The following is a 57,671-nucleotide window of genomic DNA, read 5'->3' as shown; positions in this document are numbered from 1 at the left end:
TCCATATCGCGGAAAGGATCGGTACCGCAAACACCAGCTAGCACGGGGGTGTCGTCTACAATGGTAAGCACCTCGCGCCCCATCTCCTGTACGATCTGATTGGCATCGCCATAAGGCATAAGGCCTGCGAGAGAGCCGCGTCCAGCCATCCGATATCGGCCCGAGTTATAAATAATAAGAAGATCGACACCGCCATCCTCTGCACTTTTTGCTGAAATTCCTGTCCCGGCACCCGCGCCGATAATGGCCCTCTGCTCATTCATTTGGGCTTTTAATCTGCGAATAACTTCCTGTCTGCTCAGTCTCATGATTCATCCTCTTTTCTTTTGACCCTTTTTTATTTCAGTAAGCTATTCAGTCGTTCTGCAATTAATAAGGCGACCGAAGGGTCGTTAATGTCCGTATCCACTTCCAACAGAGGAATTTCTGGCTTCAACCGGCTTTTGATGCCTGCAAGAAGTGCCTGCCTCTGCTCAGGTCCGTCGAACGCCTGCGCAGCTCGGTCCAGCAGGGATACTCCACCAAGCGGAAATACTAGAACCGCAGGTCCGGTGCACTTATTTAATTTCTCTGCCAACATAACGCCAAGCTGCTCATTCTCCTCCACGGTCGTCCGCATAAGTGTCGTGGTCGGATTGTGCTGATAGAAGTGTCTGTTGCTCCACTGCGGAGGAACCGTCTCCCGTGGGCCAAAATTAACCATGTCGAGAGCGCCTACCGAGACAACTTGAGGAATGCCCGCTTGTGCAGCCGCTTCCAAACGATGTGGACCCGCGCTAAAAATACCGCCGACAAGCTCATCCGCCAGCTCCGTCGTTGTCACATCCGCCACCCCTTGGATGAAGCCGGCATCAATCAGCTCCTCCATCGCAAGTCCACCTGATCCTGTGGCATGGAACACGAGAATGTCGTAGCCCTTGGACTCTAGAATCTCCCTAACCTTCGTTACACAGGGTGTTGTCACACCAAACATCGTCATGCCAAGGGTAATCTTGTTGTCCGAGGTGTCCGCCGCTTCTGCTTCCCGTTCCTTCACCATGCCAGACAACGCATAGGCAGCGTTACTAAGTATTGTGCGAGAGAGCTTGTTCAGTCCTGCGATGTCGACAACGGAGTACATCATCGTGACATCCTTCACACCTACATAAGGACGTGTGTTCCCCGAGGCAACTGTCGATACCAGCAGCTTCGGCACACCAATTGGAACCGCCTTCATGGCAGTGGCCCCTACGGTTGTACCTGCTGTTCCGCCCATGCCGAAGATGCCTGCCACGCGGCCCTCCTGTACCAGACGCTGCACGATGACCTGCGCACCTTCAGCCATCACGGCTACGGCTTGACCTCGGTCGTTATCCGCGCGCAGCTGCGCAAGCGTTGTGCCTGCGGCCTCAGCTACCTCGCTGCTGGATACCTCCGGCTTGAACAATGGCTCATCTAATACACCAACATCTATGACAAGAGGTTGAAGCCCCTTATTTTCGATGATGCTTTTGACATATTGGAATTCTTGTCCTTTGGTATCCAGTGCACCAATGAGCACGACAGCTGTTCTCATACGCAGGATCACACCTTCCAATGGTTATCGTTCAGTCTTATTCGCCAATGGTCTGACGATCCGGTGCAGAGTACATAATCATCATGCGGCAAGGCTCCCAGCCCGTAACTACAGCATGATGCGGCACGCCTCTTGGAATGCGCAGCATCATGCCCGGCTCCAGATGATAGGATTCATCCCCCAGCGAATGATCGCATTCCCCGGACAGCACGAAGATGTACTCCTCGCAATTCGGGTGATAATGACGAGGATTCGAGGCGCCAGCGTTTATGAACACCATGCCGAACGTCATCTCACACTCCGGATCAATCTCCTGTCCGCATAGCCATTGAATCTTACCCCAATCCAGAGATATCACATGCTTCTCTTCTCTCAAGTCGCTGATTGTAGCCATATCTAGGCCTCCTTAGTAATGAACTCAGTAAGATTGTATATTGTATAATGTATAAAAACAAGATATATTTACACTTAACAAAAGGATTGCAACTGCTCATGCAGCCGCAATCCTATCCCTTAGATATAAATTCTTGGGTTCAATTGACTAGCTACTATGTCCCCCGCCTTCAGCCCTGGCATCCAGCGCTGCAGGTCGAGCTTACGCGCGTTCGTATCAGGCTCTATTACCTTAGCCCCATCTGCTACATATATGATTGTCATCACCTCACGCATGTGTTCAGTGGGATTCCCCGGAGCACTGTGTAATGTCCAACCATAATGGAAGGTTGCATCGCCCGCAGCCATTGCACCGTAATTGACAACCTCCAACCCTCTGCCTTCAATATATTGTCCCAAGGTGTGATGAGACTCATCTGAGATCACAAGCTTGCTTACATAGCCAAGCTTATGAGACCCGGAGGCGAAGCTCATGGATCCAACGTCTGCTGGAATGGGAACCAACGGCATCCACATCGTAATCGTATGATCCGTATCCACCGGCCAGTAGATCTGATCCTGATGCCATGGAGTGTGTCCGCCTCCCGGTTCCTTATACAAGGCTTGATCGTGATAGATGCGGACCCCATCTACGCCCATGAGCTCAGCGGCAAGCTTAGCGAACCGTCTCGCCATCGTGAATCGCCTTACTTGCTCACAATGCTCCCATATATTAGAGATCTGAATAAACGCCTTGCCATACGTATCTCGTTCCTCCATTGGCTTGCTTTGTCGGTTAAGCTCGCGGACTTTCGCACGAATCGCCTCTCTATAAGGTATCAGTTCCTCTTCTGAAGCTGCGCCCCTTAAGATCTGATGTCCCTTATCCTGGAAGCTGCGAATCTGATCCTCATTCAGCTTGTATGCTGATGTCAAGTCCGGCAGTACTTGATGGTCCTTATTCATTGCACATTACCGTCCCCTCAATTTTATTTCATGATAGGCTTATAAGGGCTATGTTATCATGAACATATAGGGTCGTATTTAGAATATACCGATCACCATTTGTACATATCCGACTTATCATTCTATTGTAGAAGGAGCTCACTCGTATGAGCCTATCCTCCCGCCCCCTCTCGCCGAGCATGCACTGGGGACAGCTCCATAAACAAGATACCTCCAGACGCATTTCGCGTCGTATTTATGACTTCGAATGGCTGCTGCTGCTTGAAGGCGAAGCTGAGGTGCGCATTGGAGACAGTGAAGCTTTCCGTGTAAGGCCGGGCCAATTATTCCTTCTTCCTGCACGCATACATCATGAAGTATCCATTCTTGGTCAGCAAACTGCCGCGTTCCTAGGCATCCATTTTGACTTCTATAATGAACTTTATGTGGCAAGAGATGAAGACATCATCGTTCATGAGCTTGGTGTAAGGGAACAAGATTTTTGTGTATTTCCCGAAGATGCCGCATTTGAGAAGCTCCTGGTTCCGGCAAGTATACCAAGCAGCCCTGAGATCGAACAACTGATGCGAGATACGATTGAGCTTTTCACTCACCAAGAGCCCTTGCATCATTATCTATGTCAAGGCAGCCTATTGCGACTTCTGGTATGTATCATTCAACAGCATCGGCAGGACAGAGCGCCTTCTCACTCCCCGCATGAGGCTGCTATACGCCGAGCAGCTCTGCAGATTGAAGAGAATCTGAGTGAGGATTGGTGCAATTCTAGGCTCGCCCAACTACTGCATCTAAGTGAGGATTACATGATCCGTCTATTTAATCAAGTACTGGGTCATAGTCCCAGCAGCTTTGTTCAGCGAGCTAGACACAGAGAAGCAAGGCGCTTGCTGCGCGATACAGATGCTGCAATCGAAGTCATTGGCACAGCTGTAGGCTATCATAGCCTACACTATTTCTCTCGAGCGTTCGCTCGGCTTGAAGGCATTCCAGCAAGTGAATACCGCAAGCTATCACGGATGCTCTAAGCTCTGTATAATTGATCCAGGAACAATTGCTTCTATTAATTATTCTATCTGAAGGAGGTATCCCTCCATGACCAAGCTGCCTGCCTTCCCTGCTCCCCCCACCACTGCCAGAAGCACGGACCTGACTCTCCTCTACTGGGGGAAGGAAGCGTGCGAACCCGGACAATCTTTTGGCCCTGGCGTTAGGGAGAGGTACAAAATTCATTTTATCCATCAGGGCAAAGGAATCGTAAGAACGGCTAACCATACCTATACCCCGACTGCCGGACAAGCGTTTCTTATCTATCCTCATACGTTGACCTTCTATCAGGCGGATCTATTAGAGCCATGGACTTATTCCTGGATCGCATTCGACGGCGCCAAGGTTCCTGAGATTCTCGGCCGAACCGCATTATCTCCCGATTATCCAATCTTCCCTATGGATCTGGAGCTGATGCCCACACTATACGAACGGCTCTCTCATACGAAGCGCTACGATGCAACCGGGGATTTGCAGCAGATGGCACTTCTCTACGATCTGCTCAGCCACCTCGTTCAGATGGTTCCCTCCCATCCCCTGGAGTCTTCGTCCTTCAACAAGATTGACCAGTATATTCGTCAAGCTAAGGAGCATATCGCAACCCATTACGCCGAGCACTTGACGGTGCAGCAGCTCGCATCCATCATTGGATTGGACCGCAAGTATTTCTCTGCTCTGTTCAAGCAATCGACAGGAATGCCTCCACAAGCCTATCTCATCCAATATCGGATGAGGACGGCATGTGACTTGCTGGCAACCGGACAATATTCCATAGAGGAGGTAGCGAGGTCTGTAGGGTACTCCAACGGGCTGCTATTCTCCAAGATGTTCAAACGAACGACTGGTCTATCGCCCTCTCAATATCGCTCCGGGAAGTCCAGAACAGACATTATGCCATAAATATCATCCATTAGGTCATAGCTAATCTTGCTCTATGCCTGTACACTCTCCTTATCACATCTACTAGGAGGAATCAGAATGCAGCATACAGCAGATCCCAACCGATACGACACGATGGCATATCGCCGATGCGGAAGAAGCGGCTTAAGGCTTCCTGCCATCTCGTTAGGGCTCTGGCACAACTTCGGGGGCAAGGATGCCTTCGAGAATGGCAGACAGATGGTCCGCAGAGCATTTGACTTAGGGGTCACTCACTTCGACCTGGCGAACAATTACGGACCACCTCCGGGCTCAGCAGAGGATACCTTCGGGAGCATACTCAAGAAGGATCTTGCCGGATACCGGGACGAGCTAATCATCTCCACGAAGGCAGGCTACTACATGTGGCCCGGTCCATATGGAGATTGGGGCTCAAGGAAATACCTGATCTCCAGCCTGGACCAAAGTCTTAAGCGGCTGCAGCTGGACTACGTCGATATTTACTACCATCACCGTCCCGATCCGATTACACCTCTTGAGGAGACGATGGGTGCTCTGGACCAGATCGTTCGCCAAGGTAAGGCGCTCTACGTAGGGCTGTCCAGTTATAACCCTGAGGCAACGCGCGAGGCTTCGCACATTCTGAAGGCGCTCGGCACCCCCTGCCTGATTCACCAGCCCAAATACTCGATGATGGCCCGCGGAATTGAGGATGGTCTGCTCGATGTGCTTGAGGATGAAGGAATCGGCTCCATCGCCTTCTCCCCGCTGGACAAGGGCATCCTGACCGACCGATATCTGAGCGGCATAGCAGCGGACTCCCGCGCAGCAGGTCCAAGCGTTTTCCTGAAGCCGGAGGATCTGAATGAACTTAGGATGAACAAGGTCAGACGGTTGAATGAAGTGGCTGCCAGCCGGGGACAGAAGCTGTCGCAGATGGCACTGGCTTGGGTGCTGAGAGGCGGACGGGTGACCTCAGCATTAATCGGCGCCAGTAAGGTCAGTCAGATTGAGGACGCCGCAGGGGCACTGCATGCAGGCGACTTCACGGCAGAAGAGCTTACCTTAATCGATTCCATTCTTGAGTGAGGAGTGCTGCGGTATGCGAGTCATTCAGATTGGCGCAGGACAATTCGGCCGAAGCTGGTTAACAAGAATTGTGCCAAGTTGTCAGGAACTGGAGCTGGTTGGCGTGGTTGATGGGAATCCTCTCGCCTTGGAAGCCGTGAAGCTGCAGGCGGGGCTTCCGGAGGACATCTTGTTCACCTCCCTGGAAGAAGCTCTGCATCGAGTGTCACCGGAGGCTGCCATTAATGTGACACCACCTTCGGTACATAGAGAAGTATCCATGCAATGTATGGCAGCCGGAGTCCCTGTCCTATGCGAGAAGCCGATTGCACTGAACGCTGAGGATGCGGAGGAGCTTCATCGGCAGTCTCTTGCTTCTGTGATCCCGGTCATGATCGCTGAGAATTATCGATATGCACCGATTGTCCGTAAGCTGCGCGGCTTGATTAAGGAAGGAGCTATTGGAGACATACACACCGTGCATGTCCAATTTTTCAAGCATCATCCGGTATTTACCAATTATCATAAGGATCTTCCGTTCCCCCTGCTGACGGATGTGGCCATCCACCATCTGGATATGCTTCGGTATCTCACCGGGCTGGAGGCCGTTAGCGTATATGCGAGAGCCTCTACCCCTCCGGGCAGCTGGTACGGTACACGATACTCCGATACGGAGCTGTTGTTAGAGCTGGAGAACCAGGTGAAGGCCAGCTATGTCGGCAGTCTTGCTTCCTTCGAGAATACGGGCTCATGGCTTGGAGATTGGCGGATCGAGGGGGAGCGTGGCCTGCTGTTATTCGATGGGCAGCAGATTACTCTAAGTCAGAAGAGCGGCAAGACCATCTATACCCTGGAAGACAGGATAGACAACAGAGTGTATGTTGTACAAGAATTCCTGAACGCTCTGCGCTCAGGCCGCCCCGGCGAGACGGATATCTCCGACAACATTCGCACCTATCGAATAGTGGAAGCCGCTATGGAATCCATCCGAATGCACTGCGCTGTTCATATTCGTCAATAGAGGAGGCTTCAACTTGATTATAAGAAACTTTCTGTCTGCGGAATTAGTCCAGGTCAGTGGCATTCATGATGGTGTAGGAACTGCGCTGCACAAGACTCTATATGGCCCGAAGGACTTTACGACGAATCTGCGCTTCATTAATTATACGATTCTGCCTGCAGGCGCCACGATCGGTCTTCACACGCACGGTGACGATGAGGAGATCTATATCGTCCTTGAAGGCAGCGGGGAGATGACAGCTAATGGAGAGGTGCGGCAGGTCAAGACAGGCGATCTGATTGTGAACCCTCCGTTCGGCACGCACGGGTTAGTGAATAACACCAAGGAAGAGATTAGACTTATGGTCATCGGAATTGGCAAATAAAATCAAAGACCATGCCCCTTCATAAAGTGAAGTAGACATGGTCTTTATTCATTAGATCATTGAGATGATCCCTCGGTCATTTACTTCGCAGTCGCAGACTTGAACCATTCGTTCACTTCTGCTGTAATCTCATCACCGCCGGATGATTTCCACTTCTCAACGAATTTGTCGAAGTCCGATACCGGTGCCTTGTTATAGATAATGCTGATGAACGTTTCCTGCTCCAGCTTTCTGAGCGCTTCACTCTTGGAGATCATCGTCTTAGTCGGAGCGCCAAGGAACAGATCCTGCTTGGACGTATCTGCTTGCTGCAGCATCACATCTACCGCCTGCCAGCCCTTGTTTGTCTTAGGATTTTGCTGCTCCTCTGGCTTCGCTGAATTGTACCATTGGTTCTCCACAGGAGTTGTCGGCTTCTCTCCATTATAGAACTTCCGTCTCATCTCGAGGGTAAGAGCAGGATCAATCATAGGAGAAGAAGTGATGAAATGCTTGGATACCGAGATCGGCTGTGCATTCGGGAAGTCTTCTCTCACTCGGCTGACCTTGCCATCCTTCATGACATAATCATAGCCTTCATGCCAGCCGTTCTCATATGGGCTGCCTGCTTCCGGGTTGCTGTGCTTGAACAGCTCGTTCAGGTACAGGAATAGGGCATCGGTATGCTCGAATCCTTTTCTTACGACAAGCGTCTGGCCTGGAATGGTCGTTCCGTGACGTCCAACCTTGCCAGAAGGTCCAGCTGGAAGTGTAACAGGAGCTATGACAGCCTTAGGATTGTTCTTAAGCAAGGTGGCTTGTATTGGCCAGCCATACATCCAGATTGGACCGGCGATGATGCCCGATTGCTCGGAGGTGAACTGCTCAGAGCCCTTACGCTCGTCTAGTAGTCCAATGTCCTGTGACAGGTAGCCTTTTTTGAACCAATCCTGCATCTTCGCAAGTGCTTCCTTCACTTCAGGCTGGATTGAACCATATTCAAGTGTCCCCTTGTCTGTCCATGTGTTCCAATAGCCCGGGATGGCACCGTATCCACCGAAGATCCAGCTTGCATCTGTCATATACGTAGCGAATGGATTCACGTCATTCTTCAGGCCCAAGGCTAGAGGCGCCGGCTTGCCCAGCTTCTTCATGCCTTCCATAACCTTCTCCAGCTCGTCGAAGTTCGTAGGAGCCTTCATACTCATCTGATCCAGCCAGTCTTGTCTAATATAGAGCAGCGGATCATTATTCATCGATTCGCTTAAGATTGGTAATCCGTACCGCTTGCCGTCCTTAGATACCCCGTACCAATAGGTTGGGTCTGCGCCATAGATCGTCTTCACTTGCTCGGAAGCATACTTGTCGAAGGCCTCTGTAATGTCCATGACCTTGCCCGCTTCAATCAGTTCGCCAAGAATCTGCTTGTCGCCAATCATCATGACATCCGGCAGCTGTTGGTTGCCTGCCATGGCTAGACGAATCTTGTTCGTACATTGATCCGGGCTTGTTGTCCAGTCATACGTAATCTGGATGCCTAGCTTCTCCTTGGCCCATCTGGTGTGAACATTGTCTTCTATCGATTCTCCATCTCTGAAGGGCAGATTATTATTGCACTGGAAGGTGCTGATCTCGACAAGCGGATCGAACTTGCCCTTCGTGAAGCCTTCACTTACCGCTGCGGCTTCACCATTCCCTCCATTTCCATTGTTCCCACCGTTACCGCCGTTGCCACCGTTATTGCCGGAACAAGCAACGAGCGTACTGAAGGCCGTTGCGGTAACTAACATGACAGACATTGCCTTGCGTGTCTTGCTCCATCCCATGCTTCCTTGCATTTCATCTACCCCTTTTAGATGTAATAGGATCGTCCTTACATGATTAAGCATAGTGCTTGTAAGCGCATAACAATAGAACACTTTTCAAAGATTGATGATGTTAGATTAAGAACTTATGTTATTCCTTGACCGCACCTAGTACGATACCCTTGACGAAAAATCGCTGCAAAAATGGATAAACGAGCAAAATTGGGAGAGCTCCAATAAAGATCTGCGAAGCTCGAATCGTCTTCTCCGACATCTGGGCAAGTGTCTCGGAGTCCAACGTTCCATTCGTCGTATCAGGTACGATTAACATGTTCTGAAGCAAGGTGCTAAGCGGCCACTTCCCCGCATCTGTCAAGTAGATTAGGCCGTCGAACCAGGAGTTCCATTGACTGACTGCGATGAATAGAGAGATCGTTGCAATAGAGGGCATAGAGATCGGCAGATAGATTCGGAATAAGGTCGTCAGCTGCCCTGCCCCGTCAATGAAGGCGGCCTCCTCCAATTCCCTCGGAATATTGCGGAAGAAGTTCAGCATGAGAATGACATTGTATACATTAACAATACTCGGAAGAATAAGCGCCCATATACTATTCAGCAGCCCCAGCTCAAGGATCAAGACATAGGAGGGAATCAGTCCTCCGCTGAATAACATGGTGAAGACGAAGAACCAAGAGATCCACTTGCCCCCCTTCAGATTGAACTTGGACAGCGGGTAGGCCGTCAAGATCGTCACTAACAGTCCCAAGGACAGAACAAGCAGGACTCGGATGACGGAGATGACAAGCGCATCCAGGAACTTGGTATTCGACAGTGTCTCTTGATAAGACTTGAGCGTGAAGTCCACAGGCCAGAGTGTCACCAGATTCGCTGCTGCTGCGGATGCAGAACTGAACGACACGGCCAGTACGTGAATGAGCGGGAACAGACAGACTAACGAGATGAAGATAAGGAAGGCTATGTTGAGAATATAGAATACACGATAGCCGTTATTCTTGTAATACATACAATCCTGCTCCTCTCTTAGAAGATTCGATAATTCGCATACTTGTAGGCAAGTCTATAGGCAATAACAATGAACAGGAAGCCGATGAACGACTTGAATAATCCGACGGCCGTCGCGAACCCGAACTGGCTGCTTAGTATGCCTACCCGATAGACGAAGGTATCAATAATATCTCCCTTGTCGTAGACGAGAACATTATAGAGGTTGAAGATCTGGTCGAAGCCGGCATTCAGAATGCTTCCAAGAGATAAGGTCCCGACTACGACGATGATTGGAATCATAGCAGGAAGCGTCACATGCCAGGTCTGATCCAGCCTCGTAGCTCCATCCACTTCGGCCGCTTCATATAACGCCGGGTTCACAGCAGATAAGGCCGCCAGGAATACGATGGTGGAGAAGCCGAACTCCTTCCATGTATCGCTCACAATGACAACGACTCGGAACCAGTTACCATCCGTCAGGAAGTTGATGGGTCCTAGGTTGAACATAGGCAGGATGACGCTGTTGAACAGTCCCCTTGAAGATAACAGATCAAGCAGAATACCTCCAAGTATAACCCATGACATGAAGTGAGGCAGATAGACGAGTGTCTGAATGGATCTCTTGATTCCCGATTGTCTAATTTCATTGAGCAGCAGGGCGAATAGTAACGGAACGATGAGACCTACTATAATTTTCAACCCTGCAATAATTAATGTGTTCCAGATGACCTGCACGCTGTCTTCCCTTGTGAGCAAGGCTCGGAAGTGTTCCATTCCTACCCAATCTGAGCCGGTGACTCCGAGCCACGGCTTATAATCCTGGAAGGCAAGCACTAAGCCAGCCATAGGTACGTAATTAAATAGGATGACAAGCAACACGCCAGGCAGTAACATCAAGTATAGGATGCTATGTCCTTTATTCATTTTTTAGCTGCTCCCCTCTCTTGTCTCATGGTCTGCTGTTAATTTAACATGGGAGCTCGAGAGGAACTATAGCATCGTTTTAAGAATAGCTATGTTTGTTTAAGAAGTTCCATATGATTGGCACGGAGGGACCGCTATGTATGGTAAGCTAACGATGTATCAGAAGATGAATGTCATTGTCATATTCCTGCTTGCTCCTATTATTCTACTGAGTCTCTACTCGAGTCGAACGAGCAATGACGTCATCCGTCATGAGATTGAGAAGTCAAGTGATACGACACTCGCTCTGCTCTCCCATCAGATTGATGCCAGTGCGAATCAACTCACGACGTTAGCACTCTCCCTTAACCGGGATCCTTCTGTACGCACCTTCTCTAACGCAACGTATGCTCCAGGCGCTTACAACCGTTACTTCGTCATGTCCAACTTGTCAGAGAAGCTTGGTCTTACGAGCGCCTCAACGAACTGGCTCAATATCGTGACCGTCCATGCTCCAGGCATTAAGGAGAATGTATCGAGCACACTGAATTTCCCGAAGTATGACGCGAAGTATTTGGAACGCAAGTTTACTCCAAGCTGGTCCTATCAACCGGCAGACTTTCATTATGGCAGAGATGATTATTTTGTTCGTTTTTTTACCGAGACCGCTTACAATGATAACCGACCGCCTACTGACTACTCGGTTGTAACCGAAGTCTCCTTCTCTAAGCGCAACCTGGTGAAGCTGCTGGACCTGTTCAAGGCAGAGGACAACATTAACGATCCGCTCTTGTATAAGCCGGGGGAGAAGCCGATTATGAACTCCACTTCCCATTCGGACATGACCGGACAGCTCCTGACTAAGCTGGATGAAGCTGCTCTTCGTAATGGCGGCAGCACCAAGGTGGTCATAGACGGAGAGGAATATATGACGACCATTCAGAAGTCCGACACCTTAGAGTGGTATCTCATTGATTATGTTCCTGTTGATGATATTCTGGCGCCGATACGCCAGAGCAGCCTCCTCTTCTACACGACCTTAGCCATTCTGATTGTAATTGGATCTGCTCTGTCATATACCATCTACAAGAATGTGCAGCAGCCCATCCTGATGCTGGTCGGGACGGTGCGAGCGCTTATGCGAGGGGACTATTCGAAGCGTATCACCTATTATTCCGGACATCATGAATTCCAGTATCTCATCGATCAGTTCAACCTGATGGCCCAGCAGATTCAGGAGCTGATTGAGAAGGTGTATGAGTCTCGTATTCGGATGCAGGAGGCGAAGCTGAAGCAGCTTCAATCTCAGATTGATCCTCACTTCCTATATAATTGTCTGAACTTCATGAAGAACAGTGCGAGGATGAAGGACGAGGAGTCAGTCGTTCACATGAGCATTCATCTAGGGGAATATTACCGCTATGCGACAAGGCTCGAAGGTTCGGTAACCACACTTGCACAGGAGCTGCGGTTGATTGAGAACTACTTGGAGATCCATAAGCTAAGGCTGCATGAGCTTGAGTATGAGATGAATATTCCAGCTGCTCTCTTACTTCTTCCCGTTCCGCGTCTTATTCTTCAGCCTCTAGTAGAGAATGCCATTCAACATGGAGTAGAAGCGCAGACAGATGCTGGCCGTATTCGAATTAGCGGCAGCCGAGAGCAAGGCCGTATACGGCTCTCGGTGGAAGACAATGGTCCTGGGTTATCCTCCGAGGTCCGTAATCAGCTCGAGCGCAAGATTAGAGACAGCTCGAATGAAGAGCAGCTATGCGGACTATGGAATGTATCCCAGCGGGTTATGCTTCAATTCGGCAGAGTGGCTGCGGTGACTCTCGCATCCTCCGAGCTTGGGGGATTGATGGCAGCGATAGAGTGGGATGAGCTCGAGGGAGCAGAGGTACCCGAACCACCGCCAGATGGAAGACCAGATGACGGCCTGGATAGCAGTCGAACACTGTAGCGGCTGGTACAACAAGGAGGGTTCAGATGTACACATTAATGATCGTTGATGATGAACGACTAGTCGTAGACACACTGGCCAAGACCATTCCTTGGTCTTCCATTCAGATTGATTATGTACATCGAGCCTACTCTGCAGAGCAAGCGCTTCACATCATGAACACACATAGTATTGACATCGTTATTACGGATATCAGAATGCCTAAGGTGTCGGGGCTGGAGTTAATTGAGCAGATCAGGGCACTCGGGAAGCGAACGAAGTGTATCGTCTACTCTGGATACTCCGACTTCGAATATGCCCGGCAAGCAATGTCATCCCAAGTAGCGGAATATCTCCTCAAGCCTGCCCGAGATGAAGATATTCTAGCAGCTGTCGAGCGAATGTCCCGGTGTCTGGATGAGGAGTGGGGGCAGATTATTGCGGTGAACCAAGCTTCGACCTCCATACGCGATCATATGCCGCTGCTTCGTTCTTCCTTCTTGAAGGATCTCATTGCCGGGAAGAAGCTGTCTTCAGCAGAGCTGCAGTCGAAGCTTACGATGCTTCAGCTTCCATGGCATCCTGAAGATCGCTTCGCCTTCCTCGTCATTCGATTAGAGGAAGCCTATGCTCATTATGACGCTGAGAGCTTAGCCCTATTCGAATTCGCAATCGCTAATATTGCAGAGGAGACGATGGCTGAGCACTTCCACCTCTGCCATACGTCAGACTCCTACGATTATCTCGTCTTCCTCGTGAAGCTAAGCGATCACAAGGCACATCAGCTTCAGCAGACAGGCCATCGGTCGGCAGTAGACGAGCAGACACTGCTAGAGCAGTCAGCCATGAAGCTTCAAGATAATATTACGACTTACTTGAAGCGCAGCATCTCCTTAGTCGTCAGCACATGGCATCGGTTCCCAGAGGAAGTGCCCGAAGTATACCAAGCCTGCCTTGGCACGATGAGACGGTATATTGGCAATCAATCTGGCATCTACATGACACTATCACACCATCAGGAGGCTGCTGAGATTCAGACGTTGCAGAGCTTGTATGACCTTCCCAGTCTGGCGCAGCTGCTCGATATGGGCAGCCGCGAAGCGACTCTGACCAAGATTAACAAGGTCATGGATGAGCTGGAGAGCAAGTGGAGCAGCTCTAAGGAGCATCTGCTCGAAGCTTACTTCCATCTCTCCTCCGCATTCGTCTATGCGGTTCACAAGAATGGCAAATCAATGGAGCAGCTGCTTGCAGATGATTATGATGCTGCGCTAAGCCCTCGATTCCTCAGCATCCGTCAGCTGAAGGAATGGGCGGTACGTACGGCAACCAAGCTGTTCTATGATCTGGAGTCCAATCTTGTTGACCACAAGTCGAACGTCATCCCGCGAGTGAAGCAATATATACATGACCATCTGGCGGAGGATGTGACGCTGCAGGCACTGGCGGACCATATCTACCTCCACCCTGTCTACTTATCCACGATCTTCAAGTCAGAGACGGGAGAGAACATTCGGGACTATATTATCGGGCAGAAGATGGAGAAGGCCGCATGGCTGCTCAAGAACAGCAATGATAAGATCTACCAGATCTGCAGCCAGATCGGTTATCAGAATCCCCCATACTTCATTAAGCTGTTCAAGAAGTATTACGGCCAGACCCCTCAGGAATATAGAGAGACGTCGGCTTCCTCGTCAGGGGCTGATTAAGAGGAAGGAGCCTATGGATGCTGACCAGCTCCACAGGCTCCTATCTTGTATATATTATACCTTCAGAATATCCCAGCCAGCAGGCGGCTGGCCGAAGTCAGGCACCTCCAAGAATTCTCCTCCGCGCTTGGAGGACTCGTGTGCGATAAGTCCCGGTGCGAGGTAGTCTGCCGCTCGCCATGCATGATTAGGAGGAAGCTTATTCGTAGCTATTGATCTGACATAGTCATCTACTAAGAACTGGTGAGAGCCTAAGTGGCCATTCGGCTTATCATTGAACTCCACCGGGAGTCGATCCTTGTGATGTACCTTAGCAAGCAGGGAATTGAAGTCACGCTGCAACGCCTTATGCAGCCCTTCTTCATTGTCAATATTCACATAATCGCTCTCACAGCTTAACTCATCTGTTATGTTCATGACTTCTCCCTTAATGGTTGACCATACAGATCCGAGCGCATTCTCTTCATAAGCCGCCTCAAGGCCGAACATGTTCATGTACACACTGTTCGCGCCGCCCCAGCCTACCCGACGGAACTCATTGAATCTCGCCATTCCGCCGTCAGAAGTTCGAACAATGGCTGTCTCATTGCTGAACGGGTTATCCCAGTGGTTGCCTCCGACGCGGAATATCCCGTCTTCATTGCGGTCTTCATACCCCAGACATGCCACCTTGGTCGCCTTAGCACCAGTGACCGACAGAATCATACTAACCGAATGTGTCGGATAATACATGGGAGGAATACCCGCAACCTTCTTCCAATCCTTCCCCCCGGAATACTTGAACGCATCATAGAAGCCATGAGACATATCATGGATATATTGCGCTTCACCGTAGACGAACTCGCCGAATGCGCCCGCTTGGAACTGATCTCTGCAATAGACCGTACTTGGATAGTAGTAACTGGTCTCCCCCGTCATATAGATGAGGCCTGATCGCTTCACTTCTTCCAATATACGAGAGATCTCCTCGAGAGATTGTGCCATTGGCACGGCACAGTATACATGCTTGCCGGCCTGCAGCGCCTGAATCGTCTGTGGACCATGAAGATGCCGCTGAGTGAAGATGGCCACCGCATCAACATCACTCTTCAGCATGTCCTCGTAGGTCGTGAACATTCGGGTCATTCCGAATGCCTTGCCGAACTTCTCTCTTCGTTCAGGGAGCAGCTCTGCTAAGCTCACTTCTCCTACCATCGGATGGGCTTGGAATAACGGAATGAAGCATTGGGAGAACTGTCCTGCCCCGACTACACCTATCTTAAGTTTCATATGCAATCCCTCTCGATCGTTGACTATGGTTGTTGATGCCATTCTATTATTACTCATTCCAAGTACATCTGTATTTAGTCACAAGTGTCAAAGATGTTGCCAAAAGCACACTAGACTTGCAACCATGATTGATCATCTTGAGTTGATTGGTTGGTAATAGATATCCCCCATCATATGGAGCAGGATTACAGACCGTATGAAGACTCCTTCTACTTCCCTATCAATCGTTATCCATTCCAATCATCATAACCATAATTTAATAAATTTCAGTACCTTGCATTGAACAGTACCTGTTGATATACTGTAACCACTAACTACATGACTAAGGTGATGCGATGAATATTCAATTCAAAAAAGGTGTACTTGAGCTATGCGTGCTAGTTCTCACCTTAGAAAAAGACAGATACGGCTACGAGCTGGTAAGCGCCATATCTGAAAACTTCGAAATCGCGGAAGGCACGATCTACCCCCTCCTGCGACGACTCACGAAGGAAGGCTACTTCACCACTTATCTAATCGAGTCCAGAGAAGGGCCTCCTCGAAAGTATTACAAAATATCAGACGAGGGAAAAGCTTATGTATCCATACTAATTGGTGAATGGGAAAGCTTAGAGCAAGGAGTTAACAAATTAATTCGCAAGGGTGTGTCGCCATGATTACAAGCCAATTTCTACAAGAATTAAACAATCATCTAAGCAAGCTCTCCTCCGAAGAACGAGCAGATGTGTTGTCCGATTATGAAGAGCATATCTTCTCGGCCATGGAACAGGGAAAATCCGAGGCAGAAGCCATACTGGCATTAGGTCATCCGAAAGTCATAGCAAAAGCGATTCTAGCTGAACAATATGTTGATCAGGCAACCACTGCAAGAAATCCTTATATGCTGGGCCGTGCTGTATTCGCAACGGTGAGTCTCGGGTTCTTCAACATCGTCGTTGTGCTGGCTCCTCTTGCTTCATTACTTGCCGGATTGATTGCCTTATATGCGATCGCTGCTGCTCTAATCCTCTCCCCTCTACTTGGTGTCTTCATGCTGAGTACGGGGTTCGACTGGAGTATCCTCTATGCCATGATGCTTGCCCTTGGTGCAGGTATATTGGTGTTCATCGGCCTATGGTCATTAACTAAGCTAATTAAAAGGTGGCTCATCCAATATTTGAAATATAATATTCGATTAGCTAGGGGAGGGCAGCACAGATGATTAAAAAGTGGATGACCATAGCGGTCGCACTCGTTATTATCGGAGCAGCTGGATTAGGAGTCGAGTTCACTCGCGGCAATCTGCTAGACCGAATAACAGCACAAGTTCCCTATTCGAAGACGGTTGAACTGGAGATGGCGGGTATAGATTCGCTTGTAATTCATGCTTCAACAGGAAATATGCGCGTTGCCCCCTACTCCGGTAGCAAGCTCCTTGTTCGTGTACATGGAACAGTATCCAAAAAAACAATAAATGATATTCAGCTACAAGCTGCACCTGCAGCTGGGAATCCGTCACAAGCACACATTCAGTTCAACCATCGATCCAAGTGGTATGTCGTTCCAGACAATGCGAAGGTAGCCATTGAGATCTCCGTTCCGCAAAAGGAGTACAACCAACTTGAACTCCGATCTTCACATGCGGATATGGATGTGGATGCTCTTACATCTAAGTCAGTGATCGTCAGTGGTGGTTCTGGAGACATCACCCTCTCCAATGTAAGCTCATCAATAAACATTAAAACGAATACAGGAGATATCATGGTTCAGGGTAAAAGCCTGCCAGCGGATATGAAGATTTATTCGAATAACGGTGACACGATCCTCCAGCTCTCGGACAACCCGGATGATGTCACCTATGACTTGATGACGAAAAACGGGGAAGTTAAATTTTATAATCAAAGCGGCTCCAATCATGTGTATGGCATGCTCGGCAATGGAGATAACCAATTGAACATCAAATCCAGCAACGGGGACATTACCGTTCGTGTCCGTTCTGATAAGAGCAGGTGACATCAGGATGAACACGATGCAGCTCGATCTGCGCATTCAGGCCAAAAAGCTGATTCAACACCTGTGGATGACCTGGGAGAAGGGCTTCGACCTTCTATCCAGACTATCCAGCAAGCATGTATTCCAATTCGGTATATGCAAGCTCATGGTTAAAAAATATAAAGGTCCCAACATTCCATGTTCAGACGGCAGCTGGATTAACAATGGGGAATGGATTGGTGAGCTTCACATTAATAATGACCATATTAAGCATATGCTCCAATCCGAGCAACCTGATCGAGTAGCCTTACAAACCGCTCGCTTAGGGCGTAAGGCGCTCCAAGATATTAGCAATGCTCTTGACAGCTATCCGGAGCTTGCCCATATAACCGGTCTAACAGGCATTACTATGCTGCATAGAGGCATTGTGTATGGGGCTGGATTCGAACTCCATCCTCTGCAGCAGGGTTGGTTCAAAAAAGTGACTACCATCTATCTAAGACTCTTAATGAAGGTTATGCACCCTTCAGGAAGTGCACGAGTGAACAATTATGAACACAAGCTGTACCCTATGCTATTAGTATTCTCCAAACCGGCATTGTATAAAAAGTATCCCCCTCAAGGAAAAATAAAATAAACAAAGGAATGAGACTCATATTCACACAAGAAGCAAGTAACAGCAAAAACGAAAACGCCGTATCTCTCCATGCTGTATCAAAAATATATAAAGGAAAAGTAGATTACAAGGCCTTACAAGAGGTCAGCTTCGGATTCTCAAAAGGCACCTTCACTGCTGTGATGGGTCCATCTGGATCCGGCAAGTCTACCTTGCTTCATTGTGCAGCAGGACTTGACCGCCCAACCTCTGGTCAAGTGATGCTGGGCGATATCGACATTAGTCAGCTCAGAGAGCCTAAGCTTACGAAGATCAGACGCAAGAAGGTTGGCTTCGTATTCCAAGCCTTCAATCTGATTGATTCCCTCTCGGTATGGCAAAATGTATTGCTTCCCCAACGACTTGCGGGGATTCGGCCAGATCGGAAGTGGGCTAAGGAGGTGCTGAGAAGAGTGGGACTTGCAGGACGAGAACATAACAAACCAAGTCAACTATCTGGCGGGGAGCAGCAGCGTGTCGCTATTGCACGAGCGCTGGCCTCGCGTCCAGAAGTGCTATTCGGCGATGAGCCGACTGGAGCACTTGATCTGCGCACGGGTATGGATGTCCTTCAATTAATCAGACAATCCGTTGATCAAGAGGGTCAGACGGTTATAATGGTTACTCATGACGCAGCGGCTGCGGCTTGGGCTGATCAAGTCGTATTCCTCGCGGATGGGCAGCTGCAGGGCACCTTGACTCGTCCAACTATTCAACAAGTGAGTACCCGAATGATGGAGCTTAGCGCACGATGATACGATTAGCTGCTGCTACCCTTGCTAGCCGAAGAACAAGCTTCGCCGGCAGCTTCCTTGCCGCAACGCTCGCCATCGCTCTTATGTCCGCTTGCAGCCTGCTCATGTTCTCAGCGATCAACAGCAACAGCGATATACCGTCAGTTCGATTCCATGGTGTCGATCTATCTGCTGCTGGTGACAGGAATATCTATGTACAATCGGACGACGAGACTAACCGTGAACGAGTGATCGGAGCCCCCCTCCTTGCCTTAGATACAATAGTTAAGGTTGAAGCTATTGAGGGTGTTCAAGAGGTTATTGCTGATCAATCCTTCAATCTTGGCATGTACAACAAGTCAGGTGAGGCAGTGAGTGGAATAGAAGGGTCACCCCTCATCGGTCACGGCTGGAGCTCTGCGAGATTATCCAGGTTCGAATTAGATGGCAGAGCCCCTGCTTCTGGAGATGTGGTCGTCGAACAGAACTTCGCTAAGTCCGCTGACCTAAGTATCGGGGATTCCGTTACGATTATATCAAGGCTGATAACCAAGGAGTATCGAATCTCTGGGTTAGCTATACTGCCAAGCGGACTAAGCATGTCTTCTCAGAGTACGTTGTTCTTCGCTAATCAGGATGCTGCAAGTCTCGCCGGTACTGTTCAACCTACTGCCATTGGGATTATTGCCACCCCCGGAACCAATCTGGCTGAGCTTGCAGACCTAATTGAGAATGCCACGGAACAAGAGGTCAAGGTATATACCGGTTCACGCAGAGGGCTAGCGGACTTCCCCAGCTCATCGGTGAACTATACAGGTGCAATTGCGATATTTGGAACGATGGGTGGAATAACCGCATTTGCTGCCATATTCGTCATTGCCGGGACGGTATCCTATGCCGTTAGACAGAGGTTAAGGGAGCTAGCCCTATTGCGCACGATTGGAGCTACCACTAGGCAAGTGAAGCGAATGATAGCAGCTGAGACGTTCATCCTCGCGATTAGTGCAATCTTAACCGGATTACCATTAGGTTACTTATGCTCAGCTCTGCTGGGAGATGAGTTCCGCCGAATCGGAGCAGTGCCTCCGTCGTTCCAGATTCACTACGACGCACTGCCCTTCTTCATTGCTGCTGCAATCGGTCTTGTTGTGATGCAGCTATCAGCTGCGATTGCCAGCAGAACTGGCGCTCGTGTTGCACCAACACAAGCACTCCGTGAGACGGTTCAAGAGGCAAGCGATATGCCCATAGTCAAGTTAATTGTAGGAATACTAACGTTCGGAGGCGGATTAGCCGTCCTTCTCTTCACACCGATGAAGGGTGGGATTGGTGTCGGTATGGGCTTCATCGCATGCAGCTTGCTTCTATCCTCAGCAGCTCTTCTAGGCTCGCTGCTGATGAAGCTTATTGGAAGCTTGATAGGGATTGCTATTCGAGCCATTGGCGGAGTTGCGGGCAGCATCGCTGTTGCTGGTGTCACTGCGCGGGCAACCCGGATGGCGGGAGCTGCAATGCCTCTCGCTCTTATGATTGCAATCAACGGAACGATGCTGCTGAACAGCAGCTTGTTAACCGATATGATCAGTGATCAGCAAGCGAGCCGTTCCGAAGGGACAACCATCGTGACAGCTAAGGGGAGTAACGGCCTGCCTATGGATATCGTAAGCGAGCTGTCAGCAGGAGGGAGGTCGTTGTCCGGAACAGTTCCAACAACGGTCTATATGCAGCAAGGCGACAAGCCGCAGAACTATGCCGCTCAAGGGCTGTATCAGTCTGGAGCGCAGCCCCCGCTTGACTTGAAGGTGACTGATGGGAGTCTGCAGAGCATGGGTGCGAGTTCAGTTGCGGTAAGCAGCGAACTAGCTGAGCGTTACGATCTGAACATCGGGAGTACGATCAAGCTATGGCTGCCTGATACAACCCATGACTCCTTCCGAGTGATTGCTGTCTACGACTTATCCGAAGGGTTCGGTCACTTCGTACTTCCCTATGAGCGAATTGCTGCAGCTGATCCGTATGGCTTCCTGACAACCTTGTATCTAGAAGATCAGTCTCGACGAACCGCTATGTCTGAGGATGTGGATCGGGCCCCCGCTATAACCGATGGACTGAAGGCTCAATATCCGATGTTAAGGATAGCATCTTCAGAAGAACAAGATGACAGGATGAACGACGCTGAACAGAGTGCACAGCAAGCATCCTTATATTTATTAATGGCCATATCCATTGGATTCATGTCCATAGCAGTAATTAACACATTCGCAATGGCTGCCTCGGACCGAACAAGAGAATTAACAGACCTCCGATTAGCAGGGGCAACGCCTGGGCAACTGCGTAGAATAATGGGGTGGGAGACAACGCTAGTTGTAACCGCAGGAATCTTCATCGGAGTCCTCATCACACAGGTTGTAATCGGCGTATTCAGCCAAGCTCAAGATGGGCTATGGCGCTGGATCATTCGTCCAGATCTCTATATTGGGTTAATAACGGGTACCATGATTCTAGGAATGCTATCGGGTATCGTTCCTGCAAGCAGGCTGATCAAGCGCAGCACCCCGTACCATTAATTAGTCGATTCTTCATCTTGTGCGGCAAGCAGCTGAGCCATGAGCCCCATCGCCATCTGCGAGATGACCCGGTAGCCGCTTCGCTGCAGCTCCTCCCCATTCTTGTTGCTCTGCGCGGTTCCCGTCATGAAGCCGTCTGGGGTTAGATATTGGAGGAGAGCTTGTGTAACCTCCTCCAAGTCCATCCCAACCGTATAATCCGGAAGACCAACACGTCCAGCTATGACAGCTGCTGCAGCAATAGCGGCAGAAGCAGACGTATCTACTCCCGTCTCCGGAGCATCGAGGAAGCAGCTCCATAGACCTTGCCTATTGCGATAGGAGTTAGCCGCGTTCATCGTCCGAGCGAACTCCTGCTCGATGAGTCTAAGCTGTTCCGAATCCACGAGCCCCTGATCTGACCATACCTCAAGGCAGCGGACTAGGCCAAGCAAGTGCCAGGCATAGGCTCTTCCCCAATTGCGGAAGGTTCGAACACCGTCATTCCTTGTCCTGAGGCATAAGGCATCGCCATCCCAGAGGTGATCCCTGCGGTGTACGAGTTGATGGTAGGCAAGCTGAGCGAGCTTCCGGTCTCCTCGCTGCTTCGCAATAACAGCTAGCGGGTAGGCAATTGTATAACTGCCCTCCGCGGATAAGGTATCTCCGTCTTGAATAACCCCTCTCGCATCCGTATGAGCAAGCATGAACTGAGCCGCACGGTCCACTAGCGGACTCTCAGGCTCGAGCTTCGCCAGAATAGCAATAGGCAGTGTGGATTCAATGCCGTAGAATACTCCGTCCACCGGGCAGCTCCTAGGATCTTCATAGATAAGTTCACCATCTGAGGTGATGTATTGATCGAGATGGCTGCGAACCGCAGAATGATAACCCAGATCCAGGAGACCATCCAGCACGCAGCCTTCCATCCAGCCGAACTGCTGAATGGAAGCTAAGGAATTCATACGCTCATGGAAGGATTGGAGCTTGGTCTGTGCAGATTGGGCGAGTAGATGAGGGAGCAGCGCCGGCTCACGAATGGCCGTATCCGAGCTCTGCACCAAGAACCATAGGGCAGATTGTCCCTTCGTCATCCGAAGCCCAACCCCTTCCTTCAGAGCTTCAAGTGCATCATTCAAGGATAACGGGAGCTCCAGCATCTGGAACACAGGAGCATAACGAATGTCTAATGTACCAAGTACTCTCTCTGTCCCAAGTGTAACGACTTCAACCAGTAAGTCTTCGCGTACATCTATGGCCGTGCAGATACGAAGCCTTGTATGATCCGTCATTAGGAAGTCCTTGTCATGCCAATGGAGGATAGTCAGCTCTCCTCCTGGGACAACGGCTCTTGCTGACCAGCCTAGCGGTACTCTCTTGCCATCCGGCAGAGCAGCCTCTGGTGCTGTCACTCGATGGACCGTTCTGTACATCTTCATTCCCCCTGCCTCATGATAGAAGCAGGAACCTTCTCATACAGACGAAGATTCCTGCTTAATACTTGCTGCTCCTGTCCTTACAACACCACGTAGATCTGACCGTCTTCGACTTCTACCTTATACCCTCTCAGCTTCACCTTCTCATCGACAAGATGCTGGCCTGTCAGCAGATCGAATTCCCAGCCATGCCATGGACAGCGCACAATCTCCCGATCTCTTCCGTACTTATACTCGTACACCAGCGAGGGCATCTTCGTTCCACAGACGACACCTTCGCATACCGGCGCCCCGCCATGGGGACATACATTCCTCCATGCGTAGTAAGCATCACCGACTTGGAATACACCAATCTCCATTCCCTTAATCGTTGTAATGACTCTACCTGATTGCTTAAGCTCCTCGGCAGAAGCCACAGCATAACGCTGTTCGGTTGCGGTCATGCAGGTTACACCTCCCCTGCTGCGGAAGCAGTCTGCTGATCTGCGAGTACAGGCGCTTCATGCAGGCCATATAGTTCCATCGCATTATGAACGAGAATTCTGCTGCGAAGCTCCTTGCGGATCGGCTGCAGCGCCATCTTCGGATTATCGAAGTCCCAATGCGGATAGTCCGAGGAGAACATGACCGTGTTGCCCGCATCCACCATATCTAGAATCTGATTGAGATGCTCACCGTTCGCCGGCTCTTCAATCGGCTGTGTAGTTAGTCTAATATGTTCCTTAATGTATTCGGAAGGCAGGCGCTTCAGCCAAGGCACCAGATCCCTGAGTCCCTTGTAGTTCTTATCCATACGCCACATGAGATGCGGCAGCCATCCGATGCCGCCTTCGATCGCGACGAACTTCAGCTTAGGGAACTTCTCGAACACCCCTTCACAGACTAAGGAATTCACATGCGCCATATAGTTAATAGGAAGAATATTGTGCCATTCGAAGTAGCTCGTCGGGTATCCCGAAGGGGTTGGCGCCCCAGATATCCCTCTGCCCTCCGTGCCAGGATGCACCGCCACAGGCAGACCGTTACGCTCAGCTGCTTCATAGATGGGATGGAAGAACCGCTGGCCATACAGCATTCGTGATCCGCTGCACATGATGACCTGAACCATATCCTTATGCTTCGCCATCCGGTCAATCTCCTTGGCCGCTGCCTGCGGATCGGAGTGATTCACGAGAATGGAGCCCTTATAGACCGGACTTGCCTTCAGCCAAGTCTCCACGAGCCAATCATTGTAAGCACTTGCCACCACATTGGCATAATCCGGATTCGGGTTCAGCGAGATGCCTAATATACCTGAGCCCGTCAGCACGCCATAGTCAATTCCATACTTATGAAAATGATGCTTAAGCATAAACTGCGGGTCACTGCCCGGAGTTCCACCCTCATCAGTCTTCGCGTCGGAGCGCAGTACGCTAATCGGAGAATGCCATCCTCCACCATAGCCCGGCCCTGCTGACATCCAGTATTCGTGCCAGACCCTAGGCAGGTAAGGCAGCAGATCCTTCGAGTGGGCAATTGCATTATGGACATCTGCATCAATAATTCTCGGAGCAGCCATCGTATCTCTCTCCCTTGTGAATCTTAGTATTGTCCTTTAATTAACTATACTGTAACCCGAAATTGCGGATAGGTACATGAAGAAAAAAACGAATAATCTGGATTATTGTTAGATAGGTTGGATGCGCCTTCATAAAGAAAGGGAACCTCACTGTCCGAGGTTCCCTCCAAGTCCTTAATTCACGGATACATCATCTAAGCCTACCCAGCCGCCTTGTGCCTGAGGTGCAGATACCCACACCTTAATTGATTGATTTGCTGCAGCATTAAACGTGAAGGTTACTTTTTTGTACGATCCATCTGCAACAACAACTCGTGAATCGACCAAGCTCCCGCCCACATCTACACCGAGCTTCACATTAGCCGTATTCGTTATGATATACGCAGTCACGGTATAGGTCTTCGTCTCCGGCGCCCATACGGTCTGAGAGAGTCTTGTTGCTGCAGTAGTGGCATAAGCTGCCTTATACTGCCCGCCATAAACGCCAGTATTCGTTACGGTAATGCCAGCCGCATTCTGTTCCTTCGTCCAGCTTCCTGTGCTTCCCCATTCGAAGCTTGGATTGCCAATTAGGTTCTGACTCTCATAGGCCCCGCGGTCAACCGCTGCACCCTTAGGGCGCGGCTTGTAGATCAGATCATTCGTCGGAGCGAGCGTTGTAGTGCCCGTATCTATTGCCGGTGAACCAGATTGGACAGTGAAGTCACCGGTTCCTGCATTGCTATAGAGCGGATCTCTAACGATATCGTTAGCGCCAGTCACAGTCGGGGCAGCATTGTAATACACATTGTAATTATAGCTTACATTGCTGTTATTCAAGTTAGGATTCATCTTTTTCCCCGTACGTGCATACAGGATGTTGTTATACAAGTTTACATTCGTGCTGTCTTGTGCGTAGATCTCACCATAATCCAGCTGGGAGGAATTCTGATAGGATGAGTTATTGATGATGTCTACATTAGCACTCGAATAGGAATGAATACCAGAGCCTCCATTTAAGTAGACGAGGTTGTTTGTGACCAATGTTTTACCCGTATACGGAGCCAGTCTGCCATTCAGCTGCGTGTTTTTGTTATCATCAATAATAATGCCGTTTCCGTCAGAGTAGATTTGATTTTTAGCCCACATAATGAAGGTTTTATTGTTGTACACGCGATTGTTTCTGACTATGTTCTTGTAGCTGGTTGTATTGGTATCTGAATTGTAAGAGTGGAATACACTGATTCCGCTTGTCGCATAGATGTTGTACCAAGAGGTATCGAAGACGGTATTATTCTCAATTGTAATATAATCGGCTTCCTCTGCTACAATGCCGCCACCAGGCGTTTTATGAACTTTGTTCCCCGCAATGACGATATGGTGCGGATTCGGGCTGCTCACATTCGTCGGCTTAATATAGATGCCATTCGTATTCGTAGGGGCCATATAGTTCCAGTCCACCGTGCCTGAAGCGACGTTGCTCATATAGTGGTCATATCTCGCTTGGCCTGCACTTACGCTCAGATTCGCATTATTCCCCTCGATCTCGAGCCCTTCAATTCGAATATAGGAAGCACTGCTAATAACGATATGATTCCAGGCCGTACTTGTGCTCAGCTTCGGTGTATGTCCAGGATAGGCCTTGTAGGTAATGTAAGCGTTAGGTGCTCCCGAACGGGTAACCTTGAATACCGCTTCACCTGATGTCTCATTGTAGGTTCCATTCATGATGTAGACCGTATCCCCTGCATTGGTTCGATCCGCTGCGTATTGAATCGTTCTATAAGGGGTCGAAGGGGACGTTCCGTAACCGTTTGCATTTTGTCCAGTCGGACTAACATAATACGTGACAGGGTCGGCTGCGTATGCCGCTTGGTTAGCGAGGCCTGACAGATTACAGCCCATGACGAGCAGAACTAGAGCTAATAGCTTGATGAAGAGGGGCTTGCTGAGGAAGCTATTCCAGGAGCGGTCATTTACATATTGCATCATTCAAACCTCCATTATTAGTTTCTACACTGCCGTTTTGGTTTTAATGGCAATTGCTCGATTAGCTGCGCGAACTAAGATCCCCCCTCTCATTTTGAGTTTTAAGCGCTTACATGAATTCACACTCCCAACATAACCTATTAATTACGATCAAGAACATAGCATAGTTTTAAGATTCGATCTGTTTGTTTAAGATATTTGGCTCTAGCCACAATTAGATCGTATTTCCAATTATTGCACTCAAAAAACACCTTGAAGGCACGAGGCCATTCAAGGTGTTCGTAAATCTGAAAGGTTAATTAGTTTGGGCAAGCTTCAATGCAATTGCCTTTATGTCATTCAAATCAATTTTCCCGTTGTTGTTAATGTCAGCCAATCGTACAGCATCCCAATCAGGAGAATTGGTCGTTTTATTCAGATGCTTCTTGGCGAATACAACATCATGATAATCTACTTTTCCATCCGGCTGCCCGCTGACAGGACCGCTAATATCCTCTGTGATATAAGACACCTGAACCGCTAGACTTGCTCCCTCTGTCAGCAGCTTCTTCTCTTGTTCACTCCAAGCGATCGTGCTTGAGGAGAGATTCACTTGTTGATTAACCCTCTTGGGCTGCCAAGTAAGCTTCACTAACGGGCTCCCTGTAGATACTGTGCCGTTGGTACTGCTAGCCTTAATTAGCAGTTCACCCGGTGTGGAAGTATTGATCTCTTCAATGGTTAACCCTTGTTGCAACGATACGGCCTCAACCAATTGCAAGGCTGCAGTATCATATTTAATCGTTGTGCTGAAGCTTTTTATCATTCTCTGAACAGGCGCGTTCATGCCATAGTTCGTCGTTAAGAGCTGGTGGGATGGAATACTGCCCGGACCAGTCAGCGACTCACTCACCGTGACATCTGTCGTCTTCGTGTCATAGATGTAGCTATCCTGCGTATTGCCTGCGGAGTCTCTAGCTGTAACCTTAATGGCATATTCGGTATCTGGCTGCAAGTTCGTTAAGGTGAAGGACGTGCCTGTAATCGGCTGTGTGTTTACTTTTTGCGAGCCATTATACACATCATATGTGACCGTTCCTGATGGGTTATCGTCCGTTGATGCATTCCAAGCTAAGTTAACGGTGTCATAGGTCTTGCTAGCTGCTCTTACATAAGACGGTCTTGACGGCTTGGATGTATCGGTTGTTGTCGTAGACGTTGTGAATACATCGCTTGTGGAGGAGTTTCCTCCCTTATCTGTTGCTACAATCTTGAAGTTGTAAGCGGTCGCTGGCTGCAGATTCTTAATGACGTAGTCGCTTGGGAAATAGACTCTCTCCGTATTAACCTTGGCGTCATTCATATAGATATCATAGAATATTTCGTTAACCGCGTCGTCGTCTGCAGGGCGGGTCCATCTGAGCGTAATGCTCGTTAAGGACTTGGCTTGAGCGGTAATGCCTGTCGTCTTCGGCGGTGCCGTCGTATCCGTTACAGTCGTGCCTATGATATCCTGACTGGAGGTGACGTTGCCTGCCTTATCTCTCGCTCTCACGGTAATCGTATAGGCTGTCCCTGAATCCAGGTATTCCAGCTTGTTCGTTAGAGCGGATGTTACGTTATACAGCTTCCCATCCTTCATAATCTCATACACGACAGACCCCTCATTATCCGTAGCTGCACTCCAGGAGATCTGAATCGTATTCAAAGTCGAATTGGTAACCGTCACATTCAATGGCTGTGTTGGCGGCGTCGTGTCCGTCACTGGCAGCGGGGCTGGCAGCGTGTTGTTCGGGTATGGAGCATAATCATACAAGTTCGGCATGTTGCCGGTAAGGACCAGCATGCTCATCATCATCACCGCATCCTGGTAATAGCCGCCCGGCCAATCGGTTGTGGGCTCCAGTGTGCGCAAGTAATTGTACATGAGATCCAGTGAAGCTTGATTGGAAGAGTCAACCATTGCAGCAACGGCCATCGGTCCAACCATATTGCGAGGGGATGGACTAGCCGTTCTAACGGTTCCATCAATATTGTAGCTCTGGGCAGCTGTAGCTGGATTGCCATTAATCTTCGTCATGAACCACTTCACATTGCGATCTGGGAAGTCATGGGCCAGGCTATTGTTGGAGGTGCCATTCCATAGGAAGTCCTGCCCTACCCGCCAAGGAAGCCTGCACGGATCGAAGCCATAGCTGGTCGAATTGGAATCTGGACCGTTAGGACCCGTATACGTAGGAACTCCTGTTGAGGACAATACCCACTTGTAAGGTACTAGCCCAGTTGAAGGATTCAAGTTGTAGAAGTGGTTGAACATCCCATAAGCAGCATCCTCAGCTTTTTCCCATCGCTCATCTCCTGTTATCTCGCCGAACAGGTTGAACCATCCAGGTATTTCGTAGGAGCTGATGACGGATGTAATCGTTGTCTGGGCTTGCTTCACAATATAAGAAGGCTTATAGATGAGGAACTCCATAATATCGGTAATGATGGTCTTGGCTTCTTCCAGGTAGTTAATCTCCCCGTCACTGCCCCATTGCTTATGAGCCATTAGGAGAGAGACAGCCACATCAAGATCTCCGTCTGGAGCAGAGTAAGGATCAATGCTGTTGCCATCCTTGTCTACCTTCCAGCCCATGAAGTTGTAGCCGGGAGATAGCCCGCGCTTGTAGTATCGGAACAACCCATCGAAGTCCGTCCGGCCACTGTTGCTAGGATTGGCCATATAGACGCTGATGAGCATGGCGAAGCCCATTCCTTCGGAACAAGTCCCATTCTTATAATTCGAATCATAGGAACGAATCCGGACTTCTCCCGGCTTAGCCCCATCTGTTGTTATATACAGGTCACGCCACTTCGTATACAAGTTCAGCATGTCCCGATTGAGTGTATCACGGTCAAGGCTCGGCATGATGCCATGGGGATACGATACGTTATGCGGGAATGGATATTGCTCGCTTCCAGACAAGAAGCTGCTGCTAGCAGGAGCACTAGTATTGGCTGATACGCTCGGAGTATGGATACCATAGGAAGCAGTAGATAGAGTCACAGCTGTAACGATGGAGCAGGCGACCCATTTTGATACTTTTGTTAACTTAGTCTTTCTCGGTTTCATTGATACAACTCCTTTTAGCTTATTCGTTTACATCCTGTCCTTTCTTACCGAAGCTCTCCCTCCTTTAGAGTATACAAACGCTTACAATACCCTCTATCAACATACCCTATGTTTTGTCACGAAGGACATAGTATAGTTTTAAGATTCACAGTGTTCAATTAAGAATATCTCAATTCCTTAGAGAATAGGGCTTGTCGAATTGCCCCTCCGCCTCCAAGACGGCAGGGAGCTTCATAAGATGCTGGAAGAGGGATGATTACGCCAGATGATCGGGCATACCTATCGCCCCCCTTCCACTGCAGCCTGTTATTCTATCTCTCCTACATGGAACGTGAACTCAGCTTGCATACTTGTTGTTAGATAAGCACTACGGAGCTTGAAGTCTATCATGAATACTGGAATAGCCGTCAGATGATTGTTCATGAATACCTGTTGTCCAATTGTACATTCCATTGCTTGTGGATTGTACCCTATCGTGACCATCCCTTGTTCCCCTTCAATTCGCACGGTTCCGTCCTCCCCGATGAGTGGTTGATGGGTAGTAATGAACCGCTCGGTAACGAATCCAGGCGGACGTTCGAAGGTATACGAGTCCTTAAGCCTTATTGGCTGTTCATTGGAATGGTCCCAGTGAAATTCTCGAATTAGTGATCTTAAGTTCGGCACATCATAGGCACCGGCCAGCTCCATGCGGAACCAGTCTTGTGCTTCAGACTGCTCGACATCTAGTATAGCAGCCCTGAATTGCTCCCCTGCCTGTTGATATTGCCCTTCAACAATGGGCACGGAATGCCCCTGCGAGCCATTACCAACGAGAGAATAACGGTCCGGTCCGAAGTACTGCGCCGTATATTCCCCTGCACCTAAGTCGGTAAGCAGCGTCTCCCCTCGGTAGTGGATGACGAAGTGTCCGACATCATTATGATTATGATGTTGTCCGTTATGTCCACCTATCGCTGCGAAGCAGACTGCCTTCCCTGCCGTAGTTCTTCTGCGGATGAGGAACTGGGCATTACAGAAATAGTGGGACTCCTCCGCTGGCTCCTCTAAGGCATACCTGCTGTCGCTCCAGACAAAATTTCTCACGACCTGAACCCAGTAATGGTAATTCTTATTCCCCACCCGGCTGCCAGACGTACTCATAGGAATCTGCATCTCTGGAAATACGCTCTTGAGGCGATGGGTCAGTACGGGAACATACGGGTGGCTGTGATGCCCGTCTGAGTAGGCGACAACATTCCCTTCACTCAGATACACCCTCTGAGGATATAGAGCGATCTGTCTAATCTTAGGATCTGACAGCAGATCGAGCTTACCGGCCGTTCTCTCCTTCAGAAGCTCCGCGAAGTAGACATAATGGCCGAACCCATACTCCCAGTAGGCCAGACCTTCCGGACAGAAGCCATCCTCCTGATAGCTGAGCAGGAAGCTCTCCAATCCGCTAATGACCCTTAACAAGAACGGGGCCAAGATCTTGTTGTCCTTGATTAAGTACAGCGCCGCAGCACCTGCTCCTCCTCCACAGACGGCAGCCCAGTTATGCTCTTGCACCTCCCAGCCGAAGAAGCTGTTAAGCTCGTAGAACGGTTCAATGATACGCTCGGTCACCTCCTTCCTTGCCCGATAGACGACAAGGGGCGACAGCCTGTCTTCGAGAAGATCTACAATCTCAGCTAGCGCAAAGCCTGTCATGACATTAGTGAGCTCTACACTTCTCCGATGAGGGCGCTTCGTCTCCTGAACTCTGCCTTCCGTCGTCAGATGATTAGCGTCATCCAGGATAATATCATTCACGCCAAGATGTGCCGGCATTGCCCACGTATATTCGTCGCATATGGCCCAGATAATGTCTTGCAGCTCCGAGAGATACCGATCATCCTGATGAACCATGGTGAGAATGGCGAGCGAGTTCAACCGGCTTCGGTGCTCATTGTAATGCTGAGCATATTCCTTCCGTGACCCAGTCTCGCTTATGATTCGGAAGGCGGAATAAGGAATAACGGAGATGGACTTCTTGAGATGCTCCTCCGCCAGACGTTCCGTTTCCTGAAGCATCTCTTTCCAGAAGGGCTCTGTACGAATAAGCTCCCACCTTCTAAGATCCCTTGCTTCAGCGAATAGGGCTTGATGATCACCTTTCTGTTCCGTTCCATACTGCAGGGCTTCATAGATTTGCTGAATATTCATCCTTAATTACCGTACAGCTTCCTATAAGAATCGTAACGCTCCTCCAGAATGTTGTTCATCCTAGGATCTTCTTTAAGTGAGATAACCATCTTGTCCCACTCTTCAATCGTTTCCTTGCCCATAATGACTTTGATTTTCATATCTTGAATTTTTTTGGCTATTTCGGTCCAGTGCTGGGTCTCTGTTTCCGAGTTTACCCCAGACATATTGATGAATGTACCGACCTTTAGCCGCTCGTCTACTACTTTTTTGTCGCGTTCTGTCATCTCCATAGGAGAACCGCCTGCAGGAAGTACACGAGAATACTTGTCTACGAAGCTCCATATGCCGACAAGCTGTCCTCCTGGAATTTTTTTATACTCTTCATTCTGTGTTTTGATTCCACCTTCTACCGTATGATGAACACCTTCTAATCCATATTTGGCTAGATCCATCCCCTCTTTAGAAGCGCCGTAGTCGAAGAACTCCAATATCTTCTTCATTTTCGCTTCCGGTACTTTTTTGGATATGAGATAATTGCCGAAGAACCCGCCTTCCTTGTGGACAAAAGGCTTTCCTGTTGCAGGTGACGTAATCCATGGCAAGTGAATAATATCTGCGTTAGGGGACGTTTTGCGCAAAGTACTGATGGCATCCCAGATGGCAGCGGAATCCATTGATCTTGGCGCCATCCCGATCTGCCCTGCCTTCATCATGTCATAGACCTGAGTTTCCTTCATTACGGCAAAATCTGTAGCCAAAACGCCTTCCTTATAAGCCTTCTGCAGCCATAGAAGAGCGTCTCTCTCTGAAGGCTGGAAGTCGCGGAACTCCATCTTGCCATCCTTGATGAAGGTGCCATTCTGGTCTCCGGCGAAGACATCCTCAACGAAGGCTAACTTATCCATCCATCCTTCTCCTACACTCGCAGCAAAGCCGACCGTATCTTTTTTACCATTCCCATCCGGATCGTTCTCCGTAAAGGCTTTCAATACCGTATATAGTTCATCCATCGTCTTAGGTGTGCTAAGTCCCAGCTTATCCATCCAATCCTTACGAAGGGCAGGGAAGGCTACTCCGCCTGCTAACGGTCTTGGACGAGGGATTCCGTAGTTCTTCCCGTCGATCCTGGTATTATCCCAGCTCTCCTTAGGATACGTGTTCATCAGATTGGGATAATCCTTCAGATAAGGAGTGAGATCCCAGAAGGCCCCTTCTCGAATGGCCTGCATAACGACAGGATCATAGATCCAGGTTGTCAGCATAACGTCAGGAATATCTCCGGAAGCGATCGTTACCTTGAACTTATCCCCGTAGTTATTGGATGGAATGTACTTAATATTCAGCTTCGTATTCGTGCGCTTCTCCATCTCCAGTTCAATCGCGTTATCATCCTTCGGAGCCTCCGCTCCTGTGTTAATCGCCATTAAGCTAATCTCGGTTGGCCCAGCATCCTTAGAAGCTGTATGTTCCTTCTCCTCATTCGAGTTCCCGCTAGCACACCCGGATAATAGACTTGTGATTAGAACAGCTGTACCTATTGCAGCCTGTAACCCTTTTTTCATTTTCTTTTCCTCCCTTTTATATGGTTGAATCTATTGTGATCATCCCTTGACAGAGCCGAGCATGACACCCTTGGTGAAGTGCTTCTGCAGGAATGGGTACACCATTAAGATAGGTATGGTTGCAATGACGATAGCGGCCATCTTAATAATCTGCGGCGTAACCGTCTGATCCGCCGACATATTCGCAGCAACAGACGGATCCGCGATGCCGGTTGATGACTGGACAATCATACTCTGCAACAGAACCTGAAGTGGCCACTTCGTATCATCGGTTATATACAGTACGGCACTGAAGAATGTGTTCCAGTAGCCTACCGCGAAGAACAAGCCGAAGGTTGCCATAGCGGGCAGAGACAGCGGCAATATGATCTGGAAGAAGATCTTCAAGTCATTCGCACCATCCATATAAGCCGACTCTTCCAGGCTCTCTGGGATGTTCTCGAAGAAGGTCTTCAGCAGCAGGGCATTCCAGCCGCTTAGCATACCAGGAAGAATGATAGACCATAGACTATTCATTAATCCTAGCTCATTAATAATCAAGTAGTTAGGAATCATGCCCGGTTGGAATAGTATCGTAATAATCAGGGAAGTCGTAATAACCTTCCTCCCTACAAGCCTCTTCCTGGAGATCATATAACCAAATGCAGCCGTAACAATCAAGCTCAGGATAGTCCCCACAACAGCCAGATAGCCGCTGACTCCTAGAGAAGTGACAAATATTCTGCTGGAAAATATATATTGATACGCATCTAAGGTGAATTGCTTCGGAAACAGAATAATTCGGCTGCTTAAATATTCGCTGGAGTCGGTAAAGGAAACGACCATAATATAATAGAAAGGGAAAAGCGAGATTAGTCCTATGAAACCAAGCAGGATAAGATTAGAGTAACCGAAAAGCTTCTCGTTCCATGTTTCTTTCATACCTACACCTCTGCCATTCTTTTTTATTAAAAAATCTAAAAGAAACCATTCCCGCCATACCTCTTAGCAAGCTTATTAGCTCCCAGAACGAGGATCAATCCGATGATAGACTTGAACAGCCCGACTGCTGTCGTATAGCTGAACTCTCCCTGAAGCAGGCCGACTCGGTATACATAGGTGTCGAACACTTCTGCCACACTCGAGACGAGACTGTTCTTAAGCAAGTAGACTTGCTCGAAGCCTACGTCCATCATTCCACCTAATTGCAGAATTAATAGAATGACGATTACATTGCGGATCGCAGGCAGCGTAATATGCCACATCTGGCGCAGCCGTCCCGCTCCGTCCATTCTGGCCGCCTCATACTGCTGCGAGTCTACGCCCGAGATAGCCGCAAGGAATATGATTGTGCCCCATCCCGCTTCCTTCCATATACTCTGGCCCGTTAGGAACACCCAGAACAAGTTAGGTGTCGTCAGCCATTCTACTCTGGACAATCCGGTCTCAAGCAGGATCTTATTTACTAATCCTTCCCCTGTAGCAAAAAAAGAAAAGGTGAGTCCTGCTATAATGACCCAAGAGAGGAAATGTGGGAGATAGACAATTGATTGAATCGTTCTCTTGTAAGCTTCCTTCCGCACTTCATTAAGCATTAAGGACAAGATGATTGGAACCGGAAAGAAAAAGACCAACCCCATTAGATTAATGGCAAGTGTATTCCTCAGCAGCAAAGGAAAATCAGGGTTCGTGAATAATCGATGAAAATGATCGAAGCCTACCCACTCACTCATAGAGAATCCTAATATAGGCGAGTATTGCTTGAATGCAATCAGTACGCCCCACATAGGCAGGTATTTGAACATGGCCATAATGAGAAGACCCGGCAGCCCTAACATGAATAAGTATTTGTCCCGCACGAGCGCTTGCCTCAGCTTCTGTCCTCTCGAACGTGACGGCAGAGCGACTTGAACGGGGCTGCTCCGCTTTTTGCTTGTTTCTATCGTGCTCATCCCTTTAACCTCGCGATCCCAACGTGTATTTGTGTGAAGCCTGCTTCCTTGCCTTCTCAACATAAGCCCCCTCTCGTTTTGCAGCAATAGAATTGTTTTGATCTCCCCTTTTTTTGCGGTTTCCTCGCGTTTTAAGAGCCATTTCTCTTCTGTGCAAAAATGTTCTATACCGGAAAGGCCCTCCCTCAGGCTAAGAGCCTTGTTAAAAGGAATTTCACACGATATAGTCTTTCTATATCATCCTTAATTACTCTCAGATGGAGATGTTGTCCTTGCTGCAGCCGTTATTTAATAAGGTCACAGGTGTTATTAGCAATGTATTTTTTCAATCTTCTTTTTTCAGAAAAAACTTAACCCTTGTCTTGCTGACAGCTTGTCTGCCAACCATAGTGATCGGCCTAAGCTTGTACTCTGTCGGTGTAAGCCAGATTGAGAAGGAGGTTAATCGTTCTCATCAGAACCAGCTTAATCAATTGGCTGTACAGATCGATGAGCAATTATCACGCTTGGAGATGAGCCTCTCCCAGTGGGCTTATAACCCGTTATTCGGGGAGCAATTAATGAAGGTAGATCTTGGACAAGAGCTAGACCTGACCAGAGATATCTACAAGAATCTGACGATTATGACGGAGATGAATCCCTTGGTAGCGGACGTCTATCTGTATGTAGATACGTCCAGCAGATTGGTATCGAACAAAAAGGGGCTGTTCACCATTCATGACCCGGCTCAAAAAGATCGCTTCCATAAGCTTCTGGAACAGGATAAGGATCTGTATTGGACGAAGGACCTCTACGTAAGCGAGATTCCTTCCCTTACTCTTCCTTCCTTCCGCCATTCATTCAAGTATACGCTGGTCCATCAGCTGCCCGGGGTATTAGCGAACAAATATGGTGCCTTAATTGTTCAACTGGACGCGCAGGCTGTGAACCGCATGTTCGATGTCAGGGAAGGCTCCAACTCTTCCATTCTAGTGGATTCATCGGGAGAGCCGCTCATTCAGCACGACAATGACAACCCGCTCTATCGTCAATTACGTGAGGGCATCATGGACCGGTATTTGTCTAAGGGCTCAGGGGCTTACCCCTTAGTTCATGAGCAGACCAGATATTCCGTGTCTTACAGTACATTCTCCCGTCTAGGCATAGATTGGATATTAGCAACCGCTACAGATATATCAAGCATCTCCCGCCCTGTCATCGTAATGTCCCGTTGGATTATATCGGTAAGCGTATTAGTTGTTATTCTGGCTGTAGGTCTATCCTGGATAGCCTCTCGCAGAATGTACCGCCCGATTGCCAGACTCATGGGAACGGTTGGCCACAAGGACTCATCCATCGGTTACCATACTGGAGATGAACTTAGCTTCATTGAGAGACAGTGGAATACCTTGTCGCTGGAGAGCCGTATTCTTCAGAATCGAGTGAAGGAACAGCTCCCAACCCTAAGGGACGGCTTCATGCTTCAGTTGGTACAGGGACATCTGTATTATCTAAGCGAATCAGAGCTTCGAGAGAGGATGAGCTATTACGGCTGGGACATTCATGGCCAGAGGTATATCGTCATGGTCATTCAGCTTATGGGGTTAACGAAGGAAGATGGGAAGTTCCGAGAATCAGATGAACAGCTGGTTACTTTTGCCGCTGCTAATATCGTGAATGAGCTCGTTCAGATGCGTCTGGGGCAAGCTCATGTCATTAATTTCCACGATCTGTCCATCGGTATCCTATCGACTATGCCCGACAGCTTATCCGGTCTCGAAGCTAAGAAGGAGCTCATTAGTGTATCGAATAAGATCTCCTCTACCTTAAGCCATATCCTTAAGCTGGATGCTACCATATGTATTGGACAGCCGATTCTTGAGATGAAGCAGATCCCTGACATTACAGAGGCTACTCGCCGCACCCTGCAGTACCGCAAGCTTGGTGAATCCAATCAAGTCATTGATATGGACACGCTAGTAGCGAATGGATCCTATAAGTTCCATTATCCATTCGAAGCCGAGAAGAGTCTTATTCATGCCATCCGAATGGGGCAAGAAGAGGAAGCGCTGTCCAGCCTAGACCTATTCATCCAGGAAGTAGAGCGCCATGTGGAGGTTGAGCTGTATGTGCAGCAAGCCATGTACCAACTATTAGGAAGTGTCCACCATTCTCTCCTCTCAGCAGGCTTCCCTATCTTCGCCTTGCATGAGGGAGAGAATCTATACGCAGAGCTGTCCGAGCTTAGGCTGACAATGGATATGAGACGGTGGTTCAAGGTCAAGATCATCGCACCTTATGTGTTGGAGATTAATACGTTCTATGATACACAGCTTAAGCAATCGGTACAGCAGGTTATTCGACTGATTGGACAGAATTATATGAAGGATCTGTCTCTCGAGGATTATTGTGATCAGGTCGGGGTGACCAGCATCTCTACCATGAGCAGAGCCTTCAAGGAGACGACAGGTACGAATTATGTAGATTACCTGACGCAGTTCCGTGTAGAGAGATCCAAGGAGCTGCTAATGAGAACCGACATGAAGATTGTAGAGGTAGCTGAGAGCGTAGGCTATCAGCATTCTTATTACAATCGTGTGTTCAAGAGATACGAAGGGGTTACGCCCTCCCAATACCGAATCGATCACAAATCAAAGTGACGAGCGGGTTGAGCGATAAAAGGGCAGCCTATTCTTCATACAATCTGCAATCTCAACGGCTTGCAGCCCCGACAGAATGTCATCGGCAGACTTAGTGCCCTGTCGTACATGCTCAAAAAAGCTTCTGTTCTCCTCGTAGAATCCATTCGTCTCGAACAGAGCCATTCCGACGTTCAATTCCAGGCCAGAGATTCTGGTCTGGATCTCGCCTGACTTAAGGTGGACAAGTTCACCTTGATTATCATAGCCATTCCATATGGGGCTGTTCAGCAGGAACATATGGTCGTTGGCATGAACGACGGCTCTCTCGATTACGGCGCCGGAGCAGGGACAGAAGTGAATTCGTGCGAGGATTCCATTATCGAACTGGCAGTCCAGATAGTAATTAGCAACACGCTCTCCGAACTGGGGAAGCTCTTGATAAGTGAATCTAATCTCCCGATAGCTTGAACCTGCAATATGCCTTACCGCATCAATCCCATGAATCGCTGTCGTCTCGAACGTGCTCTCGGTTCGGCCATAACGGTAGAACTCATATATAATGCTCTGTACCTCGCTAGGAGCATGGTTACGAATCTCATCCTTAAGTCTCTTGAGGAGTGGCATATGTCTTCGGTTGAATGCAACTCCGTTAATGACTCTCGCCATCGCAGCGACCGCCGCCATCTCTAAGGTGTCCTGAGGATGAAGTCCAGGGGGCTTCTCCATGAGAACCGGATAGCCTCTCTGCATGACCGCAATCGCTGTTGACTTAATCAAGTGTTCAGGCACGACGATACAGACCACGTCCGGCTTCTCCTCCTCGAGCATCACTTCTATATTTGTATACGAGCGTTCGAATCCGAATTGTTGTTGAAAAGCCTGTGCTCTCTGTTCATCAAGGTCACAGCAAGCCGCTAAAATGGTATCTTCTACTTCCCCAGCGTACTTCATGTAGGAGGGACCATGTACTAAGGCAGCATGATTCCCGCAGCCTACCGTGCAAATTTTCAAGCTCATCTTCAATATCACTCCTCTCATCTGCTACATTAGAGTCATCCGATTGTACTTATCCACCGTAATCTCACCCGTCAGCTTGCCGCCTCTGATCCACCTCTCCATATCTTCAATGACCGTCTGCCCGAGCCGAGACTTCCAATAGCCCGAATAGGCGGCAATATGCGGGAAGCACCACACATTAGGAAGCCGTCGCAGAGGACTAGTAAGATTAAGCGGTTCCGTGTCGAACACGTCGAGCATGGCCCTAATACGACCTGTGCCAAGAGTAGCGGCCAGCGCATGCTCATCAATAATTGGGCCTCTTGCCGTATTAATCAACAGCGCCCCATTCTGAATAAGGTCCAGCTCCCTCTGGCCAATCATGCCTCTTGAAGTAGAAGTTAGTGTATTGTGCAGGGAGATAATATGGGATCTCTCTAACAGCTCATCGAGATGGGAACATAGATGCAGGCCAAGGGAAGCCGCCTCTGCTTCGCTGCAGTGATTGGAATACAGCAGAATCTGTGGTTCATACGGCTGCAGCAGGCGAATGACTTCCCTAGCTATATCGCCATAACCGATCAGTCCAATCGTCTGCCTATACAGTCCAGGCACATATTCCGTGTCATTGTCGGCCCATCCCCCTTCGGTGAATGTCCGATTGTAGGACAGCAGCTGATAGGAGCCGGCCGCCATCATCGCTACCGTTCCTTCCGCCGTAGCGCGTGACAAGGCGCTGTTCGCATTAACTATCGTAATTCCCTTCATGAATAGGCTGGGATCAACATAAGGGACTACAGTGCCTGCAGCGTGTCCTATGAATTTGAGCTTCGGGGCCTTCTCCACAAGCTCAGCCGTTAATCGCGGGGAACCCCATGATGTTAGGCAAGCATCGAAGTCATGGAGGACGTCAGCCAGCGGCAAGCCATGAAGCTCACCTCTGTGATCCAACCAGTGGACCTCCGACCATTGCGCCAGCTTCTCCAACGCTTCTGTGCGGAATATTAGTTTTTTCAACTTTGGATTAGTTACTGTAATCAATGTCTTCATTTCATGCAATCTCCTTGCTTCGCAATTTGATGATTCCACTCCACCTTATGTGTTGCTGCAGTTAACGGCAATAAGACATTTTTGTACAGATGAATCTGCTCTGCACTCCTTAGTAGCAGCCCTCTTACAAAAAAGTGCTATATCTGCTGCACGATTCGCGATACGTTGTGAACAATCTAGTAAACACAAGTGCTGAAGGCATACAACGAATAATGGCTGCTCTCCCTAGGGGAGGCAGCCATTTCGTGTAAGTGCGTTCATCTCCTATTACCGATCTGGATACAACACAACCTTAATCGCTTCATTCATATGGTTCACGCAGAGGTCAAGGCCGTACTCCAGCTCGCTGAAGTCGATCTCATGTGTCACGAAGGCATCGAAGTTAATCTTGCCTTCAGCCACCTTATCCACTGCGAATTGGAAGGCCTTCAGCTCATCCGCTTGGGATCCATATACCTGGTTCAGTGTATGGGCGAAGGTTGCTTCCTTGCGAAGCAGCAGTCTCGGGTTGAGCCGGTGATTGTTCTCGATTCCCTTCGCATCTACGAACAATCCTGTTATTCTACCTCTCTGCCTAAGCGCCTTGATCGCCATATCGAATGCATCACGCTCTGAACTGCGATCCTCGGATATACACATCACGACCACATCGGCACCCTTGCCGCCCGTTGCGTCCTTAACAGCTTGAACGATCTCATCCGTCGTCATCTCCGCGCGGTTATAGGCAGCATCTGCTCCAATCTCCAGAGACTTCTTCACACGGAAGGCATGGACATCAACCGTTAATACTTGATGTGCGGTCAACTTGGCTGTTGCCGCCGCCGTTAACCCTAGCGGGCCTTGACCGACTATTAGAACAGTCTCATGCGGCTTAATCTGTGCTGGATGTACAGCTGACACATAGGCACCATGGAACATCTCAACCAGGGAACGTATCCGAACGGGAATAGACTCAGGCACTCTTACCCATAGATCATCTGTTGGTCTAACTACCGTATATTCACAGAAGGCCCCACGCGGGGTGTAGAGCGCAATAATCTCACCAAGCTGAATGTCTGTTACATCTGAACCAACCTGAATGACTTCCCCAGCCACCTCATGGCCAAGAACCTGCGGATAGAAATCATGGTAGCCGTCGAAGTCACCGTGATAGATATGATTATCGGTAGCATTGCAGATGGAGGCGACTTGCACCTTGAGCAGCACTTCGTCGCTCTTAATGGATGGCACTTCCACTTCTTGTACTCTAAGTACTCCTGGTTGTTCTAGTATAGCTGCCTTCATTGTCATAATCCCCTCTCAATTGGTTCGTTCGTATATAGGATGTTGGTCTTAGTAGAAGTATCCGCGTTCTCTCACATAAGCCGTCTCTGTCGCGAAGTAATGCTGAGCAAGCTCCGGCTTCGTGTGAGGCTCAATGACACAATATCCCTCATAGCCGTCTCTCTTCAGCCTTGCTAATACGCCGTCTATGTTCACGACACCCTCTGGGAGCGGCGGATAATAGATATGGTTAGGTGCCAAGGCGCCTGTCATGACAGATCCCTTGCTCAGCTCGGAATGCCCCAGCTCCGGACGATACACACAGCCATTCTTCAGATGAACATAGGCGATATGCGGCTTCAGCAGATCATAAGCATACGGGAAGCCTTCCTCTGCCGCATGATAATAATTCGTCGGATCGTAGTTCGTCTTGAAGCTGGGGGATGAGATCGCTTCAATAATGGAGAGCATTCCCTCAGGCGTTCTAGTAGCGTCGTGGGCCTCATTCTCCAGACAGAGCACAATGCCCAGCTTCTCTGCCAGCTGAACAGCCGGCATAACAGCCCGCTTAATTCTAGCCAGGTCTGGCATAATAGCTAGGGACAAGTTATAACAATAATGGTTCACTAGCTTCGTCCCCAGCGTCTCTGCCACTTCAACAGCACGAACTAGAGCGGCAGCATACCTGTCCAGATCGGCTGAGATCTCCGAGTGGAAGGCAGCAGACATAGATACACCGCTTACGGTGAAGCCATATTGATCTAACACCCTCTTAGCTGCCAGCGCATCGCGTCCTTCATAAGCATCTGCGCATACGTTCTCTTCCAATGCAGGTACGTTGCCTGGCCAGATCTCAATGGCATTCACTCCATAGCTGCTCATAATCTTCAGAATCTCTTCCAGCGAATGAGTCCCTGCAAGCACCTGACCTGATAAGGCTAACTTCATGATGACATCTCTCCTGACGATATATCGACTAATATCTTCATATACTTATCCGGATGATTAATGACCAATTCTAGTCCTTCTGCTACTTGATCCAGAGGTACCCTGCTGCTAATTAGAGGAGCAAGCCTCAGCTTGCCTTGAACCGCGTAATCTACTGCCTTCTGAAGGTACTGCCTGACCAGCTGGATATCGTTAACCGGTCCTCTCATGGTTACTTGCTTGCGCTGCAGGTGGAAGATATCGAGCTGCCTGCCTCTGCGAGGATGGCCGTAGGATATAATAGTTCCGCCATCTCGCAACACCGCAATTCCATCATCCAATGTTGGTGACTCTGGGAGTATGTCATCTGCATAAGCATCAATGACAATGTCCATCTCGCCGAACTGCTCAATAACTTCCTTACTCACCGACCGAATCGCATTATTGAATGTACCGTCACATCCCAGCTCCAGACCCAGTTGCCGGCGATACTCATACAGGTCCCATCCAATAACTGTGCTTGCCCCTGCCTGCTTCGCCAGCTGTGACATGATGACACCGCTTGGTCCTAGGCCGATAATAAGCACCCGATCACCGGGGTTAATTCTCGCAGCTTCGACAGCACGGATGGCAGCTCCAGCGAGCTCGAACAACGGCCCCTCATCGTTGCTAATCCTGCTCGGAAGCTTAACCATCGCCACATCGTCTGGAGCGACAGCGACATACTCAGCGAACGCGCCTACGGTGAACCACCAGGCTACACGATCTCCTACTTCATAGCCGGTCACCTCGCTGCCGCAAGCTGTAATCACTCCGTAAGCCTCATGGCCGAATACAATCGGGAAGTCCGTCCAATGCGCACCTGCCATAATGGCTGGATCTGATCCATTGCAGATACAAGAGGTGATTAGCTTAATTAATACCTGCTTGTCACCGCATTCCGGCATTGGTATATCCTCCAGCTTAAGCACACCTGGCTGGTGTAAGACTTGTGCTTTCATTGCTGTGCACCTCACTGTAATGATTTGTATTAATCCATTGTGTTATATTTAATAATAGATCCTGATAAGGGTAACTAAAATGAATTATTCATTTTTCATTTTGCATTTTTGCTTTGCAAACTATTGCAAACTGCTGCAAGGGAGAGAAATTCAGATGTCATCCTTCATCCAAGTATCCTTAATCGGAATAAATACCCCTCATCAGCCAGAATTCGTCGTAGACCGGCCTGCTGGAGAAGGCTGCTACGTCCTTATGTGCTTCTCCACCCCGTTCTTCGCCCGAACCTTGAACGGAATGGAGCACGGACAGCCGGGAGACTGCTTGCTTCATGACCCCAGCTTCCCGCAGCATCACGGCACATTAGCCCACATGAGCGAAGGCTTCCGCAATGATTGGGTACACCTCCAAGGCCCCAGTATTAGAGAGTTGGCCGAGCAATACGGCATAGCACTTAACTGCCTTATTCGAACGGGAGAGAAGCATCTGCTGTCGTCAAGCTTCAGAGAGATTGAGAACGAACTCGCGATGAAGAAGCCTTATTGGGAGCAGAAGGTCCAGCTCGCTATACATGACGTGCTGTGCACAATAGGCCGTCAACAGAGGCTGGTCATCCAGCTGGAGCAATATACCACATCCGAGAGACAATTCCATATCAAGTTCATTGAGGCTCGAATGTGCATACATGAAGCATTCGCAGAGGACTGGACGGTTCAGCGAATGGCCAATCTGGTCAACCTGAGTGAAGAGAGATTCTCCGTTCTCTATCAGACGTTCTTCCGTACCAGCCCCAAGGAGGATCTCATCTCGAAGAGACTCGAGGAAGCAAAAATTAGGCTAATTAACAGTAATGACAGCATTGAGAGCATTAGTCTGGAGTGCGGCTTCAACAGCCTCTACTATTTCTCAAGATTATTTAAGAAGCGTGTTGGCTCTCCGCCCGGATATTACCGAAGCAGACGAATATAGCTCACTAATATCTGCATAACGACTAGCAGCTCTGTCCATCCCTATACGGGGAGGACAGAGCTGCTTCAACCATTTACATTATTTCGATTGCGTTTTTAGGAACTCCTCAATTTGACGGTTTTTCTCTGCAATGACTTTGTCGGATCCTGCTTTTTTCAACTTTTCATTGAATTCAGCCAAGTACTTGTCAACATCCAGTACACCGCCGCTCAAGCCGTCGATATATTCCTTCCAGATTGCGGCAATAGCAGCTTCTTCGTTTTTGACCGGCTCAGCATTGAAGCTGAATCCGATAATTGGAGTAGGCTTTGCTGCTTCATTGAACTTCTTGAACTCTTCCCACTTATTCGGATTCTCTTGTTCGAAGAGATAGCTTAGGAATTGATTACCGATCTGCCATGCATTTCCTGGATTGTATCCGACATCTTTTCCCGTTTTACCGTCCGGGTACTTAATGACGTTGTCAGATACCTTCACATAGTGTACACCTTCAACCCCGTACGCCAGCAGATTAACGATACGAGCATCGGTATGCATCAAGTTCAATAGCATCATCGCCCGCTCAGGATCCTCAGATGTTTTGGAGATGGCGAGCATGGAATTGTTAAGATCACCAGCAGCAATGTATGGAGCGTCTTCCAGTGCAATCTGAATCCATGGCTCAGTCTTGCCGATGGAGAACTCTTCCGCCTTCCCTGGCTTCAGCTGTTGTTGAACAACCGCCACTTCACCGTTATTAATCTGTGTAGACATATCCGTGTTCGTTCCTGGATCAGGCTGGAATAGATTGAGCTTGTTCCATTTCACCATCAGCTTGAAGTGTTCTTTTATTTCCGGTTGTTCGAACAGATTAACTACTTTCGTGCTTCCGTCTTTTGGCAGACGGCCTTGGCTGGAGTTTTGGCCAACAAGCTCATACGGATATGCCGATACCCAATTGCTAGAAGCATTGAATGGAATCATGCTTGGGTTATCCTGTTTGATTTTCACGAGGAATGGTTCAAGATCAGCTAACGTTTTTACGGTGTCTTCATTAATTCCGTACTTTTCAGCGATGTCTTTTTGGACAAGGAAGCCTTGCTGGGAAGCCATCTCCTTCTGAGTAGGAATGGCATAGTTTACTCCGTTAATCGCTGTACCTGTCAGCATTAGCGGATCGATGCTGTCCGTTATGCCCTTGCCGTACGTTTCAAGCAGCTTGCTGTCCGGACCATTCAGCGCGTGGAAGGCGCCCTTGGCTACATCTGCTGCGAATCCGCCCCAGCCTGCTGTGAACATGAGATCGAATGGTTCGCCGGAAGCCATCATCAGGTTCATTTTTTGAGGGTAGTCGTTCCAGCCAAGGTGATTCACCTTAACGGTAGCATTAATCGCCTCTTTAGTAATTTTGTTGATCTCGTCCTCAACTAACTTCATATCTTTCTGTGTAGCCGGACCTTCGAAGTAGATGGACAATTCCCTTGGCTTCAGCTTGGATGCGTCGGAAGCTTCGTTGTTAGCCGCTTCCGTATTGCCCTCATTACCCGTTCCTGTGTTGGTCGTGTTGCTGCCATTGTTGCTGTTGCCGCAGGCAGACAGGAACATCGTTGCCGCCAGCATGATTGCCAGCACCATGTTAAGCTTTTTACCTTTTCTCATCTTGCTGAACCCTCCTAATATTAGTGCTATCTATACTACCTAGTCATAGAACTAGAGGCAGCCTGGGCTATGCCATGCTTGTTGCTCGGTTATCCCTTCACGGAGCCTACGGTAAGTCCCTTAACGAAGTACTTCTGAATGAACGGATAGACGAAGACGATCGGACCAATTCCGATAACAGCTATTGCCATACGTACCGTCTGTGTTGGCAGCGCCGCAAGTATTCCATCCGTGGCTACCTGGTTGGCAAGGCCTGAATTCAGATAGTTAATATTGCTGATGACCCGATAGAGCAGATACTGAATGTTCACCAGTGACTCCTGATTAATATAGATTAAGCTAAGATACCAGTCATTCCAATATCGGAGCATCTGGAACAAGCCAATCGTTGCCATGACAGGCAGTGATAACGGAAGTACAATCTGCCAGTAGATGCGAAGCTCACCTGCCCCATCAATCTTAGCTGATTCAATAAGCGCATGCGGTATCGTTGAACCGAAGAAGGTCCGCATGATGATCAGATTAAAAGGAATGACGAGGTAAGGAATGAGCAGCGCGAACAGCGTATCCTTGAGGCCAGCTTGTGCATAGATGAGGTACCAAGGCACAAGTCCGCCGTTGAACAGCATCGTGAAGAAGACGAAGAATAAGAATTGATTGCGATACGGGAAGTCTGGCCTCGATACCGGGTAAGCGAATAAGGAAGTGACGACCAAGCTTGATGCCGTCCCTATTGCTGTAATCAGGAACGAGATCCAGTATCCATTCAGAATCTTCTTGTAGTCGTAGAACAAGTACTCATAAGCGTATAAGGATAATTCCTTGGGGAAGAACTGATATCCCGCCTGGCTAATATAGACCTCATCCGAGATCGACACCGCAAGTACCAAGAACATGGGCAGAATACAGGCTAGACTTAACAGAGCTAGTATAGCGATTAATATATATTGTGCGTATCTTGGCATATCATTCGGTCCGACCGTCTTCACTCTAATTCTTGAAGACTTGGCTGTCTGTATGGTCTGTTCCATTCTAATCTCCCCTTCTAGAAGAGCGCATTCTCTTTATTTACGCGCCTCACGATCGTATTTACAGTAAGGACAAGCACGAATCCGACAACGGCTTGATAGAAGCCTGCTGCAGCTGACATGCCGACGTTCCCGTTAAGCAGGAAGTTCCGGTACACGAATGTATCAATTACTTCTGTCGTTGACAAGATAGAGCCGGAATTAAGCGTCGCTTGATAGAATAAGCCGAAGTCCGCGTTGAAAATATTACTAACCTGCAGCAGGGTCATAATCGTAACGACCGGTATCATCATCGGAATCGTAATGTGAAGAATCTGCTTCCACTTCGATGCTCCGTCAATAACAGCAGCTTCATAATATTCTGTATCAATAGAGACGATCGAGGCCAAGAAGACGACAGCAAAGTATCCTATTCCCTTCCATATGTTCACAATCGGAAGAATGAACGGCCATTTATCAGGCGAGGAGTACCAAGATATCTTATCTATACCGAACCAATCTAGCACCGTTGAGTTCAGAATGCCCAGCTCCCCTAGGAAAGCGTACAGCAGGTAGCTTACCGCTACATAGGACAGAAAGTACGGAAATAAAAAGGTGCTCTGGAAGAAGGACTTAAGAAACTTGCGCTTCACCTCATTCAAGGCGATGGCTAGTATCATCGCCCCGAACGTTACGCTCACGATGAATACCGTATTATAAGCAATCGTATTCCGCGTTGCCGTCCAGGCAACCTCCGTCTCGAATAGATACCTGAAGTTCTCGAAGCCCGACCAGGCGCTCCCCCAGATTCCGTCGGTGAATCTGTAGTTCTTGAAGGCAAGGACCACTCCGAACATCGGCAGATAATTGTTGAAGATTACAATGACTAACGCCGGCAGCATCATTAGGAACAGCATGCGATGCCTGATGATGTTGGTTGCATGATTAGACAGCGTTCTCATCATCCACTCACCACTTTCTCTCTATGTTTTATACTCCTAATTGTACTGGCTTTGTCGAAAATGAAAATCAAGCATCTTATTGTTAGCACAACTATCTTATGGTGTTGTGAAGCTAATCCTAAAATAACGAAAAAACCTTCTCGGTCATGACGAGCATGACCGAGAAGGTTATTGTGCATCTTTAAAATCGCTAATTAAAGGATGCAGAGGATCAAACTGCGGTTTCTTGTAGTCCTCTAGCCTAATCTGATTATAGCGAACAGCGGTACGCAAGATTAGATTCATTCGCCCCGTCTCATTCTCAAGCGTCTCCTTCACTGGCAGCTTGCCCATTACTATCTCTTGATAGGCTTGATTGCGGCTGTTCCAGGTTACTTCGTTAGAGATGGACGGCATTCGATTGCGGCTGTTCAACAGAATCGGCTGTGCTGGATAATAGGATTCCAGCTTGCTTGGCTTGAAGGACGCAAACTGCTTGCTTGTCGTTGAAGGCACAGGGTTGCGCAATTGTTCATAGGCCGGATAATAAGCTCCGCGATTATATAAGTGTCTAATGGTCTTGCTCTGATGAAGGAATGTCCAGAACTTGATTGCTTCTTCCTTGACCTCGCTGCTATTGTTGACGCCAATCATCGGCTCCGGCACCAGCATTAATGCTCCCTTGCCCTTAGAGTCTCCATCAACTGCAGGCGGCATAGCCACCCCCCAATCTAGTGACATTCCAAGCTCGTTCTCCAGCTTATACACATCCGAGCTGGTAGCGAACATCATCCCTACGTTCCCCTTAGCGAATTGTGTAAGAGCCGTATCATACTTCAGCGATAATTCACCAGGGAGCATGGCACCGCTAGCCTTCATCTGAAGCATTGTATCCAGCCATGGCTTAACGCTTGTTATATTATACTCACCCTTCTTGTAATCAAAGGTAGTAATTCCGCTGTACGTCAACGGAATCTCCATCCCATGATTATAACCTAACCAGTTCTCATCAAGCGGCCATGCGAAGCCATACTTCTGATAACCTAGGTTGCCCTCGCTGATCACTTGGGCATAGCGTGCCAGCTCGTCAAGTGTCTTGGGAGGATTATCGGGGTCAAGCCCTGAAGACTGGAATAGATACTTGTTGAAAATTAGCCGAAGACTGGTCACACCATTGGGTATGCTGTACAGTTGCTCATTGTAGCTCCCATAGTGTTTATCCCAATTGGTCAAGGAAGGCAGGCCTGCGGCCTCATTAATCGTTGAGGTTAGGTCCGTCAGCCAGTTCTTGAATACATAGGTCGTCTTCCATTCTTCCTGGAAGGAGAATAGATCGGGTGCTGACCCTGCGATAAGCTCCATATTAAGCACTCGAGTATAATCATCCTTGGGGATATCTAGCAGTTGAACCTGGATACGATCCTTGTTCTCCGAGTTGTACTGCTCAATCAGCTTCTCCATCTCTGCCTTGCTTCCATAAGTTTGGTAGGCGAAGGTTATAATTCTCCCTCCAGCACTAGAGTCATTGTTGTACGGTTCTCCTCGAGTTAACAGGTCGGTGCTGCTGCATCCGGAAGCGGTGAGAAGGAGCATCATGACTAACTTGAAAAACATATACGTATTAAGCGGTTTCAATATAATCCCTCTTTGCTATATAATGATCGTAGCTTCTGAATCCGGACAGTAAGGGGATAGCAGCAATGAGGAGCATCATGCAGCGTCTATTCTATAATCATATAAGTATTAAGCAGCGCTTGCTGTTGTACTTCATCCTTCTCGTACTGCTGCCTTCTACCTTCATCTCCGTTACGTTGTATAACAAGTCCTCCACCACCATCTCGAATAATATGACCGATTCCATCGCAAGGAACATGAATATGATGCATATGAATTTAACGCAAAAGCTGGAAGAAATCAATGATCTTATGACGAATATTTACTTGAACAGCAAGCTTCAAGAGATTATCTCCTCGGACAAGCCGATGAATGATGTGACCACGATTACAGAGATTGCTGAACTTAATGAGCTGCTTAGAAGCTACAATCTGAAGAACTTATCCAATCATTCCATGAACGTTAAGCTGTATCTTATGAATCGACCGCAATATCCGCTATACAATTTTATTGGCAATGTGTATACGATGGAGACGATTCAGAACCAGCCCTGGTATCAGTCTATCCCTTACAAGACGCAATACAGCGTGCTAGGCTTATTTCCCGGCGACACCGGCAGCAAGCAAGAAGTTGTTATTCGAATGATTAAGCGGATCTATAATCTAGACAGCCTTACACTGCCCTATGCAGGCTTATTAACCGTCGATGTTGATCTGGCTACGTTATATGATGTCATTATCGCAATGAAGCCTTCTCCCGGGAGCCAAGTATTCCTGCTGAATGAAGAGAATCACATTATGGTCGGGCCGAAGGACGCTCTTGTGGACACGCCCTTCCAGTCCCTATACCCGGATATTCAGCTGCATGCTGCTGAGAAGGACACGAATGATCGCGAGAGTGAATTCTACTCGAATCAGCTTGTACTCAATGGAGTGGATACGTTAACTGCCATTAAGGAGCTGCCCGCCCTTGGCTGGAAGATCGTGTCCCTGTCACCAGTGAAGGATCTTAATCGGAACCTGCTTTCATTTCAGAAGGTCATGATTATCGTCCTGCTCGTCAGCCTTGGCTTCGCCATCCTGCTCTCGTTCGTCCTGTCTAACAATATTACGAAGCCGCTGAGCAAGTTCGTCAAGTCAATCAGCGCTGCCGAGGATGATCTGTTCAACGTCACGATTGAGTACAAGCGCAATGATGAATTCGCGTATCTGTTCCATCGGTTCAACAATATGATTAAGCGAATACGAGAGCTGATTGACCGCTTATATGTGACCGAGGCGAATAAGAAGAAGGCCGAGCTTGAGGCGCTCCAAGCGCAGATTAATCCGCACTTCCTCTATAATACATTAGACTCAATTAACTGGATGGCCTTGAAGAAGCAAGCGCCTGAGATCAGCCAGATGGTCACCTCTCTGTCAGACTTCTTCCGGCTCAGCCTGAACAAGGGCAATTCCATCATCACATTAGGCGATGAGCTGAAGCAAGTCGAGGCCTATCTGACCATTCAGAAGATTCGAATGAGCAGCAAGCTGTCTTATACCATCGAAGCTGACAGGGAGGTTCTCCCCTTGCTTACGGTCAAGCTCATCGTGCAGCCTCTAGTGGAGAACGCGATTCTGCATGGATTCGATCAGTCTCGAGGACGAGGTCATGTTGCGATTGAGGCCTTCTTGCAGGACAACGGGCTCGTCTTGCTCGTGACGGATGATGGATCAGGTACAGAGGAAGATGTACACAAGATTAACGGACTGCTGGATCATGCTCACGATCAGACGGCATCATTCGGCATTCGTAATGTTAACGCTAGAATTAAGCAATGGTTCGGTGAACAATATGGCCTTACCTATGAAGCCAACACCAGACATGGACTTACTGCAAGGATTACGTTACCCGCTGCGAAGACGATGGAGGAATGATGATGCTGAAGATGATTATTGCAGATGATGAGGAGATCGTTCGTGAGGGGCTAAGCTCTGTTATTCCATGGCATGACTATGGGGTTGAGATTATCGGACTTGCTGAGGACGGTGAAGAGGCTTACCGCATGTGCCAAGAGCTGAAGCCTGATATTCTGTGCACCGATATTCGCATGCCGCTCATGGACGGATTAGGACTTGCTTACAAGCTGAAGGAAGAGGAGAACAGCTCCATCCGAATTATTCTCGTCAGCGGAGTGCAAGACTTCGAATACGCGAAGACCGCATTGCGGGTAGAGGCAGAGGCATACATACTGAAGCCAGTGAAGATTCAAGAGATAACCGAAGTCATTCAGAAGGTAGTTACCAGTATAGAGCTTGAGCGAAGCAGCCGATCTAATCATGAGCAGCTTCGCAAGCAGCTTCAGGACAGCATGCCCGTTCTAAGAGAGAAGCTGCTCGCACAGCTCATCTCAGGGCATTATGCCCATGAAGCTACTGCTCTCGAGAAGGCGGAGTTCTATCACATACCCTATACAGCCGGTGATGCTATGGCGGTCGGTGTTCTGCAGCTCGATGATCTGTCCCATGCGCTGCAGACATTCAGTGAAGAGAATATTCAGCTCATATTTTTTGCCATCCACAATGTGGTGGAGGAGCTAATCCGGACGGTGGAAGGCGGATTCCTCTTCACTAATACGCTGGAGAATGAGCTCGTTATCTTCTTCAATGAGAAGATGCTGGCAAGCAGCAGATTCGTAGAGCTTAGCGAAGAGATTACTCGATGTGTGAAGCAATATGTGAAGGTATCCGTATCCATTGGAATTGGCTCTGAAGTGCGTTCACTAACTCAGCTCAGCCTCTCTTATCAGGAAGCGAAGAGCGCCTTGCAATATACCTTCTTCTCGGGCAAGGGCTCTATCGTAACGATTGATGATGTGGATCAGCTGCATCATGCGAAGAATGAGAATTACATGCATCTCTACTCTTTGGAGAAGCAGCTGATGATTATGCTTAAGCTAGGGGATACGAACGGGGTTAAGGAGCTGTCACATAAGCTGTTCGAAGAAGTCATTCTTCCAAGCGGTCAGAGGGTAGATCAGGTGTACTACCTCTGTACGGAGCTCGTATTCCATCTCGCCCGAACCTTCCATGAGCTTGATGAATCCTTCGAGCACATCGTCTCCTCGTCCATTAGTGACGTCCTGCAGATGCTGGAGGGAATGCGCAACATAGATACTCTTAGAGCCTACCTTGAGTCGATGCTGCTTGATATATCGGCCTACTTCAACAATAAGCATCATTCCAAGAATCAGAAGGTTGTCTACAAGATCAAGCAGCACATTGAGAAGCATTATATGAACAATATAACGATTCAATCGCTTGCCGAGGAGGTATACTTAAGCCCGACTTATATGTGCCAGATTTTCAAAAAAGAGAATCATGACACCATTATTGAGTACCTCACCAAGGTAAGGGTCGAAAAGGCAAAAGAACTGATGAAGTCCCCTGATCTCAAGCTGTTCGAAATTGCTGAGATGGTTGGCTTCGAGAATGCCACTTACTTCACGACCGTGTTCAAAAAGCTGACTGGCATTCTTCCGGGCAAATATCGCGAGACGCTGTAACTTAAAAGGGGCTGACCTCTCACAAGTCTGAATCGACTTGTGAAAGTCAGCCCCTCCTTCCTATACCTTGCGCAATACAATTAACTCACTTGTGAAGTCGGCTTCAAGCTGGACTTGAATGCCTCTACTCATGAAGGATCTGCCGCTCCTCCGCACATCACTGCCCTCAATCGAATACGCAGCATCTGGATCAAGACCTCTAAGCCGAATTGGATAGAACGGCATTCGGAACTGTTCAGACCGGCGCAGCGCGAATACGACGGACTCAGACTGATCGCCGCTTACATACTGGACCGCTGTATCATCTGAGGCACGGGGTGAAGCAATTCGATAGAGACTGCCTTCCTGAATGGTCCGTCGAATCCGCTTGTACTGCTCAATATATTGCCTGGACTGCTCGAGCTCTTCCTCTGAGAGCTCATTCAGATTCATGCCGATTCCGAGTGAGCCCATCATGGAGCTGTGGAAGCGATACTTAAGCGGAGCAGACCGCTGGTTAATATAATTAGGAGCATCGGTTACCCAGCACATCATCGACTTGATATTGTAGGCTAAGGAGTATCCTTCCTGGATACGAAGGCGGTCATAGGGATCCGTATTATCCGATGTCCAGAATTGAACGACATACTTCATCATGCCTAGATCAACACGCCCCCCGCCTCCGGAGCAAGCTTCGAACGCCACATTCGGATGCTGCTGCTGCAATCTATCCAGGATGCTGTAGATGCCTCTCGTATGTCGTACCCATAGCTCTTGCTCCCGTCCTGCTGGTGCATTCGGCCAGCCTGGCTCAGTGAAGTAACGATTCATGTCCCACTTGATGAACGAGATGTCATTCTCGCTTAGCAAGGCATGCATGACACCGAATAAATGCTCCTGTACATCCTCTCTTGCAACGTTCAGTACACATTGATTACGGGATAACGTTCGATCACGGCCTGGAAAGTGATAGATCCACTCTGGATGGCTGCGGAACAGGTCGCTGTCCGGGTTAACCATCTCCGGTTCCAGCCAGATGCCGAACTGCATGCCGAGCGACTTCACATGCTGGATGAGCGGCTGCAGTCCATTCGGGAACTTGGTTCGATTGACTGTCCAATCGCCCAGCCCTGCCTGATCGGAATGACGCTCACCGAACCAGCCGTCATCCATGACGAACAATTCGCAGCCAAGCTTCGCCGCCTTCTCCGCTAATCTCATCTGCTGCTGTTCGTTGACATCGAACTTGGTTGCCTCCCAGGAATTATAGAGGACTGGCCGCAGCTGGTCAGCACACGGAAGTACAGATTGAAGCTGATACCGATGCAGCTTGCGGCTCGCCTCTCCATACCCGGATCCTGAGTATCCGCCTATACTGATGGGGGTGGTGAACGTCTCCCCCGGCTCCAGCTTCCAGGAGAAGTCGAAGTCATTAATGCCAGCGCCAATCAGCAGGGATTGATAAGTGGTCTGCTCCGCTACGATCTTCCAACTGCCGCTGTATGCAACTGCACCGAAGTACACTTCTCCGAACTCCTCATCAGACAACCCGAAGTCAAGGAAGAAGAAGGGATTCATCTGATGGCTGCCGGTTCCTCGTCTGCTCTCAATGACCTTCTTGCCAGGCTTCAATGGCTCGGTCTGAATCTGCGTCTCGCCTGCCCATAGACCCGACAGATAGCTCATTCGATATTGCGGCTGTATCGGCAGATGCCAGATCGCGCTCAGCACCTGTTCCAGGCGAATGTCTTCAGTCCCTTCATTGTGCAGCTCCACATGCCTCTCCACGATATCTACAGCTGCTCGAACCTTATACACTAATCGAACCGTCAGAGGCTTAAGCGCATCCTTCAGGACAAGAACAAGCTCATCCTCCGCTGGCTGCTCATAAGAATGATAGACAAGGACCAGATCTCGAATACCGTCAGCGAACGTTACCTTAAGTCCCGGTTCATCGTAGTTAAGCCCGCCCCAAGGCATAATCTCCTGACGGCTGTAGCCTTGATCATCCTCTAGGATCCATATTGGACGGTCATCTGCACCCGGCAAGTCTTGCTCATCAACCAGCTTGGCCCCCCAGTAGAGATGCTGCAGCTTGCCCGCTGCATCTACTCCAATTGCATAATCGGAATGCTGCATCCGCAGCATCCATACCGGAGACTTGCTGTCTGCTACTTTTATCATAGGTTCTCTCCCCATTTCACAATCCTAAGCGTTTTCACTTCCGCTTAAGCGTATCAACGGGACCTGGTCCAATCAATGAACAATCTTGTCATTCCTATTCATATTTTATGTTACTCATGATCGACGACGAATCGGCCTGTATGATTTGTATAGAATACGAAGCTAGCTGTCTGTTTATCGTATTTTCCATTTTTGACTGGAAGCCGTTCGCCATTCTGATCGATACGGTAGGCAGATAGCTTATTGCCCTTCTCACCATCAGTCAGCTCATAAGGAATAGATAACTGCAGATACTTCTTGCCATCCAAGTCTGCTGCATCTTGACCATCTACTTTAATGGTACAGGTGTAGAACGTGTAGGCCTGAAGTGCATCCTGACCCTTACCTATCGTAACTTCAATAGAGTCTTCATAAGATTGAACTGCATCCAATGCGACAGCTGCATGAGCGAACGGATTGCGAATAAGGATCTGCTTAATTCCGCTATCTCTGGCAGCTGTCCAGCCCTCTGCAGGAATGGTAACCTGCACAGATTGTGCAGTTGAATGAGAAGGTACCTCAATGGTTACTACCTTATGGTCTGTTCTGGCGTGCTCGACGGCCTCTATCAGATCACCTGCTGGAATGCTGACCTTCAAGCTTCCATCAGCTGCTAGGACGGGAGCTGTAATAACGGTGCTTCCATCCACCTCATAGTCTGGCTCCTCTCCCGTCCCCCCTCCTGTATTCTCTTCCAGAGTGGTGACGCGAAGGGATGCGCTGGCAGCTGACTGACTATTTTCGGCATCGTAAGCGACGACCGTCATGTCGTAGACCGTTGCTGGAGTTAACCCTGTTACATGCAGCGAAGTGCCATCAACCGAACTAAGCAATTGATCTCCGGAATAGACAAGATAGCCTGTCACTCCCTTATCATCGGAGGAAGGGTCCCAGCTTAAGGTGAATGCGTTACTCGTTACGTTGGCTGCAGCTAATCCTGCAGGTGCAGCAGGGGCCTCATTAGGCCGCACAGGAACGAACTCATAAGCACCGACATCCATTCCTTCTCCAACAGGCCGGTCAGTGCCTGCATAATCCTTAGCTGAACCCACCGCTGGGTTGCCTGTATCAATAGCAGGCGAGTCAGTCTTCAGGCGGAAGTCATATTGATTTCTATCGACGAATTGCGGATCAATAATTCGGTCATGCGGTCCTCTCACCTTCACGCCAGTCGATGCGCCGCCGTAATAGATATTGTAATCGTACACGGTATTTTTGTTGCCGCTGTTGTCATTCACACGCTTCATTGGATCGGTTGCCACAGCAATATTGTTCATAACCCTGCCGTTCGTCGTTGTCTGAGCGAAGATCTGTCCCCAATCCAGTTCAGGGGTCACATTGTTGCCGTATGCCGTGTTGTTGAAGATATCCACATTATTGCTGTTGTACGAATGAATGCCCGAGCCGCCGTTCTCATACGCAATGTTATTCTCCACCAGCGTTCTTCCGGTATAAGCGATTGGCACGCTGTTCGGGAAGTGTGTCTTAATCTGACTGTTCAAGAAGTCATCAATAATAATCCCATTCCCGTCTGACCAGTTTTTGGAGATGTGCCACTTCACCTTCGTCTCATTGCGATAGGCAATGTTGTTGCGAATAATATATTGATATTCATTGTCTGTCGCATAGTCTGCAGTGTCCATCGCATGGAATACAGAGATGCCGCTGTTAGCAAAAGCGCTTCGGTTCGCCGTATCATGAACCTTATTGCCTTCAATGACGAGATAATCCGCTTGATCGGTATAGATTCCGCCGCCCGGAACATCATGAACATAGTTATTGCGAATCTCAACATGAGTGGGAATGATCTTATCCGCATAATTCGCATTAGCATTCGCCGGCCTTACCGCAATGCCATTCGTGCTGTAAGCGCTTGTCTCCTTGCCCCAGGTTATATTGCCCGACGCTAATCTCTCGTAGACCGCTTGTGCATCCTCAAGGGAGATATTGTTAGAATTCCCCTCAATCTCAAGACCCTCCAGCTTAATGTAAGATGCTGTAATCAGAACATGGTTCCAAGCTGTCTTCACATGCAGCTTAGGCTTATGGCCCGGGTATGCTTTGTAAGTAATATACGCTCCAGGAAGACCAGATCTCTGAATCTTAACGACACCTTCATTATGGGTGCTTGACTCCAGGTAAGTTCCGTTCATGATATACACGGTATCCCCCGGCTTGGTCAGATCGGCCGCCTTCTGAATCGTCTTGAAGGCCTGATCTTCTGACAAGCCCGTACCATTATCATCCCCACTGACTCCATTCACATAATAGGTCAGATTGGTAGGTTCATAGCTTGTTATAACCGTCACCTTCGTCGTATCTGATCGTTCACCGTCTGTAACCTCTACCTCGAAGATATCGGCCCCTATATAGCCTGCGTTCGGTATATACTTCCACG

Annotated in this window: 45 protein-coding genes (2 of these 45 cut by a window edge); 17 read left to right on the top strand and 28 right to left on the bottom strand. The window is 48.8% G+C overall.

Annotation, left to right across the window (positions count from 1 at the left end):
* The 4 genes from ACFO9Q_RS07850 to ACFO9Q_RS07835 form a co-directional block, all read right to left on the bottom strand.
* On the bottom strand, positions 1 to 308 hold the 5' end (the start) of the coding sequence (locus ACFO9Q_RS07850; protein WP_379180450.1) for a phosphoenolpyruvate hydrolase family protein. It extends 523 nt beyond the left edge of the window; 308 of the gene's 831 nt are visible here — the first part of the coding sequence; it begins with the start codon at positions 306 to 308; its stop codon lies beyond the left edge, outside the window.
* A 29-nt stretch (positions 309 to 337) separates the two neighbouring features.
* On the bottom strand, positions 338 to 1,555 hold the full coding sequence (locus tag ACFO9Q_RS07845; protein WP_379180448.1) for a Tm-1-like ATP-binding domain-containing protein: 1,218 nt from the start codon (positions 1,553 to 1,555) through the stop codon (positions 338 to 340).
* Positions 1,556 to 1,592: 37 nt separating this feature from the next.
* A complete protein-coding gene (locus tag ACFO9Q_RS07840; RefSeq protein WP_379180446.1) occupies positions 1,593 to 1,949 on the bottom strand; it encodes a cupin domain-containing protein in 357 nt (118 codons plus the stop codon).
* Positions 1,950 to 2,068: 119 nt separating this feature from the next.
* Complete coding sequence (locus tag ACFO9Q_RS07835) at positions 2,069 to 2,893, bottom strand: phytanoyl-CoA dioxygenase family protein (RefSeq protein WP_379180444.1); 825 nt, start codon at positions 2,891 to 2,893, stop codon at positions 2,069 to 2,071.
* A gap of 146 nt (positions 2,894 to 3,039) precedes the next feature.
* Between ACFO9Q_RS07835 and ACFO9Q_RS07830 the strand changes: the two genes are divergently transcribed.
* The 5 genes from ACFO9Q_RS07830 to ACFO9Q_RS07810 all read left to right on the top strand — a co-directional run bounded on the left by ACFO9Q_RS07830 (position 3,040) and on the right by ACFO9Q_RS07810 (position 7,266).
* On the top strand, positions 3,040 to 3,915 hold the full coding sequence (locus ACFO9Q_RS07830; protein WP_379180442.1) for an AraC family transcriptional regulator: 876 nt from the start codon (positions 3,040 to 3,042) through the stop codon (positions 3,913 to 3,915).
* A gap of 67 nt (positions 3,916 to 3,982) precedes the next feature.
* Positions 3,983 to 4,834 (top strand): AraC family transcriptional regulator, encoded by an 852-nt coding sequence (locus ACFO9Q_RS07825; RefSeq protein ID WP_379180440.1) that lies wholly within the window; start codon positions 3,983 to 3,985, stop codon positions 4,832 to 4,834.
* Positions 4,835 to 4,912: 78 nt separating this feature from the next.
* Positions 4,913 to 5,902, top strand: coding sequence for an aldo/keto reductase (locus ACFO9Q_RS07820; protein WP_379180438.1), 990 nt, complete (start codon positions 4,913 to 4,915; stop codon positions 5,900 to 5,902).
* Between the two features lie 13 nt (positions 5,903 to 5,915).
* Positions 5,916 to 6,902 (top strand): Gfo/Idh/MocA family protein, encoded by a 987-nt coding sequence (locus ACFO9Q_RS07815; RefSeq protein ID WP_379180436.1) that lies wholly within the window; start codon positions 5,916 to 5,918, stop codon positions 6,900 to 6,902.
* A 13-nt stretch (positions 6,903 to 6,915) separates the two neighbouring features.
* On the top strand, positions 6,916 to 7,266 hold the full coding sequence (locus ACFO9Q_RS07810) for a cupin domain-containing protein (protein WP_379180434.1): 351 nt from the start codon (positions 6,916 to 6,918) through the stop codon (positions 7,264 to 7,266).
* An 80-nt stretch (positions 7,267 to 7,346) separates the two neighbouring features.
* On the opposite strand, the gene ACFO9Q_RS07805 is transcribed toward ACFO9Q_RS07810, so the two are convergent.
* The 3 genes from ACFO9Q_RS07805 to ACFO9Q_RS07795 all read right to left on the bottom strand — a co-directional run bounded on the left by ACFO9Q_RS07805 (position 7,347) and on the right by ACFO9Q_RS07795 (position 10,979).
* Entirely contained in the window at positions 7,347 to 9,083 is a 1,737-nt protein-coding gene (locus tag ACFO9Q_RS07805) for an ABC transporter substrate-binding protein (RefSeq protein WP_379180432.1), read from the bottom strand.
* A 118-nt stretch (positions 9,084 to 9,201) separates the two neighbouring features.
* Positions 9,202 to 10,074, bottom strand: a complete 873-nt coding sequence (locus tag ACFO9Q_RS07800; protein ID WP_379180429.1) for a carbohydrate ABC transporter permease — start codon at positions 10,072 to 10,074, stop codon at positions 9,202 to 9,204.
* Positions 10,075 to 10,091: 17 nt separating this feature from the next.
* Positions 10,092 to 10,979, bottom strand: a complete 888-nt coding sequence (locus ACFO9Q_RS07795; protein WP_379180427.1) for an ABC transporter permease — start codon at positions 10,977 to 10,979, stop codon at positions 10,092 to 10,094.
* Positions 10,980 to 11,115: 136 nt separating this feature from the next.
* Between ACFO9Q_RS07795 and ACFO9Q_RS07790 the strand changes: the two genes are divergently transcribed.
* Together ACFO9Q_RS07790 and ACFO9Q_RS07785 are read left to right on the top strand one after the other, a co-directional pair.
* The gene (locus ACFO9Q_RS07790; RefSeq protein WP_379180425.1) at positions 11,116 to 12,921 is read left to right on the top strand and encodes a sensor histidine kinase; all 1,806 of its coding nucleotides are present in this window, start codon (positions 11,116 to 11,118) and stop codon (positions 12,919 to 12,921) included.
* 26 nt (positions 12,922 to 12,947) lie between these two features.
* A complete protein-coding gene (locus ACFO9Q_RS07785; RefSeq protein WP_379180423.1) occupies positions 12,948 to 14,609 on the top strand; it encodes a response regulator transcription factor in 1,662 nt (553 codons plus the stop codon).
* A 54-nt stretch (positions 14,610 to 14,663) separates the two neighbouring features.
* On the opposite strand, the gene ACFO9Q_RS07780 is transcribed toward ACFO9Q_RS07785, so the two are convergent.
* A complete protein-coding gene (locus ACFO9Q_RS07780) occupies positions 14,664 to 15,878 on the bottom strand; it encodes a Gfo/Idh/MocA family protein (protein ID WP_379180421.1) in 1,215 nt (404 codons plus the stop codon).
* Positions 15,879 to 16,213: 335 nt separating this feature from the next.
* Between ACFO9Q_RS07780 and ACFO9Q_RS07775 the strand changes: the two genes are divergently transcribed.
* From ACFO9Q_RS07775 to ACFO9Q_RS07750, 6 genes are read left to right on the top strand one after another with little or no spacing between them, the layout of a single operon-like run.
* Positions 16,214 to 16,534, top strand: coding sequence for a PadR family transcriptional regulator (locus ACFO9Q_RS07775; RefSeq protein ID WP_379180419.1), 321 nt, complete (start codon positions 16,214 to 16,216; stop codon positions 16,532 to 16,534).
* Positions 16,531 to 17,079: a DUF1700 domain-containing protein gene (locus tag ACFO9Q_RS07770; RefSeq protein WP_379180417.1), complete on the top strand. Its 549-nt coding sequence runs from the start codon at positions 16,531 to 16,533 to the stop codon at positions 17,077 to 17,079. Before ACFO9Q_RS07775 ends, ACFO9Q_RS07770 begins: the two co-directional genes overlap by 4 nt.
* On the top strand, positions 17,076 to 17,870 hold the full coding sequence (locus ACFO9Q_RS07765) for a DUF4097 family beta strand repeat-containing protein (protein ID WP_379180415.1): 795 nt from the start codon (positions 17,076 to 17,078) through the stop codon (positions 17,868 to 17,870). Before ACFO9Q_RS07770 ends, ACFO9Q_RS07765 begins: the two co-directional genes overlap by 4 nt.
* 7 nt (positions 17,871 to 17,877) lie before the next feature.
* Entirely contained in the window at positions 17,878 to 18,486 is a 609-nt protein-coding gene (locus ACFO9Q_RS07760) for a YkoP family protein (protein WP_379180413.1), read from the top strand.
* A gap of 8 nt (positions 18,487 to 18,494) precedes the next feature.
* Positions 18,495 to 19,259 (top strand): ABC transporter ATP-binding protein, encoded by a 765-nt coding sequence (locus ACFO9Q_RS07755; RefSeq protein ID WP_379180411.1) that lies wholly within the window; start codon positions 18,495 to 18,497, stop codon positions 19,257 to 19,259.
* Positions 19,256 to 21,805 (top strand): FtsX-like permease family protein, encoded by a 2,550-nt coding sequence (locus tag ACFO9Q_RS07750; RefSeq protein WP_379180409.1) that lies wholly within the window; start codon positions 19,256 to 19,258, stop codon positions 21,803 to 21,805. Before ACFO9Q_RS07755 ends, ACFO9Q_RS07750 begins: the two co-directional genes overlap by 4 nt.
* Here ACFO9Q_RS07750 and ACFO9Q_RS07745 read toward each other — a convergent pair.
* From ACFO9Q_RS07745 to ACFO9Q_RS07705, 9 genes are all read right to left on the bottom strand, one after another.
* On the bottom strand, positions 21,802 to 23,217 hold the full coding sequence (locus tag ACFO9Q_RS07745) for a glycoside hydrolase family 88 protein (RefSeq protein WP_379180407.1): 1,416 nt from the start codon (positions 23,215 to 23,217) through the stop codon (positions 21,802 to 21,804). The two genes, ACFO9Q_RS07750 and ACFO9Q_RS07745, sit on opposite strands and share 4 nt — an antisense overlap.
* An 83-nt stretch (positions 23,218 to 23,300) precedes the next feature.
* The gene (locus ACFO9Q_RS07740) at positions 23,301 to 23,663 is read right to left on the bottom strand and encodes a Rieske (2Fe-2S) protein (RefSeq protein WP_379180405.1); all 363 of its coding nucleotides are present in this window, start codon (positions 23,661 to 23,663) and stop codon (positions 23,301 to 23,303) included.
* Between the two features lie 5 nt (positions 23,664 to 23,668).
* A complete protein-coding gene (locus ACFO9Q_RS07735) occupies positions 23,669 to 24,778 on the bottom strand; it encodes an amidohydrolase family protein (protein WP_379180403.1) in 1,110 nt (369 codons plus the stop codon).
* A 174-nt stretch (positions 24,779 to 24,952) separates the two neighbouring features.
* A complete protein-coding gene (locus ACFO9Q_RS07730; protein ID WP_379180401.1) occupies positions 24,953 to 26,749 on the bottom strand; it encodes a choice-of-anchor Q domain-containing protein in 1,797 nt (598 codons plus the stop codon).
* A 292-nt stretch (positions 26,750 to 27,041) separates the two neighbouring features.
* Positions 27,042 to 29,840, bottom strand: coding sequence for a glycosyl hydrolase family 8 (locus tag ACFO9Q_RS07725; protein WP_379180399.1), 2,799 nt, complete (start codon positions 29,838 to 29,840; stop codon positions 27,042 to 27,044).
* A 306-nt stretch (positions 29,841 to 30,146) separates the two neighbouring features.
* The gene (locus ACFO9Q_RS07720; RefSeq protein ID WP_379180397.1) at positions 30,147 to 32,027 is read right to left on the bottom strand and encodes a hypothetical protein; all 1,881 of its coding nucleotides are present in this window, start codon (positions 32,025 to 32,027) and stop codon (positions 30,147 to 30,149) included.
* A gap of 2 nt (positions 32,028 to 32,029) precedes the next feature.
* Positions 32,030 to 33,571 carry an extracellular solute-binding protein gene (locus ACFO9Q_RS07715; protein ID WP_379180394.1) on the bottom strand — a complete coding sequence of 514 codons (1,542 nt, stop codon included), beginning with the start codon at positions 33,569 to 33,571 and terminating at the stop codon, positions 32,030 to 32,032.
* A 39-nt stretch (positions 33,572 to 33,610) separates the two neighbouring features.
* The gene (locus ACFO9Q_RS07710; protein ID WP_379180392.1) at positions 33,611 to 34,492 is read right to left on the bottom strand and encodes a carbohydrate ABC transporter permease; all 882 of its coding nucleotides are present in this window, start codon (positions 34,490 to 34,492) and stop codon (positions 33,611 to 33,613) included.
* A 35-nt stretch (positions 34,493 to 34,527) separates the two neighbouring features.
* A complete protein-coding gene (locus tag ACFO9Q_RS07705) occupies positions 34,528 to 35,502 on the bottom strand; it encodes an ABC transporter permease (RefSeq protein ID WP_379180390.1) in 975 nt (324 codons plus the stop codon).
* A 263-nt stretch (positions 35,503 to 35,765) separates the two neighbouring features.
* Here ACFO9Q_RS07705 and ACFO9Q_RS07700 point away from each other — a divergent pair, with 263 nt between their 5' ends.
* The gene (locus ACFO9Q_RS07700) at positions 35,766 to 38,141 is read left to right on the top strand and encodes a helix-turn-helix domain-containing protein (protein WP_417621216.1); all 2,376 of its coding nucleotides are present in this window, start codon (positions 35,766 to 35,768) and stop codon (positions 38,139 to 38,141) included.
* Here ACFO9Q_RS07700 and ACFO9Q_RS07695 read toward each other — a convergent pair.
* From ACFO9Q_RS07695 to ACFO9Q_RS07675, 5 genes are all read right to left on the bottom strand, one after another.
* Complete coding sequence (locus ACFO9Q_RS07695) at positions 38,133 to 39,140, bottom strand: Gfo/Idh/MocA family protein (RefSeq protein ID WP_379180386.1); 1,008 nt, start codon at positions 39,138 to 39,140, stop codon at positions 38,133 to 38,135. The two genes, ACFO9Q_RS07700 and ACFO9Q_RS07695, sit on opposite strands and share 9 nt — an antisense overlap.
* A gap of 24 nt (positions 39,141 to 39,164) precedes the next feature.
* Entirely contained in the window at positions 39,165 to 40,169 is a 1,005-nt protein-coding gene (locus tag ACFO9Q_RS07690; protein ID WP_379180384.1) for a hydroxyacid dehydrogenase, read from the bottom strand.
* A 267-nt stretch (positions 40,170 to 40,436) separates the two neighbouring features.
* Entirely contained in the window at positions 40,437 to 41,453 is a 1,017-nt protein-coding gene (locus tag ACFO9Q_RS07685; RefSeq protein ID WP_379180382.1) for a zinc-dependent alcohol dehydrogenase, read from the bottom strand.
* A gap of 48 nt (positions 41,454 to 41,501) precedes the next feature.
* On the bottom strand, positions 41,502 to 42,380 hold the full coding sequence (locus ACFO9Q_RS07680; protein WP_379180380.1) for a sugar phosphate isomerase/epimerase family protein: 879 nt from the start codon (positions 42,378 to 42,380) through the stop codon (positions 41,502 to 41,504).
* Positions 42,377 to 43,360 carry a zinc-dependent alcohol dehydrogenase gene (locus ACFO9Q_RS07675; RefSeq protein ID WP_379180378.1) on the bottom strand — a complete coding sequence of 328 codons (984 nt, stop codon included), beginning with the start codon at positions 43,358 to 43,360 and terminating at the stop codon, positions 42,377 to 42,379. Before ACFO9Q_RS07675 ends, ACFO9Q_RS07680 begins: the two co-directional genes overlap by 4 nt.
* Before the next feature lie 154 nt (positions 43,361 to 43,514).
* Here ACFO9Q_RS07675 and ACFO9Q_RS07670 point away from each other — a divergent pair, with 154 nt between their 5' ends.
* A complete protein-coding gene (locus ACFO9Q_RS07670) occupies positions 43,515 to 44,327 on the top strand; it encodes a helix-turn-helix transcriptional regulator (RefSeq protein WP_379180376.1) in 813 nt (270 codons plus the stop codon).
* Between the two features lie 78 nt (positions 44,328 to 44,405).
* Here the strand turns inward: ACFO9Q_RS07670 and ACFO9Q_RS07665 are convergent, their stop codons facing one another.
* From ACFO9Q_RS07665 to ACFO9Q_RS07650, 4 genes are all read right to left on the bottom strand, one after another.
* Entirely contained in the window at positions 44,406 to 45,965 is a 1,560-nt protein-coding gene (locus ACFO9Q_RS07665; protein WP_379180374.1) for an ABC transporter substrate-binding protein, read from the bottom strand.
* 89 nt (positions 45,966 to 46,054) lie between these two features.
* Complete coding sequence (locus ACFO9Q_RS07660; RefSeq protein ID WP_379180372.1) at positions 46,055 to 46,996, bottom strand: carbohydrate ABC transporter permease; 942 nt, start codon at positions 46,994 to 46,996, stop codon at positions 46,055 to 46,057.
* A gap of 14 nt (positions 46,997 to 47,010) precedes the next feature.
* Complete coding sequence (locus tag ACFO9Q_RS07655) at positions 47,011 to 47,937, bottom strand: ABC transporter permease (RefSeq protein WP_379180370.1); 927 nt, start codon at positions 47,935 to 47,937, stop codon at positions 47,011 to 47,013.
* Positions 47,938 to 48,102: 165 nt separating this feature from the next.
* Positions 48,103 to 49,548, bottom strand: a complete 1,446-nt coding sequence (locus tag ACFO9Q_RS07650; RefSeq protein ID WP_379180368.1) for an ABC transporter substrate-binding protein — start codon at positions 49,546 to 49,548, stop codon at positions 48,103 to 48,105.
* Between the two features lie 65 nt (positions 49,549 to 49,613).
* Between ACFO9Q_RS07650 and ACFO9Q_RS07645 the strand changes: the two genes are divergently transcribed.
* Both ACFO9Q_RS07645 and ACFO9Q_RS07640 read left to right on the top strand, forming a co-directional pair.
* On the top strand, positions 49,614 to 51,443 hold the full coding sequence (locus ACFO9Q_RS07645) for a sensor histidine kinase (protein WP_379180366.1): 1,830 nt from the start codon (positions 49,614 to 49,616) through the stop codon (positions 51,441 to 51,443).
* A complete protein-coding gene (locus tag ACFO9Q_RS07640; protein WP_379180364.1) occupies positions 51,440 to 53,071 on the top strand; it encodes a response regulator in 1,632 nt (543 codons plus the stop codon). Before ACFO9Q_RS07645 ends, ACFO9Q_RS07640 begins: the two co-directional genes overlap by 4 nt.
* A 60-nt stretch (positions 53,072 to 53,131) precedes the next feature.
* Here the strand turns inward: ACFO9Q_RS07640 and ACFO9Q_RS07635 are convergent, their stop codons facing one another.
* Positions 53,132 to 55,234, bottom strand: a complete 2,103-nt coding sequence (locus tag ACFO9Q_RS07635; RefSeq protein ID WP_379180362.1) for an alpha-galactosidase — start codon at positions 55,232 to 55,234, stop codon at positions 53,132 to 53,134.
* A gap of 110 nt (positions 55,235 to 55,344) precedes the next feature.
* Positions 55,345 to 57,671 carry the 3' end of a sugar-binding protein gene (locus ACFO9Q_RS07630; protein ID WP_379180360.1) on the bottom strand. 2,416 nt of this gene lie beyond the right edge of the window, so 2,327 of the gene's 4,743 nt are visible here — the last part of the coding sequence; its start codon lies off the right edge, out of view; its stop codon occupies positions 55,345 to 55,347.

Source organism: Paenibacillus sp. GCM10023252 (assembly GCF_042653305.1).
GTDB lineage: Bacteria > Bacillota > Bacilli > Paenibacillales > Paenibacillaceae > Pristimantibacillus.
Note: the sequence above shows the minus strand (reverse complement) of the source record. Positions and strands in the feature narration are given on the sequence as shown.

Excerpts from the sequence above, each read along its gene's own strand:
- ACFO9Q_RS07845 (WP_379180448.1), bottom strand. The coding sequence starts at position 1,555 with ATGAGAACAGCTGTCGTGCTCATTGGTGCACTGGATACCAAAGGACAA.
- ACFO9Q_RS07840 (WP_379180446.1), bottom strand. The coding sequence starts at position 1,949 with ATGGCTACAATCAGCGACTTGAGAGAAGAGAAGCATGTGATATCTCTG.
- ACFO9Q_RS07835 (WP_379180444.1), bottom strand. The coding sequence starts at position 2,893 with ATGAATAAGGACCATCAAGTACTGCCGGACTTGACATCAGCATACAAG.
- ACFO9Q_RS07830 (WP_379180442.1), top strand. The coding sequence starts at position 3,040 with ATGAGCCTATCCTCCCGCCCCCTCTCGCCGAGCATGCACTGGGGACAG.
- ACFO9Q_RS07825 (WP_379180440.1), top strand. The coding sequence starts at position 3,983 with ATGACCAAGCTGCCTGCCTTCCCTGCTCCCCCCACCACTGCCAGAAGC.
- ACFO9Q_RS07820 (WP_379180438.1), top strand. The coding sequence starts at position 4,913 with ATGCAGCATACAGCAGATCCCAACCGATACGACACGATGGCATATCGC.
- ACFO9Q_RS07815 (WP_379180436.1), top strand. The coding sequence starts at position 5,916 with ATGCGAGTCATTCAGATTGGCGCAGGACAATTCGGCCGAAGCTGGTTA.
- ACFO9Q_RS07805 (WP_379180432.1), bottom strand. The coding sequence starts at position 9,083 with ATGCAAGGAAGCATGGGATGGAGCAAGACACGCAAGGCAATGTCTGTC.
- ACFO9Q_RS07800 (WP_379180429.1), bottom strand. The coding sequence starts at position 10,074 with ATGTATTACAAGAATAACGGCTATCGTGTATTCTATATTCTCAACATA.
- ACFO9Q_RS07795 (WP_379180427.1), bottom strand. The coding sequence starts at position 10,979 with ATGAATAAAGGACATAGCATCCTATACTTGATGTTACTGCCTGGCGTG.
- ACFO9Q_RS07790 (WP_379180425.1), top strand. The coding sequence starts at position 11,116 with ATGTATGGTAAGCTAACGATGTATCAGAAGATGAATGTCATTGTCATA.
- ACFO9Q_RS07785 (WP_379180423.1), top strand. The coding sequence starts at position 12,948 with ATGTACACATTAATGATCGTTGATGATGAACGACTAGTCGTAGACACA.
- ACFO9Q_RS07780 (WP_379180421.1), bottom strand. The coding sequence starts at position 15,878 with ATGAAACTTAAGATAGGTGTAGTCGGGGCAGGACAGTTCTCCCAATGC.
- ACFO9Q_RS07775 (WP_379180419.1), top strand. The coding sequence starts at position 16,214 with ATGAATATTCAATTCAAAAAAGGTGTACTTGAGCTATGCGTGCTAGTT.
- ACFO9Q_RS07770 (WP_379180417.1), top strand. The coding sequence starts at position 16,531 with ATGATTACAAGCCAATTTCTACAAGAATTAAACAATCATCTAAGCAAG.
- ACFO9Q_RS07765 (WP_379180415.1), top strand. The coding sequence starts at position 17,076 with ATGATTAAAAAGTGGATGACCATAGCGGTCGCACTCGTTATTATCGGA.
- ACFO9Q_RS07760 (WP_379180413.1), top strand. The coding sequence starts at position 17,878 with ATGAACACGATGCAGCTCGATCTGCGCATTCAGGCCAAAAAGCTGATT.
- ACFO9Q_RS07755 (WP_379180411.1), top strand. The coding sequence starts at position 18,495 with ATGAGACTCATATTCACACAAGAAGCAAGTAACAGCAAAAACGAAAAC.
- ACFO9Q_RS07750 (WP_379180409.1), top strand. The coding sequence starts at position 19,256 with ATGATACGATTAGCTGCTGCTACCCTTGCTAGCCGAAGAACAAGCTTC.
- ACFO9Q_RS07745 (WP_379180407.1), bottom strand. The coding sequence starts at position 23,217 with ATGTACAGAACGGTCCATCGAGTGACAGCACCAGAGGCTGCTCTGCCG.
- ACFO9Q_RS07740 (WP_379180405.1), bottom strand. The coding sequence starts at position 23,663 with ATGACCGCAACCGAACAGCGTTATGCTGTGGCTTCTGCCGAGGAGCTT.
- ACFO9Q_RS07735 (WP_379180403.1), bottom strand. The coding sequence starts at position 24,778 with ATGGCTGCTCCGAGAATTATTGATGCAGATGTCCATAATGCAATTGCC.
- ACFO9Q_RS07730 (WP_379180401.1), bottom strand. The coding sequence starts at position 26,749 with ATGATGCAATATGTAAATGACCGCTCCTGGAATAGCTTCCTCAGCAAG.
- ACFO9Q_RS07725 (WP_379180399.1), bottom strand. The coding sequence starts at position 29,840 with ATGAAACCGAGAAAGACTAAGTTAACAAAAGTATCAAAATGGGTCGCC.
- ACFO9Q_RS07720 (WP_379180397.1), bottom strand. The coding sequence starts at position 32,027 with ATGAATATTCAGCAAATCTATGAAGCCCTGCAGTATGGAACGGAACAG.
- ACFO9Q_RS07715 (WP_379180394.1), bottom strand. The coding sequence starts at position 33,571 with ATGAAAAAAGGGTTACAGGCTGCAATAGGTACAGCTGTTCTAATCACA.
- ACFO9Q_RS07710 (WP_379180392.1), bottom strand. The coding sequence starts at position 34,492 with ATGAAAGAAACATGGAACGAGAAGCTTTTCGGTTACTCTAATCTTATC.
- ACFO9Q_RS07705 (WP_379180390.1), bottom strand. The coding sequence starts at position 35,502 with ATGAGCACGATAGAAACAAGCAAAAAGCGGAGCAGCCCCGTTCAAGTC.
- ACFO9Q_RS07700 (WP_417621216.1), top strand. The coding sequence starts at position 35,766 with ATGTTGTCCTTGCTGCAGCCGTTATTTAATAAGGTCACAGGTGTTATT.
- ACFO9Q_RS07695 (WP_379180386.1), bottom strand. The coding sequence starts at position 39,140 with ATGAGCTTGAAAATTTGCACGGTAGGCTGCGGGAATCATGCTGCCTTA.
- ACFO9Q_RS07690 (WP_379180384.1), bottom strand. The coding sequence starts at position 40,169 with ATGAAGACATTGATTACAGTAACTAATCCAAAGTTGAAAAAACTAATA.
- ACFO9Q_RS07685 (WP_379180382.1), bottom strand. The coding sequence starts at position 41,453 with ATGAAGGCAGCTATACTAGAACAACCAGGAGTACTTAGAGTACAAGAA.
- ACFO9Q_RS07680 (WP_379180380.1), bottom strand. The coding sequence starts at position 42,380 with ATGAAGTTAGCCTTATCAGGTCAGGTGCTTGCAGGGACTCATTCGCTG.
- ACFO9Q_RS07675 (WP_379180378.1), bottom strand. The coding sequence starts at position 43,360 with ATGAAAGCACAAGTCTTACACCAGCCAGGTGTGCTTAAGCTGGAGGAT.
- ACFO9Q_RS07670 (WP_379180376.1), top strand. The coding sequence starts at position 43,515 with ATGTCATCCTTCATCCAAGTATCCTTAATCGGAATAAATACCCCTCAT.
- ACFO9Q_RS07665 (WP_379180374.1), bottom strand. The coding sequence starts at position 45,965 with ATGAGAAAAGGTAAAAAGCTTAACATGGTGCTGGCAATCATGCTGGCG.
- ACFO9Q_RS07660 (WP_379180372.1), bottom strand. The coding sequence starts at position 46,996 with ATGGAACAGACCATACAGACAGCCAAGTCTTCAAGAATTAGAGTGAAG.
- ACFO9Q_RS07655 (WP_379180370.1), bottom strand. The coding sequence starts at position 47,937 with ATGATGAGAACGCTGTCTAATCATGCAACCAACATCATCAGGCATCGC.
- ACFO9Q_RS07645 (WP_379180366.1), top strand. The coding sequence starts at position 49,614 with ATGAGGAGCATCATGCAGCGTCTATTCTATAATCATATAAGTATTAAG.
- ACFO9Q_RS07640 (WP_379180364.1), top strand. The coding sequence starts at position 51,440 with ATGATGATGCTGAAGATGATTATTGCAGATGATGAGGAGATCGTTCGT.
- ACFO9Q_RS07635 (WP_379180362.1), bottom strand. The coding sequence starts at position 55,234 with ATGATAAAAGTAGCAGACAGCAAGTCTCCGGTATGGATGCTGCGGATG.